The organism is Lactobacillus sp. 23-2 (assembly GCF_044902225.1).
Taxonomy (GTDB): domain Bacteria; phylum Bacillota; class Bacilli; order Lactobacillales; family Lactobacillaceae; genus Lactobacillus; species Lactobacillus absianus.
This window is the reverse complement of the sequence record NZ_JAOQBX010000001.1, coordinates 57672-115342: the sequence shown is the minus strand read 5'-3', so window position 1 is coordinate 115342 and position 57671 is coordinate 57672. Positions and strand designations below refer to the sequence as shown.

Below are 57671 nucleotides of genomic sequence, written 5' to 3'. Positions count from 1 at the left end.
GATCAACATGCTGCTGCCGGCTTGGCTTCAATACTACATGGACCACTTTTTGCGCCGCCAGAGCGCCAGCATGCAGGTGATTTGGGGCGTGGCCCTGATTTATGGCCTGGGGATCGTCATTAAAGCGGTCTTCCAGTTTACGTATGAATACCTGTATGCCTTGGCCGGTGAGCGGTCCCTGGAACGGGTCAGAAGAGAGCTTTATGCCCACATTCACAAATTGGGGATGCGCTATTTTGACCAAACGCCTGCTGGCTCCATTTTGTCCAGGGTGACCAACGACACGATGACCTTGAGCAACTTTATGCAGGTCTTCAGTGCCTTCATGCTGGGAATCATTTCCATGGTCACGGCCTTGATTGCCATGTTCTCAGCCGATAAGACCGCGGCCTTGATCGTTCTTTGCTTCGTCCCAGTGATCGTTTTGGTCATCTGGCTGTACAACCGCCTGAATTCCAAGACCTACCACGAGTTCCGGGCCAGAAACTCCCTGATCAACACCAAGCTGGAAGAGGCAATTTCGGGGATGTCGGTCATCCAGCAGTTCCGCCAGGAAAAGCGGATCGCTGCTGACTTTGAGCAGACCAACCAAGAGCAGATGCGGACCCGCTTCAAGCTGATCAAGACCAACTCGCTGCTGCTTTCGCCTTTTACCAGTCTGCTTTACTCCCTGGCCTTGGCGGCCAGCCTGGTCTGGTTTGGCTACCCCTTGCACCGGGTCTTCGTGCCGGCGGGTTTGATCTATGCTTTTGCCAACTACGTTCAGAACTTCTTCAACCCGCTGAATGACATGATGAACAGTCTGACCTTCTTTACAGACGGAATCGTGGCCGGGAAGCGGATCTTCAAGATCATGGATGAAGATGAGTATGAGCCTGTGCAAGCCGGCAAGGCTGATGCCAAGATTGAGCAGGGGAAGATCGAATTCAAGCACGTGTCCTTCAGCTACGATGGCAAAAATGACGTCCTGCATGACGTCTCCTTTACCCTTGAGCCAGGACAGACTTTAGGGATCGTTGGCCACACGGGTTCGGGCAAGAGCTCCATCATCAACGTGATGATGCGCTTTTACGAGTTCCACGATGGGCAGATCCTGATTGACGGTCACGATATCCGTGACTTCAGCAAGGAAGAGCTGCGCGAGAAGCTGGGGCTGGTCTTGCAGGAGCCGTTCATGTTCTATGGCGACATCGCGTCAAACATTCGACTCTACAATGAGCAAATTACGGATGAGCAGATTCAGGCAGCTGCCAAGACGGTGCAAGCTGACCGCTTCATTGAGGAGCTGCCGGGCAAGTACCATGCCCAAGTGATTGAAGGCGGCTCTGAATTCTCCAGCGGCCAGCGGCAGCTGATCTCCTTTGCCCGGACCTTGGTGACCGATCCCAAGATCCTGATTCTGGATGAAGCCACCGCCAACGTCGACACGGAAACCGAAAGCCTGATTCAAGAAGGCCTGCAGAAGCTGCGCCGCGGGCGCACGACCCTGGCGATAGCTCACCGCTTGTCCACGATCGCGGATGCTGACCAGATCATCGTCTTGGACAAGGGGCGGATCGTCGAGCACGGAACCCATGAAGAGCTGCTGGCGCAAAAGGGCTACTACTATGACCTTTACACCTTGCAGCAGAGCGCTGAATAAGCTCAAAATATCAGTAAGGATCTCAAAAGCTAATTGCAAGCAAATGAGTCTGAAAAAAGGCTTCTAGAAGTGGAAACTTCTGGAAGCCTTTTTATGTATCTTAAATCACAGCAGAGTGAAGCTCTGAAGTCCCCAACTGCTGCGTTTTTATAACATTCGATTCGATGACGCTGAGTTTTTTCCCAGACACATTTTTGTTGAGATTGATAAGTTTTCTGAACAGCTGGCTTATTCCAAGGCATCAAGGTGCACGTGCTTGACTAAGGGCAGCTCTTCCAAAGAAGTCACCAGCTCGTCGATCTCAACGGCCAGCTGGCTGATGTCCAGGGACAGCAGCAGGTTGGCCTTGCCGGCAATGGGGATGGCCTGCGAGATCGTCAAGATGGAGGTCTTCAGCTGGCTCAGGCAGGACAAGACCGCGGACAAGGCGCCAGGCGCGTCGGCCAGAATGATGGACAAGACGGCATGGCGGGAAATGCCTGAATCGCTGGCCCGGAAGACGTAATCCTTATACTTGTAGTAGGTGTTTCTGGAGATGCCAACCTTCTCGGCGGCTTCCGTGACGGTCGCGGCTTCATGGTTTTCCAGGAGCTCCCGAGCCAGGATGACCTTGTCCAGATAGTCGGGCAGAATTTGTTTATTAACGTAAAAGTATTCTGAAGCCATGTATTTCCTCCTTGAAAGTTATTTTTAATTTCTGTTTAATATGCTTGTGGGAAGATCTTGTCAGTCCATGTCTAGAATGATACTATGTTGTTAATTGAAAAACAACTGTATTTCGCAGAGAAACAGAAGCGCTTAATTTTTTCACAAAAAGCAAAGAGTTCAAAGAAAGCAGAGGGAATACAAATGAAGGTAGCATTGTTGGGCTTCGGCGTTGTCGGCTCTGGCGTGGCCAAGATCGTTGACGGGGCTGAAAATGACGAGATGAGCGATATTTCCATTAAGAAGATTTTGGTGCATACGCCGGCAAAGATGCGCCAGGATCCCCGCTGCGTCGTTGACATCAACGAAATTCTAGATGACCCGGAAATTGACGTGGTCTGTGAATGCATAGGGGGGCTGGAGCCAGCTCATACATACGTCAAAGAAGCCTTGGAGCGCGGCAAGAGCTGCATTACTTCCAACAAGAAGATGATTGCCAGTTTCGCCAGCGAGCTGTTCCCTCTGGCCCAGGAAAAGGGCGTGGCCCTGGCTTATGAATCCAGCGTCGGCGGCGGAATTCCTTGGATTGCCAACATTGAGCGCATTAGACGCTTGGAAGAGGTCAAGTCTTTTAGGGGAATCTTCAACGGCACGACCAACTACATTCTTTCCGCCATGGACCAGGAAGGCAGCGATTTTTCTGAATGCCTGCAAAAGGCCCAGGAATTGGGCTATGCTGAAGCGGATCCATCTGATGACATTGACGGCTTTGACGTCCGCTACAAGGTTGCCCTTTCCTGTTTGGCGGCCTTCAGGTGCTATGTCAAGCCGGAAGACATCATTACCTGGGGGGTGAGGCGGATCAGCAAGCAAGACTTTATCTGGGCCAAGGACCACAAGCTGTCCATCAAGCTTGTAGGGCAGGCACGGGAAAACAAGGGCGGACTTTCCGCCTATGTCCTGCCGCTGATGTTCAGAAATGACCACCTGCTGTCCAATGTTTCGGCCAATTTCAATGCTCTGGAGCTTGATTCAGCCAACCTGGGCACGGCTACTTTTGTCGGCCAGGGGGCAGGCTCGTTGCCAACGGCCCACGCTCTGGTCCAGGACATCTTTGACGTCAATGAAGGCCGGCGCCTGGACATGTCCCAGGCCAAGCCGGCTGAGCTGAAGGATCCTGAAGCGGCATCATATTACCTGCGGACCAAGCAGGGTGAATTCTTTGACCAAGCCGGCGTGATCAAGGAGCAGGTCGGCAAGGATGCTTACGTGACCAAGTCGCTGCCTTTGTCCAGAATCAATGATTTGGCCAAGCAGGCTGGCGATGACGGGTTATTTTTGGCTGAGGTGGAACTATAATGAAAGTTGTGAAGTTCGGCGGCTCATCCGTAGCCAACAGCGAGCAATTTGCAAAAGTAAAAAAGATCATTGACGCGGATCCTTCCCGCCGCTTCATCGTCACCAGTGCCTGCGGGAAGTCGTCCAACGAGGACCACAAGGTCACTGACCTGCTGTATCTCTGCGCCGCTCACCTGAACTATGGGGTTTCCTACCACGAAATCTTTCAAATGATCGTGACCAAGTACATGGAAATCAAGAATTCCCTGGGGCTCAAGCTGGACCTGGGCAAGGAGTTCCAAAAGATCCGGGCCAACATCACCAGCGACTTGAATCTGGACTATCTGGTCTCACGGGGTGAATACCTGACGGGCTTGTGCCTGGCGGAATACCTGGACGCGGACTTTGTCGACGCGGCGGACGTGATCGCCTTTAATTTTGATGGCAGCATCAACATGAAGAAGACCGCGGAGCTGGTCAGGGCCAAGGTGGATATCAGCCGCCGGGTCGTGATTCCTGGCTTTTACGGCTGCCTGCCCAATGGCGTGATCAAGGTCATGAGCCGGGGCGGGTCTGACATCACGGGGTCGGTCTTGGCCAATATTTTTGACGTGGACGTCTACGAAAATTGGACTGACGTCTCCGGCTTTTACGTGGCTGATCCCCGGATCGTCAAGAATCCGCTCCAGATCCCCCGGGTCACTTACAGCGAATTGCGGCAGATGAGCTATATGGGGGCCAACGTCCTCCATGACGACGCGGTCTTTCCGGTCAGGGAGAAAAATATCCCAATTAACGTCCGCAACACCAACTTCCCGGAGAACCCCGGCACCTTGATCCGCAACGACTTCACTGAAGACGATGAGCGCGACGCGCCGCCGGTCATCACCGGGATCACTGGCCGCAAGGACTTTACCGTGATCACCCTGGTCAAGTCCCACGCGTCCGCTGAGCCGGGCTTCTTGCGCCGGGTCTTCTCGATCTTTGAGAAGTACCAGATCTCTCTGGAAAGCGTGCCGACGACCGTGGATACTTTTTCCGTGGTCGTGCGCACCAAGGCGATCGAGCGCAAGCTGTATGAAATCCTGGGCGAGCTCAAAGCGGAGCTGCACTTTGATGACGTGCGGGTTGACCAGCACCTGGCCATGGTGGCCGTGGTCGGCCGGGCCATGAAGAACATGCCGGGGATGTCCGGGCGAATTCTTTCCGAGCTGGGGGCCAAGCAGATCAATATCCGCACGATTACCCAGTCATGCGATGAATTGAGCATCGTCATCGGGGTTGACAACCGCGATTTTTCCAAAGCCATTCAGGCGATCTATAATAAATTTATTAATGAAGAAAGGCAAGGCTTATCAGAATGAAAATTGGTATTTTAGGGGCAACTGGCGCCGTTGGCCGGCAGATGTTGCAGTGCATTGAAGAAAGACAGATCCCAGCAGACGAAATCCGCGTCTTCGCGTCCAAGCGGTCTGTCGGCAAGAAGCTGTTCTGCAGCGGCTATGAGCTGACTGTGGAAGAGGCTACCCAAGACCGGCTCAACGGACTGGACTTTGTCTTAGGGGCCGTCTCCAACGCTCTGTCCAAGAAGTTCCGCCCAATGGTGGAGAAGAGCGGTGCCGTCTACATCGACAACAGCTCAGCCTTCCGCCAGGAAGACGGGGTGCCATTGGTCGTGCCTGAAATCAACGGGGCTGATGCCTTGGAAAACCACGGCGTAATTGCCAACCCTAACTGCTCAACGGCCATCACCTTGATGGCTTTGGCGCCAATCAACAACCTGTCCAAGATCAAGACGATCAACGCCTGCACCTACCAGGCCGTTTCCGGCGCCGGCATGGGCGGGATTGAAGAACTGAAGGGTGAGGTCGATGCCTTGGAAAAGGGCGAGACTTATGAGCCAAAGGTCTTCCCAGGCCAAATCGCCTTCAACGTCATCGCCAACATCGGCTCGCCTTTGGAAAATGGCTACACGACTGAAGAAATGAAGATGCAGAACGAAGGACGCAAGATCCTGCATTTACCTGACTTGAAGGTCACCTGCACCTGCGTGCGCGTGCCGGTCTACCGGTCACACTCAATCAGCGCGACCGTCGTAACCGAAGAACCAGTCGCGATCGCTGATGCGGAAAAGGCCATCGCTGCCTTTAAGGGGGATGTGTTGGTCACTGACAAGACCCCAACGCCTTTGGACAACTCTGACAAGGATGACGTCTACGTTGGCCGCATCCGCCGCGACTTGACCAATCCAAACGGTCTGGTCGTCTGGTGCACCGGGGACCAGATCCGCAAGGGCGCTGCCTCCAACGCGGTGCAAATTATGGAATACCTGCTGGACCACCAAGCATAAAAGCTTAAAGCAAAGCAAAAATACCTGCCACAAGCACGTGGCAGGTATTTTTGTGATTGGCATAACTTATTTGGGGATGTACTCGAAATCAGGATTGAGCTCGTTGTCGATCTTCTTCCAGGCATCCTCCAGCTGGGCGTTCAGCTTGCCTTCAGTTTCTTCGTTCAGCTTGATCCGTCTTTCCAGCGTGATTGGGTCCCCAAAGTTGATCTCCAGGCCCTTTCTAGCCAAGACGCCCTTGAAGGTCAAGGGACCTTGGTAGACCACGGGCACCAGCGGCCGTCCGGACATCTTGGCGATAAACCAGGCGCCGCTCTTTAGTTCAGCAGAGTGGCGGGTGCCGGAAGGAAACATGATCAGGGAAAGGTTTCCTGACTTCAAGCCCTTGACGGGAATTTTGATAACGGAAGGACCAGGATGGGCCCGGTTGACGGGAAAGGCATGGGCGTTGGTCAAAATCCAGCGCAAGACCGGATTCTGAAACAGTTCCTGCTTGGCCATGAACATGAATTCCGCGGGACTGGCGGCCAGGGCGAACAGGATTGGCTCCCACCATGTCCGGTGGGGGGCAACCAAGATATAGGTTCCTTCTGGCAGCCGGTTCTTGTTGTGTACGTGCAGGTGACCGTTTAAGACCCACACGATAAAGCGGACGATTGGCCGAAAAATACGATAAAGCATAAAAAATGACCTCCGATATAGTACAATATTATACCATAGCGAATTTGTAAAAAGGAAAAGTTGATAATGGTTGAACTCAAAAAGAACGAGCGCGTCGACTACATGCTGGGCGACGCCATTAAAATCATTCAAGATGAGAAGTCCTTTGCCTTCTCATTGGATACCCTGCTTTTGGCTTACTTTGCCAAGGAAGCCATCCGCGACCGCTCCAAGGTCGCGGACCTATGCAGCGGCAACGCGGCCGCCAGCCTTTACATGGCCAGCTTCAACCGGGCCCACTATGACGACGTCGAAATCCAGGCCGACATTGTGTCTAAAGCCAGACGGTCGGTTGAGCTGAATCACATGGAAAACCGGATTGCGGTGCATCAGGGCAACGTCGTTGACGCGGGGGATTTTTTGCAAAAAGACAGCTATGATCTGGTCGTGGTCAATCCGCCTTACTTTAAGGCCCCAAAGGGGCACAAGCTCAACCCTGACCAGGCCAAGGCCATTGCCCGCCACGAGCTCCTGGTCAACTTGGAGCAGATCATTGCCGTGTCGAGCTCGCTTTTGAAGATGAAGGGCAAGATGTTCATGGTCCACCGGCCAGAGCGCCTGGGCGAGATTATTGCCTGGGGAATCAAGCACGACCTCGCCGTCAAGACCGTCCAGCCTTTCGTCTCCCACCGGGGCGAAGATGCCAATCTGATCGTGGTGGAAGCCGTCCGCCATGGGGCAGCTGACGGGCTGGTCCTGAAAGACGCCATCGAGGTTCATGAAGCGGACGGGACAAATACGCCGACAATCAAGGAGATCTTGGAGGCTAAGGTTGAGGCAAAGGCGGAGAAGCACTATTTCTACGTGCTCCTTTGCGCTGACGGCAGCCTGTATGGCGGCTACACCAATGATCTGGCTCACCGCCTGAGTGCCCACAATGCCGGAAAGGGAGCCAAGTACACCAAGTCCCGGCGGCCAGTCAAGCTGATCTATCATGAAGAGTTCGCCGACAAGCGCCTGGCCTTGAAGCGGGAGTATTGGTTCAAGCACCATGACCGGGCCTGGAAGGAAAAGTTTCTGGCTGAGCATGGGGCGGGACTTGACAAGTAGTTTTCCTTGACAAAGAGGAAAATTCTGCTTGCTTTTTGCTTTGAAATCTAGTATGCTTGTAGAGCGTGCGATGCACGCGAATAAATCAACACACATCAAGAGCGATCGCTGGCCAGGTGCCTAAAGACAAAAGGTGGGCCGGCGAAATGAACGCTTGAGAGGAAAAACCTAGGAGGAATTATACATGTCAGTTGTATCTATGAAGCAATTGCTTGAAGCCGGTGTCCACTTCGGCCACCAAACCAGAAGATGGGACCCAAAGATGAAGCCATACATCTTCACTCAAAGAAACGGGATCTACATCATCGACTTGCAAAAGACCATCAAGATGCTTGACGACGCTTACAACTACGTTAAGGCTGTTGCTCAAGACGACGGCGTATTTTTGTTCGTTGGTACTAAGAAGCAAGCCCAAGACGCAATTGCTGAAGAAGCTACCCGTGCAGGTCAATACTACGTCAACCAACGCTGGCTCGGTGGTACTTTGACTAACTGGACCACTATCCAAAGCCGCGTAAAGCGTCTTAAGGAATTGAAGAAGATGTCAGAAGACGGCACCTTCGACGTACTGCCAAAGAAGGAAGTTGCTTTGCTGACCAAGGAATTGGAAAAGCTGCAAAAGTTCCTGGGCGGTATCGAAGACATGCCTCGTATCCCAGACGTGATGTTCGTTGTTGACCCTAAGAAGGAAAAGATTGCCGTTCACGAAGCCAACAAGCTGGGCATTCCAGTTGTTGCCATGGTTGACACCAACACTGACCCAACTCCAATCGACGTAATCATCCCTTCAAACGATGACGCTATCCGCGCAATCCGCTTGATCTCAGGCGCTATGGCTGATGCCGTTATCGAAGGCAAGCAAGGTGCTGACGCCGGCGACGCTGAACAAGAAATGTCTGAAAGTGCTGAAGAAGCTGCTGCTGAAGAAGCAGATGACGCTGAATAAGCTGATCTTTGGAAGAATCAATCATTTTAGTTTGACCTGGAGGACTTTTTTATAATGGCAAACATTACTGCTAAGCAAGTTAAGGAATTGCGTGAAACTACTGGTGCCGGCGTCATGGACGCCAAGAAGGCATTGGTTGAAGCCGAAGGCGACATGCAAAGAGCGATCGAAATCATCCACGAAAAGGGTGAAGCAAAGGCTGCCAAGAAGGCCAACCGGATCGCTGCTGAAGGCTTGACTGGCGTTTACGTTGAAGGCAACGTGGCTGCGATCGTTGAAGTCAACGCTGAAACTGACTTCGTAGCTCAAAACGAACAATTCAAGACTTTGGTTGACCAAACTGCTGAAGTTATTGCTAAGGGCAAGCCAGCCAACAACGAAGAAGCAATGAAGCTTACCATGCCATCCGGCGAAAGCTTGGAGGAAGCATACGTAGAAGCTACTGCAACTATCGGTGAAAAGATTTCATTCCGTCGCTTTGCCGTGCTTGAAAAGACTGATGAACAGCACTTTGGCGCCTACCAACACAACGGTGGTCACATTGGCGTTCTGACTGTCCTTGAAGGCGGCGACGAAGCCCTGGCTAAGCACATTGCAATGCACATTGCCGCAATGAGCCCAAAGGTTCTGTCATACAAGGAACTTGACCCAGACTTCGTACGTGAAGAACTGGCTCAGCTCAACCACAAGATTGACCAAGACAACGAATCACGCGCCCTGGTCAACAAGCCAGCTTTGCCACACCTTAAGTATGGCTCAAAGGCCCAACTGACTGATGAAATCTTGGCACAAGCTGAAGAAGACATCAAGGCAGAACTTAAGGCAGAACACAAGCCAGAAAAGATCTGGGACAAGATCATCCCAGGCAAGATGGCCCGCTTCATGCAAGACAACACCAAGGTTGACCAAGAAAACACCTTGCTTGCTCAACTTTACGTAATGGACGACAGCAAGACTGTTGAAGAATACCTTGAATCAGTCAATGCTTCCGTAGTAAGCTTTGTTCGTTTCGAAGTCGGCGAAGGCATCGAAAAGAAGGAAGAAGACTTTGCTGCTGAAGTTGCTGCCCAAATGAAGAACTAATTTCTTCTACTTTTAACAGAAGAAAAGGATGGATTTGCTCCATCCTTTTTTTTTATAACTTTTTAGCGGTACAATATTAAACGGAAATATAGTGGGTTTTATGGTAGAATATTTAGAGCTAATCTAGGAGGTCATTATGAGTCAAGTTAAATATCACCGTATTATTTTGAAAGTTTCCGGCGAAGCATTGGCCGGGGAAAAGGGCACCGGGATTGATCCAACCGTGATCAAGAAGCTGGCCCAGGAAATCAAGCTGGTGCACGACATGGGCGTCCAAGTCGGGATCGTCTGCGGCGGCGGCAACATGTGGCGCGGGGAAACTGGAGCCAAGCTGGGCATGGAACGTGCTCAAGCTGACTACATGGGCATGCTGGCTACGATCATGAACGGCCTGGCCCTGCAAGACGGTTTGGAAAGCGTTGGCGTGTCAACCAGACTCCAAACTTCCATCTCAATGCGGCAAGTTGCTGAGCCTTACATCAGAAGAGTTGCGATCAGCCACTTGGAAAAGAACCGGGTCGTAATCTTCGGCGGCGGGACTGGCAACCCTTACTTCTCAACTGACACGACCGCTGCCCTGCGCGCGGCCGAAATCAACGCTGACGTGATCTTGATGGCCAAGAACGGCGTTGACGGCGTCTACACCGCTGACCCGAAGCTTCACCCAGATGCCAAGAAGTTCCACGAACTGAGCCAATTGGACATGATTTCCAAGGGCCTGCAAGTCATGGACAGAACTGCCAGCTCACTGTCAATGGACACCCATATTCCATTGATCGTCTTCAACGTCAACACCCCAGGCAATATCAAGCGGGTCGTGGAAGGCGAAAACATCGGTACTATTATCAGAGGTGACAAATAATGAACAACGAAACGATTGAAAAAGCCAAGTCCAACATGAACAAGTCCATCGAGGTCTACCAAAGCAACCTCGCGACTGTCCGTGCCGGCGTGGCCAACGCGGCCTTGCTTGATCGCGTCAAGGTTGAATACTACGGCGTGCCAACCCCATTGACCCAATTGGCCGGGATCACCATTCCTGAACCACGCGTCTTGATGATTACCCCTTATGACAAGGGGGCTTTGGACAACATCGAGCACGCGCTGCTGGCTTCAGACCTGGGCCTTACGCCAGCTAATGACGGGAACGTCATCCGCTTGGTGATTCCGCAGCTGACTGGCGAGCGGCGGCAAGAAATTGCCAAGGAAGTCGGCAAGCTGGCTGAAGAAGCCAAGATTGCCGTCCGCAACGTCCGCCAAGAAGCCATGAAGTCCCTGAAGCGGCAGGAAAAGGACGGGGACATCACTGAAGATGAGGAACGCCGCCTTGAAAAGGACGTGCAGAAGCTGACTGACGACTCAACCAAGAAGATCGACCAAATGGCTGACAACAAGCGCAAGGAAATTACGCAAGGTTAAGGTCAATGAGCGACAAGAACAAAGAGCTGAATCATTTAGCCATCATCATGGACGGCAATGGCCGCTGGGCCAAGAAGCGCCATATGCCACGGTTCATGGGCCACAAGGCCGGGATGGAGAATGTTGAAAATATTGCCTTGGCAGCAGATGAGTTGGGAATTAAAGTCCTGACTCTTTATGCTTTTTCAACCGAAAACTGGGCCCGGCCAAAGGACGAGGTCAACTACTTGATGAACTTGCCCGTCAAGTTCTTCAACAAGTTCATGCCCCGGCTGATGGAGCACAACGTGAAGGTCAACATCATGGGCTATCTGGACGCTTTGCCTGACGCGACCCGGGAAACCGTGCAGAAGGCGATGGATGAGACCGCCGGCAACACTGGCCTGATCTTGAATTTCGCCTTTAATTATGGGTCAAGAAAAGAAATCGCGTCAGCAGTGAAGGAAATCGCGGCTGAGGTCAAGGAGGGACAGACCTCTTTGGCTGAGATCGATGAGGACCTGGTTGGCCGGCATATGATGACCGCTAAATTTGCCCCATATTCTGATCCGGACCTCTTGATCAGAACTTCCGGCGAGCAGCGCATCTCCAACTTCCTCTTGTGGCAGATTGCCTACTCAGAGCTGGCCTTTACCCCAAAGGCCTGGCCAGACTTTGACAAGGATGATTTGGCGGAAATGGTTAATATTTACCAGCACCGGGACCGGCGTTTTGGTAAGCTAGATGAAACAGATAGTTAGGTAATAATGGAACAAAAGAAAAAACGCACGTCACTGCAAACTAGAGTGATTACCGCAGTCGTTGCTTTATTGATTTTTATCCCAGTCGTCATTGCTGGGGGCGCGTGGATTGACTGGCTGGCCGCAATTCTGGCCGCCATCGGCATGAGCGAGGTCTTCTTGATGAAGAAGCAGATCCTGGTCTCAGTCGATTTCGTTTTGGCGGTTTTGGCCACCCTGACCTGGACCGTGCCAGACTCCTTCTTTGCCTTTTTGCCGAAGAACTGGAGCAAGTGGGGCGTTTTCTACGCCATCGTGATGCTGATTTTGACTTGGACCGTCTTGTCCAAGAACAAGACCACTTTTGATGACGCGGCCGTTTACGTCCTTTCCAGCCTGTACATCGGGACGGGCTTCCACTACCTGGCTGCCTTGAGAAACTCAAGCGCGGCTCATGGCCTGTGGCGGATCTTGTTTGCCTTCGTGATCATCTGGTCAACAGATACTTTTGCCTACTTGATCGGACGCAAGATCGGCAAGCACAAATTATGGCCGGTCATCAGCCCGAACAAGACCTGGGAAGGGTCAATCGGGGCTGTTATCTGCGCCGTGATTTTGGCGGCTATTTACGTCAACCTGGCACCGGTTGGCGGTGACAAGACGACTTTGATCATCGGCTCCTTCTTCCTGTCAATCGTCGGGCAGATGGGGGACTTGGTCGAATCAGCCTACAAGCGCTTTTACGGGGTCAAGGACTCAGGCAAGATCCTGCCAGGACACGGCGGGATCCTGGACCGGTTTGACAGCACCTTGTTCGTGCTGCCGATCGTGGCCTTGATCTTCGGGATCTAAGACCGGCTGCAAGTTGTCATAACAGGGAAGGAGCTGCCAGTGAAGGGTATACTGATTTTTATTATCGTTTTTGGCCTCTTGGTCTTCGTGCACGAATTCGGGCACTTTATCGTGGCCAAGAAGTCGGGCATCCTGGTCCGGGAGTTCTCGATCGGCTTTGGTCCCAAACTGGTCCAGTTGCGGCGTAGCCAAACTACCTATACGATCAGATGGCTGCCGCTGGGGGGCTATGTCCGCCTGGCTGGATCCAATGACCAAAGCGAGATTGACCCGGGGACGGCCGTCGTCTTGCAGACCAATGACCAGGGTATCGTGACCAGAATCGATGCGTCTGAGTCTGACCTGCCAATTGAAGGCATCCCGGTCCGGGTAAGCAAGGCTGATCTGGTTGACGAGCTGACCATCAACGGCTATGAAAATGGCGATGAGAGCGACTTGCGGACCTACAAGGTTGACCATGACGCGACCATGATTGACCAAGACGGAACTGAGCTGCAGATCGCCCCGCGCGATACCCAGTTCCAGGAAGCCAATGTCTGGCACAAGCTCGCGACCAACTTTGCGGGTCCTTTCATGAACATCGTCTTGGGCTTTGTCGTCTTCATGGTCTGGAGCTTCGCGGCTCCAGGTCCGGCCACGACGACGATTGCCAAGGTCGTGCCAAACTCACCGGCCCAAAGCGTCTTGCAAAAGGGCGACCGGATTAAGGCGGTCAATGGCCGCAAGACGGCTGACTTTGCGGCTGTTTCAGAAGCAATCGGCAATTCAAAGGGCAAGACTTTGACGATCAAGCTGGAGCGTGGCGGCAAGGAAGCCAGCGTCAAGCTGACCCCCAAGTACGACAAGAAGTCCAAGTCCTACCTGGTCGGCATCGTGGCCGCGACCGATGAATCGGCAAAGGTCAAGTTCAAGCGCGGCTGGACCAGCGCGGTCCAAACAACGGGCATGATCTTCAGCGCGGTAGGGGACTTGTTCCGCCACTTCAGCTTGAACAAGCTGTCAGGCCCGGTTGGGATCTACTCAGAGACCAGTCAGGTATCGTCAATGGGCTTTACCTACCTTTTGGCCTTTTTGGCCATGATTTCCATCAACCTGGGAATCGTGAACCTGATTCCGATCCCTGGCCTGGACGGCGGCAAGCTGCTCCTCAACTTGATTGAGCTGGTCAGAGGCAAGCCGATCTCAGAAGACCATGAAGCCGTGGTTGACTTGATCGGGGTCGTCTTCCTGCTCTTGCTGATCATCGCCGTCACTGGTAACGATATCTATCGCTACTTCATCAAATAAACACTAGTATATTAGGAGAATTTTACAGAAATATGCGTCAATCAAACTTTTTCATGCCAACGCTGAAGGAAACTCCAGCCGACGCCGTAGCTAAGAGTCACCAAATCATGCTTCGGGGCGGTTACATCCGTCAGGTTACTGCCGGGGTTTATGCCTACCTGCCGCTGGCTTACCGGGTTCTGCGCAAGACCGAAAAGGTGATTGAAGAAGAAATGGCAGCCATCAACGTGCCGGAAATGCAAATGCCGCACATGCTGCCAGCTACCCTGTGGGAAGAATCAGGCCGTCTGGAAAAGTACGGTGCTGAAATGTTTCGCTTGAAGGACCGCCATGGGCGCGAAACTTTGCTGGGGCCAACCCACGAAGAAACCTTCACCGAAATCATCGCCAAGAATTTGAAGTCCTACAAGCAAATGCCGCTGCAGCTGTACCAAATTCAGACCAAGTTCCGGGATGAAAACCGTCCCCGCTTCGGCTTGCTGCGCGGGCGCGAGTTTGTGATGCTGGATGGCTACAGCTTTGCGGCCAGCCGCGAGCAATTGGACAAGCAGTTCGACGATGAAAAGAGCGCTTATGAAAAGATTTTCAAGCGCGTCGGCGTGGAAGTACGGCCAGTCATTGCTGACTCAGGCACGATGGGCGGCAAGAACTCTACTGAATTCCAAGCCCCAGCTGCCGTTGGCGAAGACACCATCGCGACCAACGAGACCGGCACTTACGCTGCCAACTTGGAAATGGCAGTCAGCGTCGATACCTTCAAGCAAGATCCTGAAGCGCTCAAGGACATGGAAAAGGTGGCTACGCCAGGCTGCGAGTCAATCGACCAGCTGGCAGACTTCTTGAAGGTGCCAGCAACCCGGATCGTCAAGAGCATCCTCTACATTGCTGATGAGCAGACCAAGGTCTTGGTTCTGGTCCGCGGCGACAAGGAAATCAATGAAGTCAAGCTGACCCACCTGCTGGACTGCGACAGCCTGCGCACGGCTGAAGCCGGCGAGCTGGAAGAGATCACAGGCTCTGGCAAGGGCGGCGTTGGCCCAGTCAAGGCTGACTACGCGGACAAGATCGTTGCTGATGAAACGGTCAAGGGCCTTTACAACGTGGTCGTTGGTGCCGGTGAAACCGACTACCAATTCGTCAACGCCAACCTGGACCGGGACTTCAAGGTTGATGAATTTGCTGACCTGCGCGTTGCCAATGAAGGCGAGCCAGACCCAGTTGATCACCTGCCATTGAAGTTCACCACTTCAATCGAAGTTGGCCACATCTTCAAGCTGGGCACCTACTACACTGAGCACATGAACGCCAAGTTCCTTGACCAAAACGGCAAGGCACAGCCAGTCATCATGGGTTCATACGGAATTGGGGTGACCCGGCTCTTGTCAGCGATCGTTGAGCAGCACGCTACTGAAAACGGCGTTGCCTGGCCAAAGGAAGTTGCGCCATTTGGCATCCACATCATTCAAATGAAGATGAAGGATGAAATCCAAAGCAAGATTGCCGCTGATTTGGAAGAAAAGTACGCCAAGTACGACGTCTTGTACGACGACCGCAACGAACGCGCCGGCGTCAAGTTCAACGATGCCGACCTGGTTGGTGCGCCAGTCAGAATCACCGTCGGCCGCGATGCTGCTGATGGCTTCGTTGAAGTTAAGCGCCCAACTGATGAAAAGGCCGTCAAGATTGCCTTGACTGACCTGGACGACTTTATTGAACAAGAATTAGACTAGGATTGATTCTCGTGACTGAACAAAACGAACTCTTTTTGAAGTTGTTGAAACAAATTAAGTTCCCGGCTTCGGGATATGAAGATGCTTCGGTTGTACAGGCAGGGGAGATAAGAAACGTGGATGTCTACAGCAAAGAGCGTAGATGGGATATCCACGTTTTTTTTGCTACTCCCTTGAAGTTTGAAAGCTATAATGCCTTAAACCAAGCCATTAAGCAGGAATTCAAGGACTTTGTCTCCGTCCGCCTCTTTGTCGAGACGGCCTCAGGCGCCAGCCAATATCTGCCTGACTATTGGCATTACGCGGTTGACCAGTCGGAAGTCTTGAACTCCCAGCCTGGGGCCAGGTCATTTTTGTCTGGGCAAAAGCCCAGCCTGCAAGATGGCCGCTGGGTAATTCCCGTCAACAGCCAGATTTTTGACCAGATGATTGAGCAGCGGCTCTTGGACTCATTCTCCCTGGAGCTGCGCCAGTACGGCTTTTTCAACATCAAGCTGATCACTGCGGTCAATGACGTGAGCGCGCAGAATGATCTGGAAAGTCTGGCCCAGTTGGCCCAGCAGCATGAAGAGAATATGCAGCAGGCCTACCAGGCTGCCCCGCCCGTGCCAAAAGCCCCGCCGCGCCAGTCTTATGCTGGCGGCGGCCGAAGAAAAGGCCGGCGCAATGCCTTTGGCCCCGGGTCGATTGCCGAAAACGCGGAGACTACCCAGCTGAAGGATTTAAGCGAAGACCAGCGCAGCGCGGTGGTTGAAGGGCATGTCTTCAAGGCGGAAATGACTGAGCTGAAGTCTGGCTCCTTTATTTTTACTGGGGAAATGACGGACTATACCAGCTCCATTTCATTTAAGAAATTCGTTCCGGACTCCGCCAAGGAAGAAATCGACTACCTGAAGAACGTGAAGTCAGGCGTCTGGATCCGCATGCAAGGAGCCTTGAAAGAAGACCAGTATGCCCATGACCTGGTCTTCAACATCTACAACATGGAGCTGATTGAGCACGAAGGGCGCAAGGAAACTTACCAGGGGGAAGAAAAGCATATTGACCTGCACGTGCACACCAACATGAGCCAGCTGGACGCGACCGCGGACGTGGCCGATCTGGTCAAGACGGCCAAGAAGTTTGGCCAGAAGGCCATCGCCATTACTGACCATGCTGACCTGCAGTCCTTGCCTAATGCCTTCGTGGCCGGAAAGAAAAACGACCTGAAGATCATCATGGGCCTTGAGGCCAATATGGTTGACGACCATGGCTTACTGGTCCTGAACCCAGCGTCAATGACTTATGAGCACCGCGAATTCGTCATTTTTGACGTGGAAACGACTGGCTTGTCCTCCGTCTATGACACCATCATTGAAATTGGAGCGGTTAAGATGAAGGACGGGGTGGTCCTTGACCGCTTTGACAAGTTCATCAACCCCCACCACGAATTGTCCGAGCAGACCATCAACCTGACCTCCATTACCGACGAGATGGTACAAGCAGCCGATGATGAAGCAGTAGTCATCAAGCAGTTTAGGGACTTCTACGGCGACCGGCCGCTTTGCGGGCACAATGTCCAGTTTGACGTCGGCTTTGTCAACGCGGCCTTGAAGCGGTGCAATTTGCCGCAGATCACTCAGCCGGTCGTTGACACCCTGGAAGTCTCCAGACTCTTGCACCCAGAGCAGTCCCGCCACACCCTGGACTCGCTCTGCCGCAAGTACAACGTCGTCCTGGAGCACCACCACCGGGCCAACCAGGACGCGGAAGCCACCGGCTACCTGATGTTCAAGCTCCTGGATGACTTAAAGGAAAAGTACCACGAAGACGACTTGGGCAAGATGAACGACTTCTCCAACGGGGAAGGCTACAAGCGGGCCCGGCCGACCCATATCACGATCCTGGCCAAGAACCAGCTGCCAGGCTTGCGGAATCTGTACGAGCTGACCAGTCTGGCCGGAATCAAGTACAACTATAAGGGCCTGCGGACGCCAAAGTCGGAGTTGATCCGCCTGCATGCCGGCCTGTTGTACGGCTCAGCCTGCAGCCAGGGTGAAGTCTTTATTGCCATGATGCAAAAGGGCTATGATGAGGCCAAGCGCAAGGCGGAATTCTACGATTTCCTGGAAATTCAGCCCCCGTCAAACTACTCCAATCTGCTTGACGATGGCCTGATCGCGGATGAGGACCAGCTTGAAGAGATCCTGATGAACATCTATAAACTGGGCAAGGAAATGGGCAAGCTGGTCGTGGCCACGTCTGATGCCCACTATATTGAAAAGCATGATGGCATCTACCGCGACGTCCTCTTGGCCGCGCAGAGGGGGAATCCAAACCGCAACAAGAAGCACCCCGACCTGCACTTCTACACGACCCAGGAAATGCTGGATGAATTCAGCTTCATGGGCGAAGAGATTGCCAAGGAAGTCGTCATTACCAACCCAAACAAGATCAACGACATGATTGATGAAGGGGTGCAGCCGGTTCAGGACGAAAGCTTCCCGCCAAAAATTCCGCATACGGCCGAACGGGTGCGCAAGCTGACCTATGATAAGGCCCACGAGCTCTATGGCGATCCGCTGCCAGAAAACATTCAGGCGCGCCTTGATCGGGAACTTGACGCCATAATCGGCAACGGCTACGGGGTCGTCTACCTGATCTCGCAGATGCTGGTTGCCAAGTCCGTCAAGGACGGCTACCTGGTTGGGTCCCGGGGCTCGGTTGGCTCCAGTCTGGTGGCCACGATGATGGGAATCACTGAAATCAACCCCATGCCGCCGCATTACCGCTGCCCGAAGTGCAAGTACTCCGAGTTCTTTGAGCACGGGGAATACGCCTCCGGCTTTGACTTGCCGGACAAGAACTGTCCAAACTGCGACACCTTGATGGTCAAGGACGGGCAGAACATTCCTTTCGAAACCTTCCTTGGCTTCCATGGGGACAAGGTGCCTGACATCGACTTGAACTTCTCCGGCGACTACCAGCCCGTAGCCCACAACTTCATCCGGGTCATGTTTGGGCCGGACCACTCCTTTAAGGCCGGGACCGTAGGCACCTTGGCTGATAAAAAGGCGATCGGCTATGCCAAGCACTTCCAGGATGAGCACCCGGAGATGAAGATCAACAATGCCGAGTCGGACCGTCTGGCCATCGGGGTGACCGGGGTCAAGGCCACGACTGGCCAGCACCCGGCCGGGATCGTCGTCTTGCCAGACGATAAGGACATCTACGAGCTGACTCCTTTGCAGTATCCGTCAGACGACATCTCAAAGGAATGGAAGACGACCCACTTTGACTTCCACCAGATTCACGACAACCTGCTCAAGTTCGACATCCTGGGTCACCAGGACCCGACGATGATCAGAATGCTCCAGGACTTGTCCGGGATTGATCCTTTGACGATTCCAACCGACGACCCAGCCGTCATGTCCCTCTTCTCCAGTCCCAAGGCCCTGGGCGTGACTCCAGAGCAGATTGGCTCACAGACTGGGACCTTGGGCCTGCCGGAATTCGGGACGCCCTTCGTCCGGGGGATGCTGGAAGAGACCAACCCATCAACTTTTGCCGAGCTGCTGCAGATTTCCGGCCTGTCCCACGGGACTGACGTCTGGCTGGGGAATGCCGAAGAGCTGATCAACAACGGCACCTGCAAATTGAAGAACGTGATCGGCTGTCGTGACAACATCATGACTGACTTGATTCACTGGGGCGTCAAGAAGGAAGTGGCCTTTTCCACCATGGAATCCGTCCGGCACGGGCGGGGGATTTCCGATGAGGACATGGCGGTCTTGAAGACCAACAAGAACATTCCAGACTGGTACATCCCGTCCTGTCTGAAGATCAAGTACATGTTCCCGAAGGCCCACGCCGCGGCCTACATTTTGATGGCCCTGCGGGTGGCCTGGTTCAAGGTCTACTATCCAGAGATCTACTACGCAGCCTACTTCTCAGTCCGGGCGGACAAAGTGGACGTGGAAGCCATGAGTCATGGGAAGAACTCAGTCATGGCCCTGATCAACCGGATCAAGGAAAAGGGGACGGCCGCCACAAAGCTGGAAAAGGACCTGCAGACTTACATGGAACTGGTCAACGAGGCGATCGAGCGCGGGATCAACTTCAAGATGGTCGACATCAATGAGTCGGAAGCCACCACTTACAAGATTATTGACAAGCACACGATCTTGGTGCCGTTCAACGCGGTTGACGGCCTGGGCGACAGTGCCGCCAAGCAGATCGTGGCCGCCCGCTCAGAAGCGCCATTTTTGTCAAAGGAAGACCTGCAGATCAGAGGGAAGGTTTCCCAGAAGATCATGGACTTCTTTGAAGAAAACAACGTGCTGGAAGGGATGCCGGCCCAAAACCAGCTTTCCTTGTTTTAAGTAAGCATTTTGGAAAATTTGTTTACAGGATCGGGAAATTTTGCTATAATACTTTTAGATCGAATATTGGTAAATTCGAGTGAGCAGCAATGCTCACTCTTTTTATTACGGAGGAAAACTTTGCCAAAAAACTTAGCTGTAATCCAAGAAGCAATTGAACCGGTCATCAGCGGCAACGGCTGCGAACTGGTTGATCTGGAATATGTCAAGGAAAAGAGCCAATACTACCTGCGGATTTACGTCGACAAGCAGCCTGGCGGGATCGACATTGAGACGATTGCGGACCTGAGTGAATTGGTAGGAGAGAAGTTGGATTCAATGACTCCCGATCCACTGCCTGATCCCTACATCCTGGAGCTTTCTTCACCAGGCTTGGAGCGTCCGATCAAGAATGACCGCGACTGGGACCGGGCCAAGGGAGAATATATTCACGTCACCCTGTACCAGAAGCTTGAAGGCGACAAAGTCTTTGAAGGCCATCTGCAAGAGCTTGACGATGAGCAAATCCAATTGGAGATCAAGATCAAGACGCGCCGCAAATTGGTGACGATCCCGCGCAAGCAGATCGCCAGCGCCCGCTTTGCTATTGAATTTTAAGAAAGAGTGATCCAAAACTTATGTCAAAAGAAATGCTTGAAGCTTTTGATGTCCTGGAAAAGACCAAGGGCATCAAGAAAGATGTGATCGTTGAAGCCATGAAGGCTGCTTTGGCTGCTGCCTACAAGAAGAACTACGGGCAAGCCGAAAACGTGGAGATTGATTTTAATGACCGGACGGGCGACTTCAAGGTCATGTCCATCAAGACGGTCGTTGACGAAGTGCAAGACCCGCGCGTGGAAGTTTCGCTTGAAGACGCGACTGCCATCAACCGGGCCTACGAAGTTGGCGACACCATCAAGTTCGAGGTTACGCCAAAGAACTTTGGCCGGACCGCTGCCGCTACCGCCAAGCAGGTCGTAATGCAACGTCTGCGCGAAGCGGAAAATGCCCACATCGTCAATGAATACTCCCAATATGAAGACGAACTGGTTACCGGGACCGTTGAAAGAACCGACAACCGTTTCGTATACGTCACGATCGGCAACGTTGAAGCCGTGATGGACATCAAGCGCGACACGATTCCAGGCGAGCACTACAACCCGCAAGACAAGGTACGCGTATTGGTAACCAAGGTCGGTGCCGACGGCAAGGGAGCCCAGATCCGCGTGTCACGGACTGCTCCAGACGTCGTCAAGCGCCTGTTTGAGCAAGAAGTGCCGGAAATCTATGACGGGACCGTGGAAATCATGTCTATCGCCCGGGAAGCCGGCGAAAGAACCAAGATTGCCGTCAAGTCCAACGACCCCAACATTGACCCAGTCGGCACCTGCGTTGGCCCACGCGGCACGCGCGTGCAGAACGTAGTCAATGAACTGGGCGGGGAAAACATCGACATCGTCCAATACGAAGAAGATCCGTCAGACTACATCGCCAATGCTTTGAACCCCGCTGAAGTTATTGCGGTACAATTTGAAGATGAAGACGATGAAAAGAAGGCTTTTGTCATCGTGCCTGACTACCAGCTTTCACTGGCTATCGGCAAGAAGGGGCAAAACGTCCGTCTGGCTGCTCGCCTGACTGGCTTTAAGATTGACATTCGTCCAGAATCCGAAGTCGAATTTGTTGACGAAAGCGATGAAGAAGACGACACTGAAGCAGACGAAAGCACAGAAGCAGCAAGCTTTGAATCTGAAGACGCAGACGGCGACGTTGAAGTTGAAGACGCGGATGACGCCGAAGCAGCTGACGCCGAAGCAGAAGATGAAGAATAACAGGTGATTTCTTTGAAGAAGAGAAAAATCCCAATGCGGAAAGACTTGTTGACCGATACGATGCAGCCCAAGAAAGAACTGGTCCGCATCGTCGTTGACAAGGACAAGAACGTTTCTGTTGATCCAACGGGAAAGAAGGCTGGCCGGGGAGCATACGTTTCTTTGGAGCCAGAGAAGATTGAGGCCGCGAAGAAGTCCAAGGTCTTGGACCGCAGCCTGGGGGTAAAGATCGCGGATGATTTTTACCAGGAACTCTTTGCCTATGTTGATCACCAGAAGGCTAGAAAAGAATTATTTGGTGATAAAAAATAATTAACAATCGACAAAAAGCATTAAACCTGCTCGGCTTGGCCACCAGAGCACGCAAGCTGGTCTCTGGGACGGAGATCGTCGTTGGTGCCATCAAAAAGGGCAAGGCAAAATGCGTAATCATCGCGAATGACTTGGCAGACAATGGTCAAGAGGAAGTGAGGAGCGCTCTGAAGCAGCATCCGGTACCGCTGGTGGCTGCCTTCAGCTCAGAGGAGCTTTCCCAGGCTATTGGCAAACAGCGCAAGGTCTTGGCATTGACCGACTCCGGCTTTGCCAAGGCCCTGCAAGCAAAGATTAAAGAAGGAGTGTGATCTGATGACCAAAAAACAAGTTAATGAATCTTCAAAAGAATTGGGCATGGACAGCAAGGATGAAAAGAAGGGCAAGCCAGGCAAGCTGAAGATTTCCGTTCACGCGATCCGCAAGGGCGAAAAGAAGCCGGCAAATAAGAAGCCAGGAAAGCGCCGCGGCAACCGGTCAAACGGCGGTCAAGGCAATGGCAGCCGCCGCCCGGCAGCCCGCGACCTGCTCAAGAATTTGAAGCAAAAGCAGCGCGTTGAAGAAGTTCATTTGAATGAACAAAGCCAAGCAGCGCGCAAAGAATACCAAAAGAACTTGAACAAGCCAGCTCAAGAAGCTCCGGCAGCCAAGAAGGCTGAGAGCGAGCCGGCAGCTGCTTCAGCATCAGCATCCAGCTCAAAGGTTAGAGGCCCGAAGATCCTTAAGCCGTCTCCAGCCCGCATGAAGCAAAATGAGACTCCTTCTGAAAACCGCTCCCGCGGCAACGGCGAACGCAGACATGCAAGCCGTCCAAGCAAGCGGCCAAGCAGCGGCAGCCAAAGACCAGACTTTTCCGCAGCGCCAATGGCTGCGCCAGAGCCAAGCAAGGACAACCGCCGCCGGGGCGGCAAGCCAGGCCGCAAGGGCCAAAATGCCGACTTCCAGCCAGATCACAGCCATTCAGACCGGGCCGAGCGCCGCAAGAAGAAGAACAAGAAGCATCAGCAAAGCGCGCAGCCGAAGAAGCAGCCTACTCAAAGAAAGGAACGGCCATTGCCAGAAAGCTTTGAATATGAAGTTGGCATGAATGCCCAGGACCTGGGCAAGATCCTCCACCGCGAGCCAGCGGAAATCGTGAAGAAGCTCTTCATGCTGGGGATCATGACCAACCAAAACCAGTCCCTGGACAAGGACACGATCGAACTGCTGGCAGCCGACTACGGCATTGAAGCAGTTGAAAAGGTTCACGAAGACATTTCCGACATCGACAACATTTTTGAACAGGAAATGGAAGCTTCCAAGGAATCCAAGAACCAAACCGTCCGTCCGCCAGTAGTTACCATCATGGGTCACGTTGACCACGGTAAGACGACCTTGCTGGACCGCTTGCGCCACACCCGGGTTTCAGAACATGAAGCCGGCGGGATTACGCAGAGCATTGGTGCCTACCAAGTCCGCATCAACGACCGCTTGATCACTTTCCTGGACACGCCAGGCCACGCGGCCTTCTCAAGCATGCGTGCCCGCGGGGCTGAAATCACGGACATCGTTGTTTTGATCGTTGCGGCTGACGACGGGGTTATGCCACAGACTATTGAAGCCATCGACCACGCTAAGAGCGCGGGCGTGCCAATCATCGTGGCCATCAACAAGATGGACAAGCCAGGCGCCAACCCGCAGCACGTCACTGAGCAGCTGATGAACTACGAATTGATTCCAGAAGCCTACGGCGGCTCCACGATCTTCGTTGACATTTCAGCCAAGACTGGCCTGGGCATTGATGAGCTTTTGGAAAACATCATTCTGGAAGCCGACATGCTGGAACTGAAGGCAGATCCTAAGCAAAAGGCGATCGGGACGGTAGTTGAGGCCCGTTTGTCACGGGGCAAGGGCCCAGTTGCCGACGTTTTGATCCAGCAAGGGACCCTGCACGTTGGTGACCCAATCGTTGTCGGCGACACCTTCGGCCGCGTGCGGACCATGACCAACGACAAGGGCCGCCAAGTCAAGAAGGCCACGCCATCCATGCCGGTCGAAATCACTGGCTTGAACGACGTGCCGGAATCAGCCGACAAGCTGGTCGTCTTTGAAGATGAAAAGACGGCCCGCGCGGTTGGTGAAGCCCGTGCCCAACAAGCTCTGCAAAAGCAGCGTGAAAACGTGCAGCACGTCACTCTGGACAACCTGTTTGACACGATGAAGCGGGAAAGCATGAAGTCAGTCGACATCGTTTTGAAGGCTGACGTGCAAGGCTCCGCTGAAGCCTTGGCTCAATCCTTCCAAAAGATTGACGTTGAAGGCGTCCGCGTCAATATTATCCACTCTGGCGTTGGTGCCATCAACGAAAGCGACGTTACCCTGGCCAGCGCTTCAAACGCCCTGATCATTGGGTTCAACGTCCGGCCAACGGCCATGGCCAAGAGCCAGGCTGCCCAAGAAGGGGTCGACATCCGCCTGTACAGCATCATCTACAAAGCAATCGATGACGTTAAGGCCGCTATGCAAGGGATGCTGGAACCAACTTATGAAGAAAAGGTAATCGGCAACCTGACTGTCCGCGAGACTTGGAAGGTTTCCAAGATCGGGACGATTGCCGGTGCTTTTGTTGACAACGGCTATGTCAACTCAGATGCCGGCATCCGGGTAATTCGCGATGGCGTCGTCAAGTACGACGGCAAGGTTGCATCCCTGCGCCGCTTCAAGGATGACGTCAAGGAAGTCAAGGCAGGCTTTGACTGTGGCTTGACCATTGAGAAGTTCAACGACATCAAGGTCGGCGACCAGCTTGAAGCCTACGAGATGCAAGAAGTTAAGCCTAGCTAACGGAGGTTGCAATGAAGCATAGAAAAGGACGCGTCGAAGGCGAGATCCTGCGTGAACTGACCAAGATCATCCGCCGCGACATTCGTGATCCGCGCGTCAGCGGGGTAACTTTTACCGCCGTTGAATGCAGCAACGACTTTTCTTACGCGACCGTCTACTACAGTCTGCTGACCGATGATGCGGAAAAGCAGAAGGACGCGGAAATTGGTCTGGAAAAGGCCAAGGGGACCATGCGCCACTTGCTCGGGCAAGTGCTGACGGTCTACAAGGTTCCAGAATTGATCTTCAAGCGGGACCAGTCCGCGATCTACGGGAGCAAGATCGACCAGTTGATTGCTGACTTGCACAAGCAAGAGGAAGATCGCTAAAAGTCGGAATTGAAGAAAATAAGCAGCAAAGCGCCTCAGGGCGCTTTTTTGCTGGAGAAAACATGAACAGGAAATTGAGGCGAGGACAAGACATGTATAACGGAATCATTGTAATCGACAAGGACGCGGGCATGACCAGCGGGGACGTGGTCTATAAGCTGCGCAAAATCCTGCACACCAGAAAGATTGGCCATGCCGGCACCCTGGATCCCAGCGTGACTGGCGTCTTGCCAATTGCCGTCGGCCAGGCAACCAAGCTGATCGAATTGATGCATGAGCGGCCAAAAGCCTATGAGGGCGAGGGAATGTTTGGGGAAGCGACCGACTCTTACGACTTGGACGGGACCGTCACCAAGACGGCCAGGCTGGCCCGGCCCTTTACCAGCGCGGAAATTCAGGCAGGAATGAAGCAGCTTACGGGTGACATCAGCCAGCTGCCCCCAATCTATTCAGCCGTCAAAGTCAATGGCAAGCGCCTCTATGAGTACGCCAGAGCCGGGATTCCGGTTGAGCGGCCCGCCCGCGCGGTGCACGTGGCCAGCTACGAGCTGGTTGGAAAGCCCAAGTGGGATGAAGCGCAGGCAAGAGAAAGCTTTGCATTTAAGGTTGCCTGCTCTAAGGGAACCTATGTCAGAAGCCTGGTCAATGATCTGGGCGAAAAATTGGGCGTCCCAGCGGTCATGACCCGCTTGCGGCGGACGGCCAGCTCCGGTTTTGATCTGCAGCAGGCCGTGACTTTGGATGAACTGGAAAAGCATCTGGAACAGATTGATCAGTATCTGCAGCCAATCGATGCTTTTTTCAAGGACTACCAAACGGTAGATCTGGACGAACAAAGCTGGAAGCAAGTGCAAAATGGGGCCTGGATCAAGCTCAAGGCTGATGCAGACAAGGTCGCTTTGCGGTACAATAATAGAGTTAAAGCGATTTATCGGGCAAAAGGTGGCGCGACCTACTGTCCGGATTTGATGCTGCTAAGTAATGAGTAATTGAGGGATCTAGTTTGAAAACAATTAACATCAGCTATCCGATTGACCAGCCGCTGACGGATGGACCAGTCGTTCTGGCCTTGGGCTTTTTCGACGGGGTGCACATTGGTCACCAGCGCCTGATCGCCGAAGCGCGCTCAGAAGCTGACCAAAAGGACCTGCCGTTGATGGTCTTGACCTTTGACCGCCACCCGAAAGAAGTCTACGCGGGCGTAAAAAAATTTGCCTACTTGAACTCACCGGATGAGAAGGTCCATGAAATGGAAAAGATTGGCGTGGATTACCTGGTGATCATGCAGTTTACCAGGCAATTCAGCCAGCTGGCCCCGCAGGATTTTGTGGACCGGATCATCATGAAGCTGCAGGCAGACACGGTCGTCGCCGGCTTTGACTATACCTATGGATCAAAAGACGTGGCCAATATGACCAATCTGCCAAAGTTTGCCAAGGGCCGCTTTGCGATCAAGGTCTTGCCCAAGCAGATTTTTGAAGGACAGAAGATCGGGTCAACCGAGATCAGGGAGGCCATCAAAAAGGGCGATCTGACTTTGGCCACGGAGCTTTTAGGCCACCCGTACACGACCAGCGGCAAAGTCGTTCATGGCTTCCGCAATGGCCACAAGCTGGGCTATCCAACGGCTAATCTGTCCATGGACTGGCCCAAGGTGCTGCCAAAGATTGGCGTGTACGCGACTATGACTCGGGTCAAGGACCGGTGGTATGAGTCAATGACCAGCGTGGGCTACAATGTCATGTTCAACGATGAAAAGCAGATCTACATTGAGTCCAATCTTTTTGACTTTGACCAGGATATCTACGGGGAGACCATCACGATTGCCTGGTACAAGTACCTCAGGGATGAGCTGAAATTTGCCAGCCTTGACGGCCTGGTCGCTCAGCTTAAGCAGGATCGCATTAATGCGGAAGCTTATTTTGACCAAACGGTCGAATAGGATGCTATGCAAAATAAGATAAAAAGAGCCAATATTGCTTGGCTCTTTTTTCTTCGAAAAAAATTAGCATTCAGCTTGACTAACTGCTAATTTCTTGTTAATCTATACCATGTTAGCACCTGGAAGATGTGAGTGCTAAATGTGAGGGCGATAATTATGTTGACCGAACGTCAAGAACTTATACTAAAGACAATCATTCAGGACTTTACCAAGACCCACGAGCCTGTGGGGTCAAAGACGGTCATGAATCAATTGCCGATCAAAGTATCCAGTGCGACTATCCGCAATGAAATGGCGGTCTTGGAAGAGGCGGGGCTGATCGAGAAGACCCACTCCTCCAGCGGCCGGATTCCTTCAACAGAAGGCTATCGATATTACTTGGACAACCTGGTTCAGCCCCTCCGGCTGCCGGAAGCCGTCTATACCCAGATCGGCTCCCAGTTTGACCAGCCGTTCAACCAAGTTGACGAGATCGTCAAGGAAGCAGCCAAGATCCTGTCTGATCTGACCGACTACACGGCCTTCGCGGAAGGGCCAGAGGCCAGAGGGGTCAGGATCACGGGCTTTCGGATCGTGCCCCTGGCGCCCCGGCAGGTGATGGCCATCCTGGTCACTTCTGACGGCGGGGTCAAGAATCAGCTCTACACCTTGCCGCGCCACATCTCAGGCGATGAGATTGAGCGGGCGGTGCGGCTGATCAACGACCAGCTGGTTGGCAAGAGCTTGGGCGAGATCAATAAAGAAACTTTCCAAGCCTTGTCCAGCAGCAACATCGTGGGCAAGAACGTGCCAGAATTCCTGGAGCTTTTGGAATCAGTGATCAAGGAAGCTGCCAGTGAGCAGCTTTACGTCGATGGCCAGCTGAACCTGTTGAACAACACCGACAAGAGCGATATTGACGACATCAAGTCCCTGTATCAGCTGATCAACACCGACAGTCTGGTCGGCGAACTGATCGACATCGGGGATGAGGACGAAAACGGGGATTCCAAGCGCTATCCAGTCCACGTCCGCCTCGGGACTGAATTGCCCAGCGACCTGCTCCGCAATTTCAGCCTGGTTACCGCTGAATACAGCGTAGGCAAATATGGCCATGGGACGATCGCACTACTGGGTCCGCGCAATATGCCATATTCCGAAATGATTGGCCTGATGGAATTCTTCAGGCAGGAATTGGCAAGAAAATTGCTGGACTACTATGGCAGATTTAAATAAGGAGGTTTGTCGTGAGTAAGGAAGAATTTCCAAGCGAGAAAGACTTGACTCAAGCAGACAAGCAAACAAAGCAAGACAAGAAACATGCCGCCAAGGCAAAGAAGACCAAGCCGGCGGCCAAGCAAGATCCAAAGAAGGACGAGCTGGCTGACTTGCAAAAGCAGCTTGCAGAGCTGACCGCCAAGAACAAGGAGCTGGAAGACAAGTACCTGAGAAGCGAGGCCGAGCAGCAGAATGCCCAGCGCCGCTACAGCAAGGAAAGAGCCAACCTGGTCAAGTACGAGTCCCAGCGCCTGGGCAAGGACATCCTGCCAAGCGTGGACAACTTGGAAAGAGCCTTAGCCGTCAAAGCCGATGATGAAGTTTCCGGCCAGCTCAAGAAGGGGATTGAAATGACCCTGGAAGGTCTGGTCAGAGCCTTGAAGGACAACGGCATTGAAGAAATCAAGGCTGAAGGCGAGAAGTTTGATCCGACATTGCATCAGGCGGTACAAAGCGTGCCAGCTGAGAATGATGATCAAAAAGACCACGTCGTGCAGGTTCTGCAGAAGGGCTACGTCTACAAGGACCGGACCCTGCGGCCAGCCATGGTTGTCGTGGCACAATAAGACAGCAATCAAGCAATTTATTCGAAATTATTCAATCTAACAAGGAGAGCAAAACATGTCAAAAGTTATTGGGATTGACTTGGGTACGACCAACTCAGCAGTTGCAGTTTTGGAAGGCAAAGAACCAAAGATTATCACCAACCCGGAAGGGGCTAGAACCACCCCTTCAGTAGTTGCCTTTAAGGATGGCGAGATTCAAGTCGGTGAAGTTGCCAAGCGGCAAGCGATCACCAACCCGAACACGATCGTTTCCATCAAGCGGCACATGGGTGAAGCTGACTACAAGGTGAAGGTCGGCGACAAGGCCTACACCCCACAAGAAATCTCCGCTATGATCCTGCAATACATCAAGAAGTTCTCAGAAGACTACTTGGGTGAGCCGGTTACTGACGCGGTTATTACCGTTCCAGCCTACTTCAACGACGCTCAGCGGCAAGCAACCAAGGACGCCGGCAAGATCGCGGGCCTCAACGTGCAGCGGATCATCAACGAACCAACTGCTTCAGCTTTGGCTTACGGTCTGGACAAGGATGAAGACGACGAAAAGGTCTTGGTCTACGACCTTGGTGGTGGTACCTTCGACGTTTCCGTCCTGCAGTTGGGCGATGGCGTCTTCCAAGTTCTGTCAACCAACGGTGACACCCACCTGGGTGGTGACGACTTTGACAACAAGATCATCGACTGGCTGGTAGCTGGCTTCAAGGAAGAAAACGGCGTTGACCTGTCAAAGGACAAGATGGCAATGCAACGCTTGAAGGATGCCGCTGAAAAGGCCAAGAAGGACTTGTCAGGCGTATCTTCAACCCACATTTCCCTGCCATTCATCTCAGCCGGTGAAGCAGGTCCTCTGCACCTGGAAGCAGACCTGACCCGGGCTAAGTTCAACGAACTGACTGACGACCTGGTTCAAAGAACCAAGATCCCATTTGACAACGCTTTGCGTGACGCTGGCCTGTCAGTTGGCGACATTGACAAGGTGATCTTGAACGGTGGCTCAACCCGGATTCCAGCCGTGCAAGAAGCCGTTAAGCAATGGGCTGGCAAGGAACCAGACCACTCAATCAACCCAGACGAAGCCGTTGCTTTGGGTGCCGCTATCCAAGGCGGGGTAATCTCTGGTGACGTTAAGGACATCGTTTTGCTGGACGTTACCCCATTGTCACTTGGGATTGAAACCATGGGCGGGGTCTTCACCAAGCTGATCGACAGAAACACCACCATCCCAACTTCCAAGAGCCAAATCTTCTCAACCGCAGCTGACAACCAGCCAGCCGTTGACATCCACGTTCTGCAAGGTGAACGGCCAATGGCAGCTGACAACAAGACCTTGGGCCGCTTTGAATTGACTGACATTCCAGCCGCTCCACGTGGCGTGCCACAAATTCAAGTTACCTTCGACATCGACAAGAACGGGATCGTCAACGTTTCAGCCAAGGACATGGGGACTGGCAAGGAACAAAAGATTACGATCCAATCAGCTTCTGGCTTGTCAGATGAAGAAATCGAAAGAATGAAGAAGGAAGCCGAAGAGCACGCTGAAGAAGACAACAAGAAGAAGGAAGAAGTCGACCTCAGAAACGAAGTTGACAGCCTGATCTTCCAAACCGAAAAGACTTTGAAGGAAGTCGACGGCAAGTTGCCTGAAAGCGATGCTAAGCCAGTCAAGGACGCTCTGGAAGACCTGAAGAAGGCCCAAAAGGACAACAACCTGGACGAAATGAAGAACAAGAAGGACGCCTTGACCAAGGTTGCTCAAGAATTGGCAGTCAAGCTTTACCAACAAAACGCCCAAAACGGGCAAAATGGTCAAGCCGGCCCACAAGGCCCAGCCAATGGCGGCAGCAATGGTAGCAACGGCGACACTGTTGACGGCGACTTCACCAAGGTAGACCCAAACAAGTAAAGCGACTATAATTGAACAAAAGGAGAAGAACTGCATGAAGTAGTTCTTTTCTTTTGTTAACAAGAAGGAGCGTAAAGATAGATGGCAGCAAATCGGGATTACTATGATATTTTGGGCGTCAGCCGTGATGCCAGCGATGCTGAGATCAGCAAGGCATACCGCAAGCTGGCCAAGAAGTATCACCCAGACTTAAACCATGAACCCGGTGCGGAAGAAAAATACAAGGAAGTCAACGAAGCTTATGAAGTTTTGCATGACCAGCAAAAGAGACAGCAATACGACCAGTTCGGCCAGGCAGGCATGAATGGTCAGGGCTTCGGTGGCCAAGGCTTTGGAGGCCAAGGCTTCGGTGGCGCTGGTTTCGATGATTTTGGCGACATCTTCAACAGCTTCTTCGGCGGTGGTGCCAGCCGGCAAAGAGTCGACCCGACGGCGCCACAGCGTGGTCAGGACCTGGACTACACCATGACCATTGACTTCATGGATGCGATCAAGGGCAAGACGACCGATATTACCTACACCCGGAGCACGACTTGTGAGACTTGCGGCGGCAACGGTGCTGAAAAGGGTACCCACCCAATCACCTGTGACAAGTGCGGCGGCAGCGGGATGATGACGATTACCCAAAGATCCGTCTTGGGCATGATTCAGCGGCAAACCACCTGTGACAAGTGCTCAGGCCGCGGCTTCATCATCCAGCACCCATGCAAGAGTTGCCACGGGGCAGGGACGGTCGACAAGAAGCAGACCCTGCAGGTCAAGGTGCCAGCCGGCATCGATGACGGCCAGCAGATCCGCCTGGCCGGGCAAGGCGAAGCCGGGAAGAACGGCGGCCCTTACGGGGATCTTTACATCGTCTTCCGGGTTCGTCCAAGCAAGGACTTTACCAGACGCGGGCAGACCATTTACACGACCGTGCCGATCTCTTTTGCCCAAGCTACCTTGGGCGATGAGATCAACATCAAGACGGTTTACGGGGATGCCAAGCTGAAGATCCCAGCCGGGACTCAGCCAAACCAGAAGTTCACCTTGAAGCAGAAGGGCGTTCCAAGCCTGCGCGGGGGCGAGCCTGGCGACCAGATCACCACGGTTGAGATCGTGATCCCTAAGAACATCAACGAAGCGCAGCGCAAGGCTTTGCTTGAATTCGTCAAGGCCTCCGGCGGCTCAATCGCTCCGCAGGAAAAGGGCTTCTTTGAGCGTTTGAAGGACAAGCTCAGCTAAACAAGCGAATAGATTGATTAAGCCTGGCTTTGGCAACAAAGCCGGGCTTTTTTCGCGGTCAGGACTAATAGGGGACAAGGCCGGCAAATTCAGTTATAATAGTTAGGTATTAGATAAGGATGCGAGAAAACACATGGATTTAGCAAAACTCAAAGATTATCAGCAGCACATCCGCAACTTTTCGATCGTGGCCCACGTCGACCACGGCAAATCGACCATTGCCGACCGGATTCTGGAACTGACGGATACGGTATCAAAGCGGCAACTGAAGAATCAGATGCTGGATGACATGCCACTGGAACGCCAGAGAGGGATTACCATCAAGATGAACTCGGTGCAGGTCAAGTACCACGCCAAAGACGGTGAAGACTATATCTTCCACTTGATCGACACCCCAGGACACGTCGACTTCTCTTACGAAGTTTCCCGGTCTTTGGCAGCCTGTGAAGGGGCCTTGCTGGTTGTGGACGCGTCGCAAGGGGTGCAGGCCCAGACCCTGTCCAACACCTACCTGGCTTTGGAAAACAACCTGGAAATCCTGCCAGTCTTGAACAAGATCGACCTGCCAAGTGCCGATCCCGACATGGCCAAGGAAGAAATCAGCGAAATGCTGGGGATTGACGCGACAAATGCCGTTGAGGTCTCCGGCAAGACCGGGCAGGGGATTCCTGACCTTTTGGAAAGAATCGTCACTGACATCCCAGCTCCGGTAGGCGACATCGAAGCCCCGCTCAAGGCCCTGATCTTCGACTCCAAGTACGATGACTACCGCGGGGTCGTCATGCAGGTGCGGATAGAAGAAGGATCCGTCAAGCCGGGCGACGAAATCATGATCATGAATACGGGCAAGAAGTATGAAGTGACCGAAGTCGGCGTTTCCAGCCCGCACCCAGTCAAAGAAGACATCTTGATTGCCGGCGACGTTGGCTACATTACGGCCAACATCAAGTCAGTCCGTGAAACCCGGGTGGGTGACACCATCACCAGCGCTGTCCACCCAACGGCCAAAGCCCTGCCTGGCTACCGGCAGATTCCGCCAATGGTCTACTCCGGGATGTACCCAAGCGACAACCGGGATTACGATGACTTGAAAGAGGCCCTGCAGAAGCTGCAGCTTAACGATGCTTCCCTGGAATTTGAGCCGGAAACTTCACAAGCCCTGGGCTTTGGCTTCCGTTGCGGCTTTTTGGGTCTTTTGCACATGGACGTGGTTCAAGAGCGCCTGGAGCAGGAGTTTGACCTGGATTTGATCATGACCGCGCCATCCGTTGACTACCACGCCATCATGCCGAATGGCGAAGTCATGCTGATCGACAACCCGGCTGACCTGCCAAGCGCCGGTGAATACAAGGAGCTGCAGGAGCCTTACGTGAAGGCCGAGATCATGGTGCCTAATGATTTCGTTGGTCCAGTCATGCAATTGTGCGAGAAGAAGCGCGGAGAATTCCAGACCATGGACTACCTGGACAAATACCGGGTCAATGTGATCTATGAGATGCCTTTGGCGGAAATCATCTATGACTTCTTTGACCAATTGAAGTCCTCAACCAAGGGCTATGCCTCTCTTGACTATGAGATCATTGGCTACCGGAAGACTGATCTGGTCAAGATCGACATCCTCTTGAACAAGGAGCCAATCGATGCCTTGAGCTTCATTGCCCACAGAGACGAAGCCCGCGACCGGGCCGTGCAGATGACCAGTCTGTTGAAGAAGCTGATCCCGCGGCAGAACTTCGAAGTCGACATTCAAGGGGCCATCGGGTCCAAGATCATTTCCCGGGCCACGATCAAGCCATACCGCAAGGACGTTACCTGGAAGATCCACACGGGTGACCCTGACCGGCGGGCCAAGCTGCTTGAAAAGCAGAAGCGGGGCAAGAAGCGGATGAAATCCGTTGGCCGGGTAGAAGTTCCGCAAGATGCCTTTATGGCCGTCCTGCGGATGAATGACGACGATATCAAGGGCAAGTAAACATGGCTGAAGACAGACAAAATTCTGGCAAAAAGCAAAAGCTGAGCTTGTTGCTGCGGATCGCGGCGGTCATCCTGCTGCTGGTCGGACTGCTATTGGTGTTCAACCGGCAGATCAGCGGCCTGGTCGTCAAGCAGAACTCACAGAGTGCCTTGCAGGGCCTGACGGCCGAGCAGGTGGTCAAGAACCAGCGGCAGAAGGCAACTTATGACTTCAGCCAGGTCAAGGAGATTGACCTGGCCCAGGCGGCCAAGAGCCGGGTCAGGCACACGGCTGGCGCGGTCGGCGCCATGGCGATTCCTAGCGTCAAGCTGTATCTGCCGGTCATGCTGGGCTTGTCGGATGATTCCCTGTCAACTGGTGGGGCCACGATGCGGGCTGACCAAAAGATGGGCAAGGGCAACTATCCCTTGGCCGGTCACTATATGACCTCTAAGGGCATCCTGTTTTCGCCCCTTGAGGACGTCAAGCTCGGGGCAAAGGTCTACTTGACTGACCTGAAGCAGGTCTATGTCTACCAGATCAACTACAAGAAAGTCGTCAATCCGTATGCCGTCTGGCTGGTCAACCAGACCAAGCAGCCCATGGTGACCCTGATCACTTGTGCTGACGGCGGGAGAAACCGCTGGGCCCTGCGGGGGAAGCTGGTCAAGCGCGAACGGGCAAGCGACAAGAAGCTGGAGATGTTTAAACTAAGATAATGAAATGGCAAGAAAGAAAAGCCGCGCCATTGTCTCAAGAACTGATCGATGAATATCAACTTAGCCCATTGGCGGCTAAGTTGTTTTCTTTGCGAGGCATTGACACGGCGGAAAAATTGAACTTTTGGTTCACGGCAACTGAGGCAGACCTGGCTGATCCATACCTGATGCATGATATGGACAAGGCCGTCGACCGGATCAACCAGGCTCTGGACAGCGGGGAGAAGATTACGGTCTATGGCGACTATGATGCTGACGGCATTACTGCCACGACGATCATGGTTGAGATGCTGGGCATCATGGGCGGGGACGTCCACTACTTTATCCCCAACCGCTTCAAAGACGGCTATGGGCCAAGCCTTGACCGCTACAAGGAGATCGTGGCCGACGGGACGAAACTGATTATCACCGTCGACAATGGGGTGACCGGGCTTGAAGAGGTCGCTTATGCCCAAGAGCATGGGGTTGACGTGATCGTGACCGACCACCACACCTTCAAGGACAAGATGCCGGAGGCGTGCGCGATCGTGCACTGCAATTATCCAGGCCAGGCCTATCCTTTTGATGACTATTGCGGGGCCGGCGTGGCCTACACTATTGCCCGGGCAGTCCTGCAGGATACGGCCAGTGAATTTCTGGAGCTGGCGATGATCGGGACGATTGGCGATATGGTCAAGGTGTCAGGAGAAGGCCACGTCATCGTCAAGCGTGGCCTGGAGCTGCTGAACCAGACGGCCAGACCGGGCTTGCGGGCCCTGATTGCCAACGCGGGGCTGACCATGGGCCAGATTGATGAGACCGACATCGGCTTCAAGATCGCGCCCCGGCTTAACGCCTGCGGCCGCCTGGATGACGCGGCTTTGGCCGTCAAGCTTTTGCTGGCGGAAACGCCGGAAGAAGCCAAGCAGCTGGCCGACCGGGTGGAGAAGCTGAATACCGAGCGCCGGGAATTGACGGCCCAGACGACTTTGGAAGCTGAGCAGCAGGTAGTCAAGCAGGGCTACCAGAGCCAAGCCACGCTTACTCTTTATGACCCTGACTGGCATGAAGGGGTCATGGGGCTGGTTGCCAACCGAATCGCGGATGAGTACCACAAGCCGACTTTGATGCTGACCAAGAATGGGGACGGCATGGTCAAGGGGTCAGGCCGGTCCTCAGAGAAATTTGGCTTCAACCTGTTTGATGCCTTAAAGCCCCTGGAAGGGACGACCCTGACCCAATTTGGCGGCCATGACTATGCCTGCGGTTTGTCGCTGACGCTAGACAAGCTTGGCCAATTGCGGGAGGATTTTGAAGGCAGCTTCCAAAAGCAGGACCATCTGCAGGAAACGGTCAAGCAGTACGACGGCGAGATCAAGCCGTTGGACGTCAGCTTGGATGCCGTCAGCCAGCTGGCTCTGGTTGGTCCTTTTGGGACTGACAATGAAGCCCCGGTCTTTTCGGTGACCCAGCCGAAGATCAGCGGTTTCCGGGCCATGAAGAAGGGGTGCAGCTTTAACGTTGCCAATGTGCGGGCCATCGATTTTGACCACAAGATTACAGAAATGGTGCTGCCCTTTATCGACAAGCTTTACGTGAGTCTGAGCACGAATACTTTCCGGGGCAAGACGAGCGTTCAATTCCAGGTGGCGGGCGTGCACTACGGGCAGCCGATCTACCTGGCCCAGCAGAAGGTGGTTGACTTCCGCCAGCAGGAAGACCTGCTGGGCTTCGCAGACAAGTATCTCTTGTTTGATCCCAAGAATGCCCAATTGGCGCAAAAGCGCTATGGGATTCCGGCTGAGATGCTGACCATGGCCAAGGATGATGAGGACCTGAGCGAGCAGATCGTGACCGTCTTGGACGTGCCCGCCAATCCAGACCAGCTCAACTTCGTCCTGGTCAAGGACTACAAGCAGCTCTACTTGCGCTTTCAGCTGGACCGGCTGCCAGGCAAGCAGCTGCCTGGCCGGGAGGCTTTCGGCCGGGTCTGGGAGTACTTCCGCGCTCACCCTGGACAAAAGGCGAACAATTACCTGCAAGCTGCCGGTCAGCTGGGATTAAAGCCGGAAGGTCTCCTTTTCATTTTGAGGGTGTTTTTTACGCTTGATTTTGTTAAAATGGAAGGAGACAAGTTGGTGCCAAGTCCGAATTTGACTAAGAAGAGCTTGAATGATTCGGGCTACTACCGTTCAGTGAAGGCCCAGATTGCGTTCGTGAACAGATTACGAACAATCTCGACAAATGAGCTGCTGCGTTACGCCAACGGTCTTAGTAGACGGAGGATATAGAAATGTCAATTGATTACAAGAAATACATCGCCAGCATCAAGGACTTCCCTAACGAGGGGATTATCTTCAGAGACATCACTCCTTTGCTGCAAGATGGTGAAGCTTTCAGAGCAGCGACCCATGATATCGCTGAATATGCCAAGAGCCGCCATGCTGATGTGATTGTTGGGCCTGAAGCCCGGGGCTTCCTTGTTGGCACGCCAGTGGCCATCGAACTGGGCGTTGGCTTCGTGCCAGCCCGCAAGCCGCACAAGCTGCCACGCGAGGTTGAAAGCGCGGCCTATGACTTGGAATACGGCTCAAACGTGCTGGAGATGCACAAGGACGCGATCAAGCCAGGCCAAAGAGTAGTGATCTGCGACGACTTGATGGCCACTGCCGGCACCCTGCGCGCGACCAAGGAATTGATTGAGCGCCTTGGCGGCAAGCTGGTCGGTGCGGCCTTCTACATCGAACTGACTGACCTGAAGGGCCGGGAAAAGTTCCCTGACGTTGACATCTTTTCACTGGTGCAATACCACGGTGCCTAAGCACGAAGACAGACTGAATGAACAAGAAAAGCCAGCAAGCAGTGCTTGCTGGCTTTTTAGCAACAGATTTTCCAAAAGCAAGACAGGCAGGTACAAGAAATGAAAGATCAATCTTCAAAGCGCTATCTGTGGGTCACGGTTCTCAACGTGATCATCACGGCCGCGGAATTCATCGGGGGCTTCCTCTCCGGGTCGCTGGCCCTCCTCTCGGATGCCTTGCACAATCTCTCAGACGTGGCTTCAATCATTTTGGCCTTCGTCGCCAATCTGATCTCCAAGAAGCACAAGGACGCTCACAAGACTTTTGGCTACCGGCGGGCAGAAACCCTGGCTGCCTATACCAATGGGGTCGTTCTGCTGGTCATCAGCGTCTACCTCTTTTTCTCGGCCATCCAGCGCTTTAGTCATCCTGAGCCAATCGAAGGCCGGATCATGTTCATCGTCTCTTTGGTTGGGCTGGCGGGGAACCTCTTGTCCATGCTGATCCTGCTGAGCGGGGCCAAGAGCAGCTTGAATGCCCGGGCCTTGTTCTTGAACATGATGTCCGATACCTTGTCGTCAGTGGCCGTGGTCGTTGGCTCAATCGTCATCTATTTGTGGGATTGGACCCTGGTGGACCCGGTTTTGACCCTGGCGGCCTCAATTATCTTGCTGAAGGAGGCTTTTGAGGTCACCAAGGACTCGGCCAACGTCTTAATGGAGACCAACCCGGATATCGACCTGGAAGAGGTTGAGCGGGCTGTCCTGACCTGTCCGGGGGTCAAGAAAATCCACCACGTGCACATTTGGCGCTACAGCGACGATATGGTGATGCTTGACGCGCACATCAACGTTGATGATGACTTGACCGCGGAAAGGATCGAGGCAATTGACCAGGAGATTGCCGTTATCTTGCGGAAAAAGTTCGGCATCAACCACGTGACCGTGCAAGCCGAATGCGAGCGGGGGATGAACGAGGACATCATCTCCTCGGATGTTGATGATTAAATAAAAATTAGGAAACTTTCTTATCCGGTCCTGGGGAAATGTGCTATAACTAGGTTGATAATGGAAAACAGCGCTTTCATCGCGGAAAAAGCTTGCTTATTTACGCGCTGGAGCAGGAAGAAGGACTTTTTAGGAAAAATATGATTAAAATGAAAAGCTCTTTAAAAAGCTGTTGCCAAATCTAAAAATGAGTATTATATTAAACACATAAACAACTAGTGATTGAAACATTTAGGAGGTAAAAAAATCATGGCTAAGAAAGATCTTGATTGGGCAAACATCGGTTTTGCTTATCACCAAACTGACAAACGCTATGTGGACGAATTCCACGACGGTGCTTGGCAAGGCGGCAAGCTGACTGCTGACCCGAACGTTGTTTTAAATGAATGTGCTGAAACCCTGCAATACGCACAGCAAGTCTTTGAAGGGATGAAGGCCTACACTTGGAAGGACGGCTCTGTCGTTGTCTTCCGTCCAGACCAAAACGCTGAAAGAATGTACAACTCAGCCAAGCGCCTGGAAATGGAACCATACCCAAAGGACCAATTCGTCAAGGGCATTGAAGAAGTCGTAAAGGCCAACGTTGACTGGGTACCACCATACGGCTCAGGCGCGACCCTTTACCTGCGTCCTTACGAAATCGGGACCACGCCAATCATCGGCGTTGCTCCAGCCAGGGACTACATGTTCAGAATCTTTGCTACTCCAGTAGGCCCATACTACAAGGGCGGGGCTACTCCAGTTGCCATCCAGGTTGCGCAATACGACCGTGCCGCACCTCGCGGGACTGGCCACGTTAAGGCGGCTTTGAACTACGCCATGAGTATGAAGGCGACTGTAGGCGCGCACAAGGACGGCTTCTCAGAAAACATGTACCTTGACCCAGCTACGCAAACCTACATTGAAGAAACCGGTGGCTCAAACATCATCTTCATCGACCAAAACAATCACTTGGTCGTACCTAAGTCAAACTCAATTTTGCCATCAATCACTAGACGCTCAATTGTATACTTGGCAGAACACTACCTGAACTTGACCGTTGAAGAAAGAAAGGTTCGCTTCGACGAAATTCCTTCATTCAAGGAATGTGCATTGGTTGGTACTGCAGCGGTGCTGTCACCAGTTGGCAAGGTTGTCAACGGCGACCAAGAAATCAACTTCCCATCAGGGATGGAGAAGCCAGGCAAGTTCATGGGTGAGCTTTACAACACCTTGACTGGCATTCAAAACGGTGAAATTGAAGCTCCAGAAGGCTGGATTCACCACGTATTGTAAAAATGCGCTAATTAATAGCGACTCGCGAGAGCCGCTATTTTTTTGCCCTTTTGGCCAGACGTGAGAAACTGCTATAATAAAGGCTAGCAAACTAGCGAGGTAGATTGATGAACAAATTCTGGAACCATATTGATCAAAAGTACTTTAAAATCGCCATGTACTGTCTGGGCACGGTTTTTGCTGGCTTGATCATCCTGCTTTTGGCCTATGAGTCATCAGGCTTCTGGCAGCGAGTTGGCAAGATCCTGGCCGCGATTGCCCAGCCGCTGACTTATGGCCTGGTCTTGACCTATTTGCTGCTGCCGGTGACCAACTTTTTTGACCGGAAGTTTTCAAAGGGCAGCAGCAAGGGGGCCGTGGCGACGGCCAGCCGGTCCATGGCCGTGGCTTTGACCATTGCCTTGGTCTTGCTGGTCTTATTGCTGGCCGTGGGCGCGATTGTCGTGACTTTTTCCAAGCAGCTCAGCCATTTCAGCCTGGCCAGCATCGACAGCCTGTATGACCAGCTGAAGGCCCAATACAGCAGTTTTATCAGCGAGATCATGTCTTATCTGCAAAAGCAGGGCTGGTCAACCAGCGGCATCATGGCTTACATGCAAAAAGGGGTCGGCCGGGTGACCAGCTTCTTGAGCGACTTCTTCTTTGGAGTGATTTTTGCGATCTACTTCCTTTACGATGGCCAGCGGATCGCGGCTTACTGGAAGCGCAGCCTGGGAACACTGCTCAACAAGCGGGTGATTCGCGTAATCAAGGTCTTTTTAGCTGATGCCGACCAGGCCTTCTCCGGCTATATCCGGGGACAGATCATCGACGCCTTCATTGTCGGCCTCTTAGTCAGCCTGGCTATGCTGATTGCCAAGGTGCCATACGGTCTGCTGATCGGGATGGTGACCGGGATTGGCAACCTGATCCCATACTTTGGGCCAATCCTGGGCTATGGTATGGTCATCCTGGCCTGCACCCTCAGCCAGAACATGGAGGCCTTGATCGTGGGGATGATCATCCTCTTGGTCATCCAGGCCATTGACGGCAACGTGCTCAACCCTAAGCTTTTGTCCTCAGCCATTCACATCCATCCCCTGTACGTGATTGCCTGCGTGATCGCCGGCGGCGCTATGGGCGGCTTTGTGGGGATGCTGATCGCCGTGCCAATGGGGGCCTTGCTGAAGACGGAATTTGAGCGCTTGATCGCCTACCGGCAAAAGCAGCTGGCCGAGAGCGGACAAGGAAAAGAAGAGAAATCGCACGAATAAACTCTGCACAGCGTGCAGCAAAAAGAGTCTGGGAAAAAACTATAGCGAATAAAAAAGGCTTCTAGAAGCGAAAAACTTCTGGAAGCCTTTTTTCCCAAGCTCTTTTGCATATTAGCTGATCTATTGCTGAGGCAGCTGGACCTTCCGCAAGCCAGCTGCCTGCCGGACCAGATTGCTGATCCGCTGTCTTTCTGCCAGGCTGATCCGCTGGTAGGAGACCCCATCTTGGGTGAAGCCGCTGCCGTGGGTGTAATCGGTCTGCAGCTGGTCGCCGCTTGCACGGTAAGACTCTGCCAGCTTGGCCAGGTCGCTGAAGTTCAGGTCGGTTCTGACCTGATTGGAGACTGACTTGAGAAAGGCTGGCGTCAGCAGGCTTTCAACGTTGGCGCCGCTTTTGATGATTTCAGTCAAAACCTGTCTTTGCCGCTTCTGGCGTCCGTAGTCGCCTTCAGGGTCATCATAGCGCATCCGGCAGTATTCCAGAGCCTTGTCCCCGCTCATATGGCTTTTGACCCCTTTATGATAGTGGTAGCCCTCGTAGTTGAAGCTGAGCAGGGGAGTAATGTCAATTCCGCCCAACTGGTCAATGACTGACTTCATCCCGCCCATGTTGATCAAGGCATAAGAATTGACGGGAATCTTGAAGCAGCGGTCTAAAGTCTGGCTGAGCAGCTTTACGCCGCCATAGGTGTAGGCGGCATTGATCTTTGAAGGCGAGTATTCAGGGTATTCTGGAAAGTTAACCTGCAAGTCCCGCTCAATGCTGACCAAGGTGCTCTTCTTTTGCTGGGGATTGAGGACCAAGACCATGATCGAGTCGGTCCGGCCCTTGTAGCTGCGGCCTAAGGCGCCGGTATCAGTCCCCATCAGGAGCACGATCAGGGGCTTTGCGTGCTTCAGCAAGCTCTCCTTGCTGCCATTTTCAGCCCGCTTGAGTTTACCCTGCTGGTAGGAAGTGCCGACGGCGTTTTTCACATTGTACAGGCTCCATCCCGCCATGGCGACTAAGGCGACCAGCAACAGGGCGATCAGGCTGATACAGATCTTAAAAGTTCGCTTTTTCATGGAATTCCTCTTTCTTATGTTCTATTGGCAAGCTGTGTTCTTGAAAAAATTAGTGCTCTTTCATCAGCGGCTGGTAGACCAGGTTGATCAGAACCGCGGCCAGGAAGGCCGAAAACAAGGTCGTCAGCAGCTCTTTCAGGCTGATGGCCGGCATGGCGATGCCCAAGAGGGCCAACAGGCATGTCAGGAGAATGTCGGCTGTCTGGACCAAGGCAACAGGCTTAGACGGGGCTGATTGCCAGAAAAAGCCGCGCGTCCGGGTGATCAGAACGATCATCATCGCGCTCATGACCAGGAAGACGTAGACCATGGTGCCGGTCTGCCCGTGGCTGACGCCAAGCTGGCCCAGGCCAGCCACGAAGGCAAAGCCAATCGCGGTCCAGGCTGCCGCCAGGGAGAAGGAGATCTTAGCCAGCTTGCCCATGTCCCAGTTTTCCGGCTGGTAGCTAATCTGGGTCTTGTCGGTGCCGATCATCATCGTGACCATGTTGTTCATGATCGTGTAGATGACCATGGCGTTCAGGGCCATTGGCAGGTAGCCGAAGACCAGGTAGGAGAAGGTCAGCAGCATGGTCAGCTCCGCCGTTCTGGCCAGCTTGGTCAAAGACCAGGTGGTCATCCGCTGGTAGACCCGGTGGCCGGCATCCAGAATCTTGACGATCGGCATTAGGCCATCATCGAGCAGGACCATCTTGCCGCTTCTCTTGGCCACGTCAGCGGCATTGGCCACGGCGATGCCGACTTCAGCCTGCTTGAGGGCTGGGGAGTCGTTGACCCCGTCGCCGGTCATGCCGACGATGTAGCCCAGCTCCTGGAAGTGCTTGACCATGGCCAATTTGTCTTCTGGCAAAACGTCCGCGATCCCGGCCAAGTTTTTGACGTCGGTTTGCTCATTAAAGTCGGAAATGGAGATCACCTGTCCCTTTAAGGCAACCTGCTTGGCCACGACTTCAGCCGTCCGCTTGTTGTCGCCAGTCAGCATGATGGGCTTGATGCCGCGCTTGACCAGCTCGGCCAAGGCAGTTTTGGAGTCAGGGCGGACCTTGTCTTGGGTGATAAAGACGCCTGCCAGCTTGTCATCGATCACGGCAGCGACTGAACGCCCTTGGGTAAAGTCGACCTGGCTGGCCTTAATGGCTGCCTCAGGATCCAGCTTGGCCAGCTGCTTAAAAGAGCCCAGCTTGATCGTTTTGCCCTGGCACTCGGCCATGGAATAGCCCCGGTCAGAAGTGAAGGGGCTAAAGGAATCAGCTGGCGCTGCCGGCAGATCCCGCTTTTGCAGGTAGCTGAGGATGGCCTGGTCAATCACGCTCTGGTTGCGCAGGTCAGCCGCGGCGCCAATCAGGGGCAAAACGTCCGCGTCGGCTTGACCGGTCAAGTTGCTAAAGGATGAAACTGCCGTCTTGTTTTCCGTAATCGTTCCCGTCTTGTCCAAGAGCAGGAGATTGAGGTTGGCCGCGTCCTGGATCCCGGTCAAGTCACTGGTCAGGACGCCTTCTTTTGACAGGCGGGTCGCCTCAAAGGAATTGGACAGGGCAAAAGTTGAGGGCATGGCCACCGGAATCGAAGCGATGAACATCATGGCCAAAAACGGCAGCATTTCCAGAATGTTCTCGCCCCGGATCAAGGCGGCAATGATCAAGATCAGGGTCAAGACGCCGTCGAGCAGGCAGAGATAATAAATAATTTTGGTCAGCAGCTGCTGCAAATGGCCAGGAGCCGCGGAGTTGTTGATCAGGTTGATCGTCTGCCCGCTTCTGGAGTTGACCCCGACGGCTATGACTCGGGCCAGGGCCTGGCCGCTCATTACGGTCGTCCCCGCGAAGGCCTGGTCGCCCTTTTGCTTGGCAATCTGCTTGGATTCACCGGTAATCGATGATTCATCTAGTCTCAAGGCCCCTTCGACCAGCTCAGCGTCCGCGGCTAAGACGTCCCCGCGCTTAAGGCTGATCAAGTCGCCCTTGACTAGATACTTGGAGTCCAGCTTGATCCAACGTTCGTCCCGCTCAACCGCGACGACCGGCGTCAATTCATGGGAAATGTCACTGAGGACCTTGCGGGACTTCTTCTTCTGGGTGGCCCCATTGTAGGCCGCGAACAAAAGCATCAATAATACGAAGAAGGACTGGATCCACTTGCCCAGGGCGCATTCAAGCAGCAGCGCCCCTTCCAGGATCCAGGCTGACAAGTTCCAAAGCTTGCCGGCAAACTCCTTCCAGAAATTGAACTTGGGCTCGGGCACCTCGTTTAGTCCGTCCCTTTTCAGCCTTTCTTCGGCTTCTTTTTGCGTTAAGCCATGTACGTTCATCTGATTGCCTCCTTAATAACCACTACCAGTGTAGCCCAGGAGTTGATATAAATAAAATACTGATTTATGATTAAGAATATTGAAAAAGCTGATATGGAACAAGGAGCAGGACAGATGAATTTGAAGCAATTGCAGTATTTCGCGCTTGTGGCTGAGGAAGGGCAGATCACATCCGCGGCCAAGCAGCTGTTTATTGGCCAGCCGGCCTTGAGCTACCAGCTCAAGCAGCTGGAGGATGAACTGGGGGCCAAGCTGTTTGCCAGACAGCCCCATGGGATTGAGCTGACGGATGCCGGCAAGAAGCTCTACAGCTATTCCAAGCAGATTTTGACTTTAGCCCAAAACGCTGAAACGGAGATCAGGGAGATCCAAGCCGGCCAGCTGGGCAGCGTCCGTCTGGGCTCAGTCTCAAGCTCGATTGGCGTCTTGCCCTCCAACCGGCTGGTGGCTTTTGTCAAAGAGCATCCTGGGGTAGCTTTGGACATCCTGGAAGACAATACTTATGGCATTTTGGACAAATTAAAGAACAATCTGCTGGATTTGGCGGTCATCCGGACTCCCTACAACCGGGTCAACCTGGCGGCAATCGACGTCAGTGATGAGCGGATGACGGCGGTTACGCGGCTAGACGCCTTTGCCGGCAAGGAGACGGTCAAGCTGGAAGACCTGGCTGGGCAGCCTTTGGTCATCTATCGCCGCTTTGAGGGGATGTTCAAGGAGACTTTCACGGAAAAGGGGCTGAAGCCCAATTTCGTGATTAAGTGCGACGACTCCAGAACCGCCATCCGCTGGAGCGACTCAGGGCTAGGAATTGCCTTGGTGCCCGAGTCGATTGCGGCTGCTTATGCCAAAGGACAGATCTACCCGATTGACCTGGACCAGTGGCGCACCCGCCTGCAGCTCGTCTGGCGCAAGGATCAGGTGGTCACGCCCTTGATGAGACAGATCATTTCCTTATATGAATAATACTTATTTTGAAAGAAAAGCGGATCTTTTTGCCTTATAATGAAATAGTGTTGAGAAAGCTACAATAATCAGCTGCAAGATGAAAGAGGGAATTACTAATGCTGGAAAAGAGCTTCTACAAGACGCTGCTGAGCCACTCCTTCAACATCCCGGTCAGGGTCAACTACTGGGACGGCAAGTCAGACGTGTATGGCGCCGGAGACCCGGAAGTCACCATTACCTTCAATGAAAAGATTCCAGTGAAGGCCGTGGCTGCCAACGCCTCCCTTGCCTTGGGCGAAGCCTATATGGACAAGAAGATCGAAATTGACGGGAGCATCCAAAAGCTCCTGACGGCGGCTTATGAAAGCTCTGAAAGCTTCATGCGCAACGCGAAGCTGCGCCATTTTCTGCCAAAGCAGAGCCACAGCGAGCGCCAGTCCGTCAGCGATATTCAAAGCCACTACGACGTCGGCAATGATTTTTACAAGCTCTGGCTGGACGATACCCTGACTTATTCCTGCGCCTACTTCACCAATGGCAATGTAAATGACTTGAAGAAAGCGCAGATTGCCAAGGTCCACCATATCTTGAACAAGTTGCACCCGGAAAAGGGCAAGACTCTGCTGGACATCGGCTGCGGCTGGGGGACCTTGATGCTGACGGCGGCCCGGGAATATGGCTTGAAGGTTACCGGGGTGACCTTGAGCGAAGAGCAGTACTACCTGGTCAGAAAGACGATTGAAGCCGAAGGGCTGCAAGACGTCGCGGAAGTCAAGCTGACCGACTACCGGGAATTGGGTGACCGGCAATGGGACTATGTCACTTCCGTGGGGATGTTTGAGCACGTGGGCCAGGAAAACATGGGCTTGTATTTCAAGGACGTGGCCCGCTATCTGAAAAAAGACGGCGTGGCCCTGATTCACGGAATCACCCGCCAGCAGGGCGGGGCCAACAATGCTTGGATCAACAAGTACATCTTCCCAGGTGGCTATGTGCCTGGCCTGGCGGAAATGGTCGGCCATATCGTTGACAACGGGATGCAGCTGGCTGATGTAGAAATGCTCCGCCGCCACTACCAGCGCACTCTAGAAATCTGGGACCAGAACTTCAATGACCACCGGGCGGAAATTCAAGCTCATTTTGGCGAGCGCTTTACCCGGATGTGGGATCTCTACCTGCAGGCTTGTGCCGCTTCTTTTGAATCCGGCAATATTGACGTCATGCAGTTCCTGTTGACCAAGGGGCCATCCGGCAAGAACCTGCCAATGACCCGCGACTACATGAGCAATCAGCAGTAGGTGCCAAGCAGAAGGCAGAAAAATATCGCAATAAAAAAGCTGGAAGTCAGATGAGTGACTTCCAGCTTTTTGCTAGAGATAAATTAGATGAGACAAGTGAACTGCTTGGCTAAGCGCGGCTTGAGCTCAGGTTCATCTTCCGTTCCAGGAAGTTGAGCAGGCGAGTCAAGAGGAAGGTTAAGACGAAGTAGATGCACATGGTGATGAACAGTGGCATTACCCCCCGGTAGGTAGCGGTTTGCACCAGGCCGGTCTGGTACATCAATTCACCAACGCCGATGGTTGAAACCAGGGAGCTGTCCTTGGTCAGCGTGATGAATTCGTTGCCAAGGGCTGGCCAGATGTTCTTGAAGGCCTGCGGGAAGATGACGTAGCGGTAAGTCATGGCCTGGCTCAAGCCAAGTGACCGGGCAGCTTCAGTCTGGCCGATGTTCACGGAGTTAATCCCGGACCGGATGTCTTCAGCCACGTAGGCCCCGGAGTTCAAGCCGATGGCGATGATCCCGGCAACCAGGGCAGGCAGGTTCTTGACCAGCATCCCGATCCCGAAGTAGACGAACATGATCTGAACCATTTCTGGAGTGCCCCGGAGGAATTCAATGTAGCAGACCGCGATCGCGTGGAGCAGCTTGTTGCTTGACAGACGCATCAAAGCGAAGATGACGCCGAGCACCAGACCGATCAGGACTGAGCAGATGGTGATGATCATGGTGTATTCAAGACCGGTCACGAAATAGCTGGTGTACTTGGTCATGGAGTTGTTTGACTTCTTAGTCGCGGTCTTCATGTCCTTGGCCGCTGCCGGGATGAACTTCTTGTTGAAGAGGTCCTTGTCCTGGCACTTGTCGATGGTCTTGTTGATGGCGGCCACCAAGTCCTTTTGCCCCTTGGCGACGCCGACGGCGTTGCCCATTTGGTCCTGCTTCAGGGTTGACTTGACCAGGGCCAGGCTTGAGTCGTTCATGGCGTAAGTCTTGGCGTTCAGCTCGCCCAAGAGGACCCCGTCGAACTTGCCGGACTTCAAGCCCATCAAGAGGCTGGAAATCTTGGCCAGGCCCTTGACCTTCATGCCAGGCAGGCCGTGCTTCTTCATGACGGTGTACTGGAGAGACCCAGTCTGGGCGCCAACCGTCTTGCCCTTGAAGTCGCTGGTCTTCTTGTACTTGCCCTTGTCAGCCTTGTTGATGACGAAGTAGTCGTTCTTTTCAGCGTAGTAGATCTTGGAGAAGTCGATGCTCTTCTTACGCTCGGCGGTTGGGGTCATCCCGGAGATAATCACGTCAATCTTGCCGGTTTCCAGGGCAACCAGGAGGGAGTCGAAGTCCATGTTCTTGATTTCGCACTTGACGCCCAAATCCTTGGCGATCTGCTTGGACAATTCAATGTCGACGCCGACGTACTTGTTCTTCCCGTTGACGTTCTTGGTGAATTCCAGTGGCGGGTAGTCAGCGGACAGCCCAACGACGAGCTTGCCGCTCTTCTTGATCTTCTTTAAAACGGTGCCAGAGGCAACTTTCTTAACGTTCTTGCTTGATGCTGCGGAGACCGTGGCAGCTGGACCGGTGGCCAGGGCGCCGGTGACGACGGCACTGACCAAAAGCAGCAGCACGGAAAAGATTTTGATTAGTTTCTTCATGATGTGTCTTTCCATTTCCTTGTCTGTAACTTACGCTTCGAGAATCTTGGCTAAGAAGTCCTTGGCCCGGTCGCTGGTAGGGTGATCGAAGACTTCGTCTGGGCTGCCTTTTTCTTGCAGGTAGCCATCGGCCATGAACCAAACTTCATCGGAAACCTTGCGGGCAAAGCCCATTTCGTGGGTAACGATGACCATGGTCATCCCGGAAGTAGCCAGGTCCTGGATCGTCTTTAAGACTTCGCCGACCATTTCTGGGTCAAGGGCAGAAGTAGGTTCGTCAAACAGCATGACTTCTGGCTTCATAGCCAGAGCCCGAGCGATCGCCACCCGCTGCTGCTGGCCGCCGGAAAGACTGGTCGGGGTGTGGTCGGCAAATTCATCCAGGCCGACCTTCTTGAGAAGCTTGTGAGCCAGGGCAGTAGCCTCGCCGTCAGCCATGCCCTTAACCTTCATTGGCGCCAGCTTGATGTTTTCCAGGACGTTCATGTTTGGGAAAAGGTTGAAGTTCTGGAAGACCATGCCCATTTTCTGCCGCAGCTTGTCCAGGTCATCGCTCTTCAGGTCCGTCAATTCCGTCCCTTCAAATAGGACCTGGCCGCTGGTTGGCTTTTCCAAGAGGTTCAGGCAACGCAAAAAAGTACTCTTGCCGGACCCGGATGGCCCGATCACAGTGATTACTTTGCCCTTCTCGATCTCGGCGTTGATGTCCTTGAGGACTTCTTTGTCGCCGTAGTTTTTCTTCAAGTGCTTAACTTCGATGATACTGTTCATAATTAAATCCTTCATCTACGATCTCGGCAGCGAGGATTTGATTAGCAATGAATGGAAGTCAACTGGCAAGTAAACTGTATTGCAAGAGTACTTTACAGGTAAGAGGAAGACTCCGTCTGCCTCACCAATATTCAATTAAATATGGGAAGAGGAAGAAGACTAACAACTTGTGATGACTGCTATTCATTGCCAAACAAGTCAAAACCGCGTTCTGCCATGCTGATAACAACGAATTCAGTTGATCTACAAGTCTTCATCAAGCGATGAAAACTATGTATTTACAAATTGCCTAGTATTCCTCATCTTAATTATCTCCTTTGCTGGACATGTGCTTGTCCATCTCTTATTGATTTTTAATTTTAAACTAATGTTTCCGAGATTGCAAGGGAAATTTTAGAAAAAAGCATAATTTCATGAAAGATTGCTTTAAGCCGCGGCAGGGGAGGGGGAAAACGGCGCAAAAAAAAAGAGCCTGCCGAAGCAAGCTCTTTTCTTAAGTTGTGTTGAAACTAACTTAGTTCAGTAAATTAGTCCAAGTCAACGTTGTCTGGGAAGAAGTCAAGACGTTCGCCGTCACCGAGTTGTTCTTCGATTCTCAGCAATTGGTTGTACTTTTCAACACGTTCTGAACGAGCTGGGGCACCAGTCTTCAGTTGGCCGCCGTTAGTAGCAACAGCGAAGTCAGCGATGAAGGTGTCGCCAGTTTCACCTGAACGGTGAGAAATCATGGTGTTGTAGCCGTTCTTGCGTGAAAGACGGATAGTTTCCAAGGTTTCAGTTACAGTACCGATTTGGTTCAGCTTGATCAATGAAGCGTTACCTGCGCCTTCCTTGATAGCCTTGTTCAACAGCTTAGGGTTGGTGCAGATGAAGTCGTCAAGAACGATTTGCAGACGGTCCTTGTGGCTTTGAGTGAACTTAACCATACCGTCAACGTCGTTTTCGTCGTATGGGTCTTCCATTGAGATCAATTCTGGGAATTCTGCGAGCAGCTTGTCGTAGTATTCAGCCAATTGTTCGTCGTCAAGAACCTTGCCTTCCAGGTGGTACTTGCCGTCTTCCTTGTTGAAGTAGTATGAAGCGGCACAGTCACAAGCGATGGCAATGTCTTCACCAGGAACGTAACCAGCGCGTTCGATAGCTTCGTGCAAAGCCTTCAAAGCTTCTTCTGAGTCCTTCATGTTAGGAGCGAAACCACCTTCGTCACCCAAGCCAGTTTCGTAACCCTTTTCTTCCAAAACCTTCTTCAAGGCGTGGTAAGTGTTAACGATCTTTTCGAAGCCGTCACGGAATGAAGTCTTCTTAACTGGAGTGATCATGAATTCTTGGATGTCGATGCCGTTGTCAGCGTGTTCACCACCGTTGATAACGTTGTGGAAAGTTTGAGGCATTGACAAGTCAGTACCACCAAGGTAACGGTAAAGAGGTTGGTGGGTAGCCTTAGCAGCTGCTACAGCAGTAGCCATTGAAGTACCCAAGATAGCGTTGGCGCCCAACTTACCCTTGTTTGGAGTACCGTCAAGTTCGATCATAGCCTTGTCGATAGCTGGTTGGTTGAATGGGTCTGCGCCTTGCAGTTCGTTGTTGATTGCAGTGTTAACGTTGTTAACAGCCTTCAGAACACCCTTGCCACCCAAACGTGAGCCACCGTCACGCAATTCAACAGCTTCGTTTTCACCAGTTGAAGCACCTGATGGAACTTCAGCGCGGCCAACTACGCCGTTTGACAAAGTAACTTCAACTTCAACAGTTGGGTTACCACGTGAGTCAAAGATTTCTCTAGCATGAACGTTTTCAATAACAACCTTAGTCATTAAAAAATCCTCCTTAAAATATGTAAACGGGAAAAACGGATATTTTTCCGCCTACCAGAGCATTTGCCCTGTAATCATTTACAAGTAAATTATAGCCTAACTTTGTGAACGCGTAAACAGAATAATCTTAGAAACCGTTCACAAAATCGCGTTTTTTCGTTAATTTTACTAGCGTAAATGTTATGTTAAGCTCCTTTTGTGAAAGCATGTTAAAAAATGTGAAAGCGGTTTGGCGAAAAATTCCCGCCCAAGGCAAAAACTGCTAAAATAGAGATATAAACAATTTGCAAATCGAATTAGCCTTTGTTGCTAAGACATAAATGATGAGCTGGAAAAGGACGGACAATTATGGAAAAAGTAAGATTGATTCTTGATTCAAGTTCCAATACCCTCAGCGACCCAGCCCGCAACCTGGTCGTGGTGCCGCTGACTTTGACTTTTGGCGAGGAGAACATGCTTGATGACGAGAAGCTGGATATCAGCGAGTTCCTGGCCAAGATGGAAGCCAACAATGAGGCGGGAAAGACCGCGGCGCCAAGCATTCAGCGCTGGCTGGACGCCTTGGAGGGGAGCGAGAACGCGATAATCGTCACGCTGACCAGTGGCTTGTCAGGTACCTATTCTTCAGCTCTGCAAGCCAAAGACATCTATCTGGAGCAGCATCCTCACGCCAATGTGATCGTGGTTGACTCCCGGTCAGCCGGCCCGGAGCTGGAGGTCGTTCTGGAAGGAATTGAGGCGCTGATTAAAGACGACAAGCTGCGCTTTGCCGATTTGGAGGCCAAGATTGCTGAGTTCAGGACGCGGACTCACCTGCTGTTCGTGCTGCAGTCATTGCGGAACCTTTCATTAAATGGGCGGGTTTCGCCAGCGGTAGCCAAGATCGCGGGCGTCTTGAAGATCAATTTGATCGGCACGGCCAGCGTTGACGGGGAGCTGCAGCCTTTGACCAAAGCCAGAGGCATGAAGAAGGCCTTAAAAGAAATCGTCAAGCAGATGGAAGGGATGAAATACCAGGGTGGCCGGGTCGTCATTGATGAGTGTGAGAACGCGACCGACGCGGAAAAGCTGAAAGAGGCAATTCTGGCTTCCTACCCGGACGCCAACGTGACCATCCGGCCAATGCGTGGCCTGTGCTCCTTCTATGCAGAACGGGGCGGACTGATGATTGGCTTTCATGAATAGGCAAAATTGCTGTTTTGAGAGATAAGAAAAACTACGGACTGCTTGGTCCGTAGTTTTTGCATGTTATTAAAGTTATTAGCCCTTAAGGAACAATACGGCATACAAGGTCTGCATGACCGTGAAGCAGAAGACGGACAGGGCAACGGCCCCTAAGACGTCTGATGGATAGTGTGCCCGCAGGTTTAAGCGGGAGACGACGACAAAGGCCCAATAGATGAGCAGGATCAAAGGCAGGTAGCTAGTAGTGATCCGCCGCAAAAGGGTATAAAGAATGAGGCACATGGTAGTGGCCCCAATCACGTGGCCGCTGGGGAAAGAGTATCCTTCTTCTTCAGACAGGTGCGACCGCGGCCGGCTTCGCTTGACTAAGTGCTTGATGACATAGCCTGCACCGTCAGTCACGCCCAGGGTCAGCAGAGTCCAAAGGCCCAGCTTGTAGTCGCCTTCATTGATCAGGATTCCGGCGATCAGGACGTCCCAGACGATAACCAGCTTGGGCTCGTTGATGAAAGCGATGATCTTCCAAAAAATATTTTTCTGGGTCTTGACCAGCTTTTGGTGAAGGCGCCGGTCGAAGCGGTTGAAGGCGGGCGAATACAGGATGCCTAAGACCAAGAGAACCAGGACGAGACCAGAAATGCTCAGGGAAATTACGTCTATTTTCAAATTGCTTGTTCCTTCTGCAAAAAGTTCGCAAACCAACTGTTTCAGAAAGTTCGACGACAAATTGTTAATGTACGATAGATTTTAACGAAAAATATTTTACACGTCTATCAAAAGCAATTCAATAGGAAAAAGTAAGCGAATACAGGGCCCATACGAGAATGCCCAAGCGTGAGCACATCATATTGCCAACTAGCCAGTACTCGGTTGAATTATGGAAAACGACCGGCACTGGTGTGTTGGCCTATCTATCAAGCCAAGTTCTAGAGGATTTGGCATGAAAGTAAAAAATCATGCAAAAGATGGCGCTAAGATGCTCAAAAACGCTATAACGGTTTGTCAATGAATTAGTCTACGCGGCTGGATATGACGTCAACTGGTTTTAGTGACTTAGGCGTGGTCTCCAGTATCGGATACCAATCAGCTTGGCAGAAATAGCCAGTGCCATGGGGGGCTGAGCAACTCTGGGCTTTGGAATATTATTTAGGTAATAAAGCTTGTTAATTTGAGGAAGGCTAAGCTATGTTATATTTATAGGAGAAATGGGGTGGCCAGAATGGATGACGATAAAAAGGATTGGATAAAAGGCTTTATTGAGTTCGTAATTTTTGTCGTTGTAGTTTTTGCACTGGGCGTCTGGCTCACTTCGATTATTTTTGATCATTTTGGCTACATAATTGTTGGCGCTATTATTTGCGCAATACTTCTCGTTGGCGATATATTTAGCCATTTCTTATAACATAGCAAACTAATCTCGAACCAAGCCTAAGCGAAAACTTGGGAAGGTGTAACGACTAGAAAAAGTAAGCTAAAAAACTGCGCGTTAATAACGCGCTTTTTTCATGCCTAAATTTCCATAAAGTCAAACTCAGTTTGGCATCAAGAAATCGTAGCATGAAGGATCTGGCAATACTATTTTAGTATGATCAACAAGCACACCAAAAAATATGAGCACAGTTGAGAAAGGAACACTGTTCAAATCGCCATTTGGTTCAACCTGTTCATAAGCAGGTCAAAGTCAACGATCTTAGAACAAGCAGGCATAAGATGACATTGGGAGCAGCAATGCTTCCGGCAATTACGCCGGCTTCAAATGGCCTATCTAATTTTCTTGCATCAAAAGAACTAAAAATTTTTACAAGTGGCTTAGTCAAGGCAACTGGTAGGTTGACCACTGCAAGAAAGCTGAGGACGATACGGCTGCAGACTCATTGAGCACTTTTTACACGGCATTTAAGAAGGTGAAAAAGGATCTACCAAGTAATTCCAAGATGTTGGGGATGCATCGATCACGCTGATTTCAATAACAGAATAGCCTAGCTCCCGTTGAAGGAGCTAGGCTTGTTTTTGCTTTAAAATAAAAAAGCAGTCAGTAGCCGAAACTACTTACTGCTTTTATAGAGCTTGGTTACCGTTTGGTTCCCGATTTCTCTAAGGAATGTTGATATATCAACGTTTTTGAGCCACATTTTAAGGAGCGTACAGGATTTGAACCTGCGCGCCAATTCAACATTGGTTCGGCGGATTTCGAGTCCGCTGCATTACCACTCTGCCAACGCTCCAGAACATTTAAAATTATACTTTAATTTCTGCCAAATGTAAAAGGAATCTTCTAAAAAGAAAAAAAATCTTTAAATGGGGGATCATAAGATTCGATTAAAGGGCAAGAAAAGTTCATGATTGTCTGATACAGTGATAGATAGAAATGAGGAAAATATATGAGTATTTATGATAAATATGCTGCCTATCTGCCGCAGATTTTGGACGAGACTATGGCGCAGATCCGGGAGATCGGTCAAGCCTATCAGGAAAAGAATGGCCAGAAGCTCTACGAGCACCTTGAAGGCCGGGTAAAAGGCGAGGAAAGCATGACTCAAAAGTGCAAAAAGAAAGGCCTGCCTCTTACGCCTGAGAGTGCGCTGCTTGAAAATCGGGACGCAATTGGCCTTAGAATCGTCTGCAATTTTATTGATGACATTTACACCTGCATTGATTTGTTAAAGAAGCAGAGCAATTTCAAAATTGTTAAGGAAAAAGACTACATTACCGATGCCAAGGCAAACGGCTATCGGTCCTACCATCTGATCATGGTGGTAGAGACGCCGTTTGAAGATGTGCATGGCAACAAGCCTGGTCAGTATTTTGCCGAAATCCAGCTGCGAACGATTGCAATGGATACTTGGGCCAGCTTGGAACATGAGATGAAATACAAGCATGATATCAAGAATCCTGAACGAATCAGCAAAGAGCTTAAGCGCGTAGCTGATGAGTTGGCGTCATGTGACGTAAGCATGCAGACGATCCGGCAGTTAATTAAGGAAGGATAATTTTTATGAAAATTCTTTTGGCTGAAGATGAAGCACAATTGAACCGTGTTGTAACGGTTGCCATGCAAAAAAGCGGCTATGAAGTCGATTCAGTATTTAACGGTCAGGAAGCTGTCGATGCCGTCAAAAAACATCCCTATGACGTAATCATCATGGATATCATGATGCCGGTCAAAAATGGCCTGGAAGCGGTCAAGGAAATCCGCGCCACTGGTGATAAGACTTATATCATGATGCTGACGGCCAAATCTGAAATCGATGACAAGGTGACTGGGCTGGACGTCGGTGCAGATGACTACCTGACCAAGCCATTTTCATTAAAGGAACTGTTTGCCCGCTTGCGGTCAAAAGAGCGCAGAAGCGAAGACTATAATAGCAAGCAAGAGCTTAACTATGACAACTTGAAGCTTGACCTTAATTCTCAGGAATTGTCGAGCAATAACTCAATCAGCTTGTCGAAGCAGGAAACCAGTCTGATGCGCTACTTTTTACTTAATCCTGGCAAGCAGCTTTCAACGCGTGAGCTTTTCAACCATGTTTGGAAAGAGGAGGACGAAACAGAGGACGTCGTATGGGTCTATATCTCGTATCTGCGCTCCAAGCTCCAGTCAATTGGCGCTCACGTGAAGATTCTGGGTGAAAAGGGTGGCAGCTTCAGCTTGACGAGGGCCTGATCATGATTAAAAAAATTCGCCGCCGCTTTATGTGGCTGGCTACGTTCTCACTCTTCCTGGTCATGATAATTTCTTTTGCCAGCTTAATTGGCATTTCCTATGCAAGGTCTAATTCGGAAGCGGATGAGATTCTGACCGTGATTGTAAAAAATGACGGTCGCTTGAACCTCAAGGAAGCGAAGAATCGCCTTGGCGACCAGTACAACCGGGAAGGAATGTTCAAGTACCGCTATTTCACGGGCATGCTGGATACCTCAAAGGCAAAGACGACTGTGATTGATTCCGATCACATTATTGCAGATTCCTTGAATTCTGCCTTGAGCCGGGATCGAGAAGTAGCGCTGGCTGTAAGAAATGGCAAATTAAGAGGAACCATTCATTCCAGTCACATGCGCTTTCGCTACTTGGCCAAGAAGGTATCCAAAAACAAGTATTTTATCTGTTTCATCGATTTGGCACCTTTGATCCAATCAACCCTGCTGCTAGTTAGATATGCAATGTGCTTCACGATTGCCGGCGTGTTGATCTTCATGGTGATCATGGGACTTTTGGCAGGAAAAGCAGTTGAGCCGATCAAAGAGGCCTATGACAAGCAGCGGCGCTTTATTACCAATGCTGGGCATGAACTGAAGACGCCACTGGCAGTTATCAGTGCCAATACCGAAATGGAAGAAATTCTTGGAAACGATGATGAATGGAATCAGAGCACGATCGAGCAGGTTCAGCGGATGACGCGCCTGATCGATGAATTGATTACTGTTACCAGGATGAGCGAGCCGGATGAGTTGGTCCTTTCTCCTATTAATTTTTCAGAAAAAGTTTCAGAATCAGCCAAGTCTTTCAGATCCGTTCTGGCTAAAGATGGCAAGGACTACGAGGTTAAAATTGAGCCAGACCTCTACGTCAACGCTGAATCAAGAAGTCTGCTTGAATTGGTCAACATTTTGATTGACAATGCGCAGAAATACTGTGATGATCATGGCAAGGTCTTGGTTGTCCTGGCCAAGAGCCGGCTCAATCAAAACGCTGTTCTTACCGTCTCAAACTCTTATCGGGATGGCAAGAACGTTGATACTAAGCGCTTCTTTGAACGCTTTTACAGAGAGGATGAATCCCATCACCACGACGAGAAGAAAAAGTCGGGCTTCGGGATCGGCCTCTCGATGGCCCAAGACTTGGTCTGCACCTTTGGCGGCAAGATTTCCGCTCACTGGGAAGACGGAGTCATGACCTTTATGGTTACCTTAAAACGAACACGTTAAGCAAGCACTCCGCCGGAGTGCTTTTTTGCTGTGATGAGGGATTTTAAAGTTTTTAGTAAGGATTGAGAAGATCATAGTATAATTGGGTGTAACCGCTATATTTCAATAGCTAGAAAAAGAAGAAAGAGAAATAGAGGGAAAAATATGGCAAAGCCTAAAGAGTATACAATCGGTCTTGACATTGGTACTAATTCAGTTGGATGGGCAGTTACCGATGATCAAAATAATATTCTGCGGATCAAGAGCAAGAAGGCAATTGGCGCCCGCTTGTTCACGGAAGGCAGCGTAGCTGCGGAAAGAAGAGGCTTCAGAACGACTAGGCGTCGGCTTTCAAGAAGAAAGTGGCGCATCAAGCTGCTTGAAGAACTATTCAACGAAGAAATT

49 protein-coding genes and 1 tRNA gene (2 of these 50 cut by a window edge) are annotated in these 57671 nt (G+C 52.1%); 41 read left to right on the top strand and 9 right to left on the bottom strand.

Annotated features, from left to right (window positions below; genetic code table 11):
- Positions 1-1642: the 3' portion of an ABC transporter ATP-binding protein gene (locus OCH80_RS00470; protein WP_404537059.1), read on the top strand. The gene continues 149 nt to the left of window position 1, outside the view; 1642 of the gene's 1791 nt are visible here — the last part of the coding sequence; the start codon falls outside the window, past its left edge; it ends in the stop codon at positions 1640-1642.
- 228 nt (positions 1643-1870) lie between these two features.
- Here OCH80_RS00470 and OCH80_RS00465 read toward each other — a convergent pair whose 3' ends face one another.
- Positions 1871-2308 (bottom strand): ACT domain-containing protein, encoded by a 438-nt coding sequence (locus OCH80_RS00465; protein WP_206988342.1) that lies wholly within the window; start codon positions 2306-2308, stop codon positions 1871-1873.
- A 183-nt stretch (positions 2309-2491) separates the two neighbouring features.
- On the opposite strand from OCH80_RS00465, the gene OCH80_RS00460 reads away from it, so the two are divergent.
- From OCH80_RS00460 to OCH80_RS00450, 3 genes are read left to right on the top strand one after another with little or no spacing between them, the layout of a single operon-like run.
- Positions 2492-3646: a homoserine dehydrogenase gene (locus OCH80_RS00460; RefSeq protein ID WP_404537057.1), complete on the top strand. Its 1155-nt coding sequence runs from the start codon at positions 2492-2494 to the stop codon at positions 3644-3646.
- Entirely contained in the window at positions 3643-4989 is a 1347-nt protein-coding gene (locus OCH80_RS00455) for an aspartate kinase (protein WP_302187360.1), read from the top strand. Before OCH80_RS00460 ends, OCH80_RS00455 begins: the two co-directional genes overlap by 4 nt.
- The gene (locus tag OCH80_RS00450) at positions 4986-5975 is read left to right on the top strand and encodes an aspartate-semialdehyde dehydrogenase (RefSeq protein ID WP_404537055.1); all 990 of its coding nucleotides are present in this window, start codon (positions 4986-4988) and stop codon (positions 5973-5975) included. Before OCH80_RS00455 ends, OCH80_RS00450 begins: the two co-directional genes overlap by 4 nt.
- A gap of 66 nt (positions 5976-6041) precedes the next feature.
- On the opposite strand, the gene OCH80_RS00445 is transcribed toward OCH80_RS00450, so the two are convergent.
- The gene (locus tag OCH80_RS00445; RefSeq protein WP_404537053.1) at positions 6042-6656 is read right to left on the bottom strand and encodes a lysophospholipid acyltransferase family protein; all 615 of its coding nucleotides are present in this window, start codon (positions 6654-6656) and stop codon (positions 6042-6044) included.
- A gap of 66 nt (positions 6657-6722) precedes the next feature.
- Here OCH80_RS00445 and OCH80_RS00440 point away from each other — a divergent pair, with 66 nt between their 5' ends.
- The 29 genes from OCH80_RS00440 (at position 6723) to OCH80_RS00300 (ending at position 41336) form a co-directional block, all read left to right on the top strand.
- A complete protein-coding gene (locus OCH80_RS00440) occupies positions 6723-7745 on the top strand; it encodes a GIY-YIG nuclease family protein (protein WP_404537051.1) in 1023 nt (340 codons plus the stop codon).
- Positions 7746-7929: 184 nt separating this feature from the next.
- Positions 7930-8691 (top strand): 30S ribosomal protein S2, encoded by a 762-nt coding sequence (gene rpsB, locus OCH80_RS00435; protein ID WP_154547170.1) that lies wholly within the window; start codon positions 7930-7932, stop codon positions 8689-8691.
- Positions 8692-8745: 54 nt separating this feature from the next.
- On the top strand, positions 8746-9774 hold the full coding sequence (tsf, locus tag OCH80_RS00430) for a translation elongation factor Ts (RefSeq protein WP_154547168.1): 1029 nt from the start codon (positions 8746-8748) through the stop codon (positions 9772-9774).
- A 136-nt stretch (positions 9775-9910) separates the two neighbouring features.
- Positions 9911-10636 carry a UMP kinase gene (gene pyrH, locus OCH80_RS00425; protein WP_154547166.1) on the top strand — a complete coding sequence of 242 codons (726 nt, stop codon included), beginning with the start codon at positions 9911-9913 and terminating at the stop codon, positions 10634-10636.
- Complete coding sequence (frr, locus tag OCH80_RS00420; protein ID WP_154547163.1) at positions 10636-11193, top strand: ribosome recycling factor; 558 nt, start codon at positions 10636-10638, stop codon at positions 11191-11193. The genes pyrH and frr overlap by 1 nt, the downstream gene beginning before the upstream one ends.
- 5 nt (positions 11194-11198) lie before the next feature.
- Positions 11199-11933, top strand: coding sequence for an isoprenyl transferase (locus tag OCH80_RS00415; protein ID WP_302187338.1), 735 nt, complete (start codon positions 11199-11201; stop codon positions 11931-11933).
- Positions 11934-11966: 33 nt separating this feature from the next.
- On the top strand, positions 11967-12764 hold the full coding sequence (locus OCH80_RS00410; protein ID WP_302187359.1) for a phosphatidate cytidylyltransferase: 798 nt from the start codon (positions 11967-11969) through the stop codon (positions 12762-12764).
- Positions 12765-12803: 39 nt separating this feature from the next.
- Positions 12804-14051 carry an RIP metalloprotease RseP gene (gene rseP, locus OCH80_RS00405; RefSeq protein ID WP_404537047.1) on the top strand — a complete coding sequence of 416 codons (1248 nt, stop codon included), beginning with the start codon at positions 12804-12806 and terminating at the stop codon, positions 14049-14051.
- 32 nt (positions 14052-14083) lie between these two features.
- Positions 14084-15781 (top strand): proline--tRNA ligase, encoded by a 1698-nt coding sequence (locus OCH80_RS00400; protein ID WP_404537045.1) that lies wholly within the window; start codon positions 14084-14086, stop codon positions 15779-15781.
- A gap of 11 nt (positions 15782-15792) precedes the next feature.
- Complete coding sequence (locus OCH80_RS00395) at positions 15793-20142, top strand: PolC-type DNA polymerase III (protein ID WP_404537043.1); 4350 nt, start codon at positions 15793-15795, stop codon at positions 20140-20142.
- Between the two features lie 120 nt (positions 20143-20262).
- Complete coding sequence (rimP, locus tag OCH80_RS00390) at positions 20263-20739, top strand: ribosome maturation factor RimP (protein WP_154547144.1); 477 nt, start codon at positions 20263-20265, stop codon at positions 20737-20739.
- Positions 20740-20759: 20 nt separating this feature from the next.
- Positions 20760-21953: a transcription termination factor NusA gene (gene nusA, locus OCH80_RS00385; protein ID WP_404537041.1), complete on the top strand. Its 1194-nt coding sequence runs from the start codon at positions 20760-20762 to the stop codon at positions 21951-21953.
- 12 nt (positions 21954-21965) lie between these two features.
- Positions 21966-22265 carry an RNase P modulator RnpM gene (gene rnpM, locus OCH80_RS00380; RefSeq protein ID WP_302187333.1) on the top strand — a complete coding sequence of 100 codons (300 nt, stop codon included), beginning with the start codon at positions 21966-21968 and terminating at the stop codon, positions 22263-22265.
- 26 nt (positions 22266-22291) lie between these two features.
- Positions 22292-22576 (top strand): ribosomal L7Ae/L30e/S12e/Gadd45 family protein, encoded by a 285-nt coding sequence (locus tag OCH80_RS00375; protein ID WP_154547138.1) that lies wholly within the window; start codon positions 22292-22294, stop codon positions 22574-22576.
- Between the two features lie 4 nt (positions 22577-22580).
- Complete coding sequence (infB, locus tag OCH80_RS00370; RefSeq protein WP_404537038.1) at positions 22581-25088, top strand: translation initiation factor IF-2; 2508 nt, start codon at positions 22581-22583, stop codon at positions 25086-25088.
- Positions 25089-25099: 11 nt separating this feature from the next.
- On the top strand, positions 25100-25456 hold the full coding sequence (locus OCH80_RS00365; protein ID WP_154547134.1) for a ribosome-binding factor A: 357 nt from the start codon (positions 25100-25102) through the stop codon (positions 25454-25456).
- A gap of 92 nt (positions 25457-25548) precedes the next feature.
- A complete protein-coding gene (truB, locus tag OCH80_RS00360) occupies positions 25549-26445 on the top strand; it encodes a tRNA pseudouridine(55) synthase TruB (protein WP_404537036.1) in 897 nt (298 codons plus the stop codon).
- 14 nt (positions 26446-26459) lie between these two features.
- A complete protein-coding gene (gene ribF, locus OCH80_RS00355; protein WP_404537034.1) occupies positions 26460-27398 on the top strand; it encodes a riboflavin biosynthesis protein RibF in 939 nt (312 codons plus the stop codon).
- 156 nt (positions 27399-27554) lie between these two features.
- The gene (gene hrcA / locus OCH80_RS00350) at positions 27555-28613 is read left to right on the top strand and encodes a heat-inducible transcriptional repressor HrcA (protein WP_404537032.1); all 1059 of its coding nucleotides are present in this window, start codon (positions 27555-27557) and stop codon (positions 28611-28613) included.
- A gap of 11 nt (positions 28614-28624) precedes the next feature.
- Complete coding sequence (grpE, locus tag OCH80_RS00345; protein ID WP_404537030.1) at positions 28625-29221, top strand: nucleotide exchange factor GrpE; 597 nt, start codon at positions 28625-28627, stop codon at positions 29219-29221.
- 55 nt (positions 29222-29276) lie between these two features.
- A complete protein-coding gene (dnaK, locus tag OCH80_RS00340; protein WP_404537028.1) occupies positions 29277-31124 on the top strand; it encodes a molecular chaperone DnaK in 1848 nt (615 codons plus the stop codon).
- An 81-nt stretch (positions 31125-31205) separates the two neighbouring features.
- Positions 31206-32348 (top strand): molecular chaperone DnaJ, encoded by a 1143-nt coding sequence (gene dnaJ / locus OCH80_RS00335; RefSeq protein ID WP_404537026.1) that lies wholly within the window; start codon positions 31206-31208, stop codon positions 32346-32348.
- Between the two features lie 133 nt (positions 32349-32481).
- Positions 32482-34320, top strand: a complete 1839-nt coding sequence (gene lepA, locus OCH80_RS00330) for a translation elongation factor 4 (RefSeq protein ID WP_206988327.1) — start codon at positions 32482-32484, stop codon at positions 34318-34320.
- Positions 34321-34322: 2 nt separating this feature from the next.
- Entirely contained in the window at positions 34323-35021 is a 699-nt protein-coding gene (locus OCH80_RS00325) for a class A sortase (RefSeq protein WP_404537024.1), read from the top strand.
- Positions 35021-37291, top strand: coding sequence for a single-stranded-DNA-specific exonuclease RecJ (recJ, locus tag OCH80_RS00320; RefSeq protein WP_404537022.1), 2271 nt, complete (start codon positions 35021-35023; stop codon positions 37289-37291). The genes OCH80_RS00325 and recJ overlap by 1 nt, the downstream gene beginning before the upstream one ends.
- Positions 37292-37293: 2 nt before the next feature.
- Positions 37294-37821, top strand: a complete 528-nt coding sequence (locus OCH80_RS00315; protein ID WP_209007170.1) for an adenine phosphoribosyltransferase — start codon at positions 37294-37296, stop codon at positions 37819-37821.
- A 99-nt stretch (positions 37822-37920) separates the two neighbouring features.
- Complete coding sequence (locus tag OCH80_RS00310; RefSeq protein ID WP_206988324.1) at positions 37921-38808, top strand: cation diffusion facilitator family transporter; 888 nt, start codon at positions 37921-37923, stop codon at positions 38806-38808.
- A gap of 249 nt (positions 38809-39057) precedes the next feature.
- Positions 39058-40083, top strand: coding sequence for a branched-chain amino acid aminotransferase (locus OCH80_RS00305; RefSeq protein WP_404537019.1), 1026 nt, complete (start codon positions 39058-39060; stop codon positions 40081-40083).
- Between the two features lie 107 nt (positions 40084-40190).
- A complete protein-coding gene (locus tag OCH80_RS00300; RefSeq protein ID WP_404537017.1) occupies positions 40191-41336 on the top strand; it encodes an AI-2E family transporter in 1146 nt (381 codons plus the stop codon).
- Positions 41337-41456: 120 nt separating this feature from the next.
- On the opposite strand, the gene OCH80_RS00295 is transcribed toward OCH80_RS00300, so the two are convergent.
- A complete protein-coding gene (locus tag OCH80_RS00295) occupies positions 41457-42401 on the bottom strand; it encodes an LCP family protein (protein ID WP_404537015.1) in 945 nt (314 codons plus the stop codon).
- Between the two features lie 49 nt (positions 42402-42450).
- The gene (locus OCH80_RS00290; protein ID WP_404537013.1) at positions 42451-44709 is read right to left on the bottom strand and encodes an HAD-IC family P-type ATPase; all 2259 of its coding nucleotides are present in this window, start codon (positions 44707-44709) and stop codon (positions 42451-42453) included.
- Between the two features lie 114 nt (positions 44710-44823).
- Here OCH80_RS00290 and OCH80_RS00285 point away from each other — a divergent pair, with 114 nt between their 5' ends.
- Together OCH80_RS00285 and OCH80_RS00280 are read left to right on the top strand one after the other, a co-directional pair.
- Positions 44824-45675 (top strand): LysR family transcriptional regulator, encoded by an 852-nt coding sequence (locus OCH80_RS00285; RefSeq protein WP_404537011.1) that lies wholly within the window; start codon positions 44824-44826, stop codon positions 45673-45675.
- Positions 45676-45773: 98 nt separating this feature from the next.
- Positions 45774-46955 carry a class I SAM-dependent methyltransferase gene (locus OCH80_RS00280; protein WP_404537009.1) on the top strand — a complete coding sequence of 394 codons (1182 nt, stop codon included), beginning with the start codon at positions 45774-45776 and terminating at the stop codon, positions 46953-46955.
- Positions 46956-47064: 109 nt separating this feature from the next.
- Here the strand turns inward: OCH80_RS00280 and OCH80_RS00275 are convergent, their stop codons facing one another.
- The 3 genes from OCH80_RS00275 to eno form a co-directional block, all read right to left on the bottom strand.
- Positions 47065-48591 carry an ABC transporter substrate-binding protein/permease gene (locus OCH80_RS00275; protein ID WP_404537007.1) on the bottom strand — a complete coding sequence of 509 codons (1527 nt, stop codon included), beginning with the start codon at positions 48589-48591 and terminating at the stop codon, positions 47065-47067.
- A gap of 30 nt (positions 48592-48621) precedes the next feature.
- On the bottom strand, positions 48622-49362 hold the full coding sequence (locus tag OCH80_RS00270) for an amino acid ABC transporter ATP-binding protein (RefSeq protein ID WP_154548830.1): 741 nt from the start codon (positions 49360-49362) through the stop codon (positions 48622-48624).
- 527 nt (positions 49363-49889) lie between these two features.
- Complete coding sequence (gene eno, locus OCH80_RS00265) at positions 49890-51176, bottom strand: phosphopyruvate hydratase (RefSeq protein ID WP_404537005.1); 1287 nt, start codon at positions 51174-51176, stop codon at positions 49890-49892.
- A 348-nt stretch (positions 51177-51524) separates the two neighbouring features.
- Here eno and OCH80_RS00260 point away from each other — a divergent pair, with 348 nt between their 5' ends.
- A complete protein-coding gene (locus OCH80_RS00260) occupies positions 51525-52361 on the top strand; it encodes a DegV family protein (RefSeq protein ID WP_404537003.1) in 837 nt (278 codons plus the stop codon).
- A gap of 75 nt (positions 52362-52436) precedes the next feature.
- Here the strand turns inward: OCH80_RS00260 and OCH80_RS00255 are convergent, their stop codons facing one another.
- Entirely contained in the window at positions 52437-53027 is a 591-nt protein-coding gene (locus OCH80_RS00255) for a phosphatase PAP2 family protein (protein ID WP_404537001.1), read from the bottom strand.
- A gap of 553 nt (positions 53028-53580) precedes the next feature.
- On the opposite strand from OCH80_RS00255, the gene OCH80_RS00250 reads away from it, so the two are divergent.
- Positions 53581-53763: a hypothetical protein gene (locus OCH80_RS00250; protein WP_404536999.1), complete on the top strand. Its 183-nt coding sequence runs from the start codon at positions 53581-53583 to the stop codon at positions 53761-53763.
- A 734-nt stretch (positions 53764-54497) separates the two neighbouring features.
- Here OCH80_RS00250 and OCH80_RS00245 read toward each other — a convergent pair.
- Positions 54498-54586, bottom strand: a tRNA-Ser gene (locus OCH80_RS00245).
- Positions 54587-54742: 156 nt separating this feature from the next.
- Here OCH80_RS00245 and OCH80_RS00240 point away from each other — a divergent pair.
- From OCH80_RS00240 to cas9, 4 genes are all read left to right on the top strand, one after another.
- Positions 54743-55351, top strand: coding sequence for a GTP pyrophosphokinase family protein (locus OCH80_RS00240; protein ID WP_404536997.1), 609 nt, complete (start codon positions 54743-54745; stop codon positions 55349-55351).
- Between the two features lie 5 nt (positions 55352-55356).
- On the top strand, positions 55357-56025 hold the full coding sequence (locus OCH80_RS00235) for a response regulator transcription factor (RefSeq protein WP_404536995.1): 669 nt from the start codon (positions 55357-55359) through the stop codon (positions 56023-56025).
- Positions 56026-56027: 2 nt separating this feature from the next.
- Complete coding sequence (locus OCH80_RS00230) at positions 56028-57287, top strand: sensor histidine kinase (RefSeq protein ID WP_404536992.1); 1260 nt, start codon at positions 56028-56030, stop codon at positions 57285-57287.
- Between the two features lie 144 nt (positions 57288-57431).
- Positions 57432-57671, top strand: partial view of a type II CRISPR RNA-guided endonuclease Cas9 gene (gene cas9 / locus OCH80_RS00225; protein WP_404536989.1) — the 5' portion only. It continues 4023 nt past the right edge of the window; the window shows 240 of its 4263 coding nt (coding positions 1-240); its start codon is at positions 57432-57434; its stop codon lies off the right edge, out of view.

Bases quoted from the DNA above. Each gene is read 5' to 3' on its own strand.
- OCH80_RS00270 (WP_154548830.1), bottom strand. From the start codon at position 49,362: ATGAACAGTATCATCGAAGTTAAGCACTTGAAGAAAAACTACGGCGAC.
- OCH80_RS00400 (WP_404537045.1), top strand. From the start codon at position 14,084: ATGCGTCAATCAAACTTTTTCATGCCAACGCTGAAGGAAACTCCAGCC.
- OCH80_RS00235 (WP_404536995.1), top strand. From the start codon at position 55,357: ATGAAAATTCTTTTGGCTGAAGATGAAGCACAATTGAACCGTGTTGTA.
- OCH80_RS00305 (WP_404537019.1), top strand. From the start codon at position 39,058: ATGGCTAAGAAAGATCTTGATTGGGCAAACATCGGTTTTGCTTATCAC.
- OCH80_RS00310 (WP_206988324.1), top strand. From the start codon at position 37,921: ATGAAAGATCAATCTTCAAAGCGCTATCTGTGGGTCACGGTTCTCAAC.
- OCH80_RS00325 (WP_404537024.1), top strand. From the start codon at position 34,323: ATGGCTGAAGACAGACAAAATTCTGGCAAAAAGCAAAAGCTGAGCTTG.
- OCH80_RS00450 (WP_404537055.1), top strand. From the start codon at position 4,986: ATGAAAATTGGTATTTTAGGGGCAACTGGCGCCGTTGGCCGGCAGATG.
- dnaJ (WP_404537026.1), top strand. From the start codon at position 31,206: ATGGCAGCAAATCGGGATTACTATGATATTTTGGGCGTCAGCCGTGAT.
- eno (WP_404537005.1), bottom strand. From the start codon at position 51,176: ATGACTAAGGTTGTTATTGAAAACGTTCATGCTAGAGAAATCTTTGAC.
- OCH80_RS00315 (WP_209007170.1), top strand. From the start codon at position 37,294: ATGTCAATTGATTACAAGAAATACATCGCCAGCATCAAGGACTTCCCT.
- OCH80_RS00465 (WP_206988342.1), bottom strand. From the start codon at position 2,308: ATGGCTTCAGAATACTTTTACGTTAATAAACAAATTCTGCCCGACTAT.
- tsf (WP_154547168.1), top strand. From the start codon at position 8,746: ATGGCAAACATTACTGCTAAGCAAGTTAAGGAATTGCGTGAAACTACT.
- OCH80_RS00260 (WP_404537003.1), top strand. From the start codon at position 51,525: ATGGAAAAAGTAAGATTGATTCTTGATTCAAGTTCCAATACCCTCAGC.
- frr (WP_154547163.1), top strand. From the start codon at position 10,636: ATGAACAACGAAACGATTGAAAAAGCCAAGTCCAACATGAACAAGTCC.
- OCH80_RS00460 (WP_404537057.1), top strand. From the start codon at position 2,492: ATGAAGGTAGCATTGTTGGGCTTCGGCGTTGTCGGCTCTGGCGTGGCC.
- OCH80_RS00230 (WP_404536992.1), top strand. From the start codon at position 56,028: ATGATTAAAAAAATTCGCCGCCGCTTTATGTGGCTGGCTACGTTCTCA.
- OCH80_RS00295 (WP_404537015.1), bottom strand. From the start codon at position 42,401: ATGAAAAAGCGAACTTTTAAGATCTGTATCAGCCTGATCGCCCTGTTG.
- infB (WP_404537038.1), top strand. From the start codon at position 22,581: ATGACCAAAAAACAAGTTAATGAATCTTCAAAAGAATTGGGCATGGAC.
- OCH80_RS00365 (WP_154547134.1), top strand. From the start codon at position 25,100: ATGAAGCATAGAAAAGGACGCGTCGAAGGCGAGATCCTGCGTGAACTG.
- OCH80_RS00240 (WP_404536997.1), top strand. From the start codon at position 54,743: ATGAGTATTTATGATAAATATGCTGCCTATCTGCCGCAGATTTTGGAC.
- OCH80_RS00250 (WP_404536999.1), top strand. From the start codon at position 53,581: ATGGATGACGATAAAAAGGATTGGATAAAAGGCTTTATTGAGTTCGTA.
- OCH80_RS00290 (WP_404537013.1), bottom strand. From the start codon at position 44,709: ATGAACGTACATGGCTTAACGCAAAAAGAAGCCGAAGAAAGGCTGAAA.
- OCH80_RS00300 (WP_404537017.1), top strand. From the start codon at position 40,191: ATGAACAAATTCTGGAACCATATTGATCAAAAGTACTTTAAAATCGCC.
- OCH80_RS00285 (WP_404537011.1), top strand. From the start codon at position 44,824: ATGAATTTGAAGCAATTGCAGTATTTCGCGCTTGTGGCTGAGGAAGGG.
- pyrH (WP_154547166.1), top strand. From the start codon at position 9,911: ATGAGTCAAGTTAAATATCACCGTATTATTTTGAAAGTTTCCGGCGAA.
- OCH80_RS00275 (WP_404537007.1), bottom strand. From the start codon at position 48,591: ATGAAGAAACTAATCAAAATCTTTTCCGTGCTGCTGCTTTTGGTCAGT.
- rpsB (WP_154547170.1), top strand. From the start codon at position 7,930: ATGTCAGTTGTATCTATGAAGCAATTGCTTGAAGCCGGTGTCCACTTC.
- OCH80_RS00445 (WP_404537053.1), bottom strand. From the start codon at position 6,656: ATGCTTTATCGTATTTTTCGGCCAATCGTCCGCTTTATCGTGTGGGTC.
- lepA (WP_206988327.1), top strand. From the start codon at position 32,482: ATGGATTTAGCAAAACTCAAAGATTATCAGCAGCACATCCGCAACTTT.
- OCH80_RS00440 (WP_404537051.1), top strand. From the start codon at position 6,723: ATGGTTGAACTCAAAAAGAACGAGCGCGTCGACTACATGCTGGGCGAC.
- hrcA (WP_404537032.1), top strand. From the start codon at position 27,555: ATGTTGACCGAACGTCAAGAACTTATACTAAAGACAATCATTCAGGAC.
- dnaK (WP_404537028.1), top strand. From the start codon at position 29,277: ATGTCAAAAGTTATTGGGATTGACTTGGGTACGACCAACTCAGCAGTT.
- truB (WP_404537036.1), top strand. From the start codon at position 25,549: ATGTATAACGGAATCATTGTAATCGACAAGGACGCGGGCATGACCAGC.
- OCH80_RS00415 (WP_302187338.1), top strand. From the start codon at position 11,199: ATGAGCGACAAGAACAAAGAGCTGAATCATTTAGCCATCATCATGGAC.
- recJ (WP_404537022.1), top strand. From the start codon at position 35,021: ATGAAATGGCAAGAAAGAAAAGCCGCGCCATTGTCTCAAGAACTGATC.
- OCH80_RS00280 (WP_404537009.1), top strand. From the start codon at position 45,774: ATGCTGGAAAAGAGCTTCTACAAGACGCTGCTGAGCCACTCCTTCAAC.
- nusA (WP_404537041.1), top strand. From the start codon at position 20,760: ATGTCAAAAGAAATGCTTGAAGCTTTTGATGTCCTGGAAAAGACCAAG.